Origin of the sequence: Streptomyces sp. NPDC059355 (assembly GCF_042752335.1) — a bacterium.
Lineage (GTDB): Bacteria > Actinomycetota > Actinomycetes > Streptomycetales > Streptomycetaceae > Streptomyces.
This window is the reverse complement of sequence record NZ_JBHYXN010000027.1, coordinates 1-54,339: the sequence shown is the minus strand read 5'-3', so window position 1 is coordinate 54,339 and position 54,339 is coordinate 1. Positions and strand designations below refer to the sequence as shown.

At 71.1% G+C, this 54,339-nt stretch carries 59 protein-coding genes (1 of these 59 only partly in view); 28 read left to right on the top strand and 31 right to left on the bottom strand.

Going from position 1 to position 54,339, the window contains the following annotated elements:
* Positions 1-1,001: the 3' portion of an NAD(P)/FAD-dependent oxidoreductase gene (locus tag ACFXGI_RS24585; protein WP_384710424.1), read on the top strand. Its footprint begins 211 nt before the window's first position; 1,001 of the gene's 1,212 nt are visible here — the last part of the coding sequence; the start codon falls outside the window, past its left edge; the stop codon is at positions 999-1,001.
* A gap of 177 nt (positions 1,002-1,178) precedes the next feature.
* On the opposite strand, the gene ACFXGI_RS24580 is transcribed toward ACFXGI_RS24585, so the two are convergent.
* From ACFXGI_RS24580 to ACFXGI_RS24535, 10 genes are all read right to left on the bottom strand, one after another.
* The gene (locus ACFXGI_RS24580; protein ID WP_384710421.1) at positions 1,179-2,639 is read right to left on the bottom strand and encodes an MFS transporter; all 1,461 of its coding nucleotides are present in this window, start codon (positions 2,637-2,639) and stop codon (positions 1,179-1,181) included.
* Between the two features lie 78 nt (positions 2,640-2,717).
* A complete protein-coding gene (locus ACFXGI_RS24575) occupies positions 2,718-4,298 on the bottom strand; it encodes a class I adenylate-forming enzyme family protein (RefSeq protein WP_384710418.1) in 1,581 nt (526 codons plus the stop codon).
* Positions 4,299-4,497: 199 nt separating this feature from the next.
* Positions 4,498-5,145, bottom strand: coding sequence for an NAD(P)H-dependent oxidoreductase (locus ACFXGI_RS24570; RefSeq protein ID WP_030869799.1), 648 nt, complete (start codon positions 5,143-5,145; stop codon positions 4,498-4,500).
* A gap of 31 nt (positions 5,146-5,176) precedes the next feature.
* Positions 5,177-5,572 (bottom strand): YybH family protein, encoded by a 396-nt coding sequence (locus ACFXGI_RS24565; RefSeq protein ID WP_384710415.1) that lies wholly within the window; start codon positions 5,570-5,572, stop codon positions 5,177-5,179.
* 131 nt (positions 5,573-5,703) lie between these two features.
* Complete coding sequence (locus ACFXGI_RS24560; RefSeq protein ID WP_384710412.1) at positions 5,704-6,507, bottom strand: arylamine N-acetyltransferase; 804 nt, start codon at positions 6,505-6,507, stop codon at positions 5,704-5,706.
* On the bottom strand, positions 6,504-7,118 hold the full coding sequence (locus ACFXGI_RS24555) for an NAD(P)H-dependent oxidoreductase (protein ID WP_229337245.1): 615 nt from the start codon (positions 7,116-7,118) through the stop codon (positions 6,504-6,506). Before ACFXGI_RS24555 ends, ACFXGI_RS24560 begins: the two co-directional genes overlap by 4 nt.
* A 109-nt stretch (positions 7,119-7,227) precedes the next feature.
* Positions 7,228-8,400, bottom strand: coding sequence for an MFS transporter (locus ACFXGI_RS24550; RefSeq protein WP_384710409.1), 1,173 nt, complete (start codon positions 8,398-8,400; stop codon positions 7,228-7,230).
* Between the two features lie 173 nt (positions 8,401-8,573).
* The gene (locus tag ACFXGI_RS24545) at positions 8,574-9,155 is read right to left on the bottom strand and encodes an NADPH-dependent FMN reductase (RefSeq protein ID WP_384710406.1); all 582 of its coding nucleotides are present in this window, start codon (positions 9,153-9,155) and stop codon (positions 8,574-8,576) included.
* A gap of 87 nt (positions 9,156-9,242) precedes the next feature.
* Positions 9,243-9,716: a deaminase gene (locus tag ACFXGI_RS24540; protein WP_384710403.1), complete on the bottom strand. Its 474-nt coding sequence runs from the start codon at positions 9,714-9,716 to the stop codon at positions 9,243-9,245.
* The gene (locus ACFXGI_RS24535; RefSeq protein WP_384710400.1) at positions 9,713-10,402 is read right to left on the bottom strand and encodes a RibD family protein; all 690 of its coding nucleotides are present in this window, start codon (positions 10,400-10,402) and stop codon (positions 9,713-9,715) included. The genes ACFXGI_RS24540 and ACFXGI_RS24535 overlap by 4 nt, the downstream gene beginning before the upstream one ends.
* A 234-nt stretch (positions 10,403-10,636) precedes the next feature.
* On the opposite strand from ACFXGI_RS24535, the gene ACFXGI_RS24530 reads away from it, so the two are divergent.
* Positions 10,637-12,166, top strand: a complete 1,530-nt coding sequence (locus ACFXGI_RS24530) for an FAD-binding oxidoreductase (protein ID WP_384710398.1) — start codon at positions 10,637-10,639, stop codon at positions 12,164-12,166.
* Positions 12,167-12,365: 199 nt separating this feature from the next.
* On the opposite strand, the gene ACFXGI_RS24525 is transcribed toward ACFXGI_RS24530, so the two are convergent.
* The gene (locus tag ACFXGI_RS24525) at positions 12,366-13,073 is read right to left on the bottom strand and encodes a hypothetical protein (protein WP_384710395.1); all 708 of its coding nucleotides are present in this window, start codon (positions 13,071-13,073) and stop codon (positions 12,366-12,368) included.
* A gap of 83 nt (positions 13,074-13,156) precedes the next feature.
* Positions 13,157-13,480, bottom strand: a complete 324-nt coding sequence (locus tag ACFXGI_RS24520; RefSeq protein WP_384710392.1) for a hypothetical protein — start codon at positions 13,478-13,480, stop codon at positions 13,157-13,159.
* Between the two features lie 1,120 nt (positions 13,481-14,600).
* Here ACFXGI_RS24520 and ACFXGI_RS24515 point away from each other — a divergent pair.
* Entirely contained in the window at positions 14,601-14,873 is a 273-nt protein-coding gene (locus ACFXGI_RS24515) for a DUF1876 domain-containing protein (protein WP_366103737.1), read from the top strand.
* A gap of 198 nt (positions 14,874-15,071) precedes the next feature.
* Here the strand turns inward: ACFXGI_RS24515 and ACFXGI_RS24510 are convergent, their stop codons facing one another.
* Positions 15,072-15,809, bottom strand: a complete 738-nt coding sequence (locus ACFXGI_RS24510; protein WP_384710389.1) for a hypothetical protein — start codon at positions 15,807-15,809, stop codon at positions 15,072-15,074.
* 139 nt (positions 15,810-15,948) lie between these two features.
* Positions 15,949-17,721: an arginine--tRNA ligase gene (argS, locus tag ACFXGI_RS24505; protein WP_384710386.1), complete on the bottom strand. Its 1,773-nt coding sequence runs from the start codon at positions 17,719-17,721 to the stop codon at positions 15,949-15,951.
* Positions 17,722-17,902: 181 nt separating this feature from the next.
* Between argS and lysS the strand changes: the two genes are divergently transcribed.
* Positions 17,903-19,642 (top strand): lysine--tRNA ligase, encoded by a 1,740-nt coding sequence (lysS, locus tag ACFXGI_RS24500; RefSeq protein ID WP_384710383.1) that lies wholly within the window; start codon positions 17,903-17,905, stop codon positions 19,640-19,642.
* Positions 19,643-19,732: 90 nt separating this feature from the next.
* On the opposite strand, the gene ACFXGI_RS24495 is transcribed toward lysS, so the two are convergent.
* From ACFXGI_RS24495 to ACFXGI_RS24485, 3 genes are all read right to left on the bottom strand, one after another.
* Positions 19,733-21,112 carry a DUF2637 domain-containing protein gene (locus tag ACFXGI_RS24495; RefSeq protein ID WP_384710380.1) on the bottom strand — a complete coding sequence of 460 codons (1,380 nt, stop codon included), beginning with the start codon at positions 21,110-21,112 and terminating at the stop codon, positions 19,733-19,735.
* Positions 21,113-21,248: 136 nt separating this feature from the next.
* Positions 21,249-22,028: a DUF3558 family protein gene (locus tag ACFXGI_RS24490; protein WP_384710377.1), complete on the bottom strand. Its 780-nt coding sequence runs from the start codon at positions 22,026-22,028 to the stop codon at positions 21,249-21,251.
* A 177-nt stretch (positions 22,029-22,205) separates the two neighbouring features.
* Positions 22,206-23,075: a DUF3558 domain-containing protein gene (locus ACFXGI_RS24485; RefSeq protein WP_384710375.1), complete on the bottom strand. Its 870-nt coding sequence runs from the start codon at positions 23,073-23,075 to the stop codon at positions 22,206-22,208.
* Positions 23,076-23,268: 193 nt separating this feature from the next.
* Between ACFXGI_RS24485 and ACFXGI_RS24480 the strand changes: the two genes are divergently transcribed.
* Positions 23,269-24,462 carry an RtcB family protein gene (locus tag ACFXGI_RS24480; protein ID WP_384710372.1) on the top strand — a complete coding sequence of 398 codons (1,194 nt, stop codon included), beginning with the start codon at positions 23,269-23,271 and terminating at the stop codon, positions 24,460-24,462.
* A 77-nt stretch (positions 24,463-24,539) separates the two neighbouring features.
* Here ACFXGI_RS24480 and ACFXGI_RS24475 read toward each other — a convergent pair whose 3' ends face one another.
* A complete protein-coding gene (locus ACFXGI_RS24475) occupies positions 24,540-25,373 on the bottom strand; it encodes a hypothetical protein (protein ID WP_384710369.1) in 834 nt (277 codons plus the stop codon).
* A 258-nt stretch (positions 25,374-25,631) separates the two neighbouring features.
* Here ACFXGI_RS24475 and ACFXGI_RS24470 point away from each other — a divergent pair, with 258 nt between their 5' ends.
* Positions 25,632-26,675 carry an MBL fold metallo-hydrolase gene (locus ACFXGI_RS24470; RefSeq protein ID WP_384710366.1) on the top strand — a complete coding sequence of 348 codons (1,044 nt, stop codon included), beginning with the start codon at positions 25,632-25,634 and terminating at the stop codon, positions 26,673-26,675.
* Between the two features lie 32 nt (positions 26,676-26,707).
* Complete coding sequence (locus tag ACFXGI_RS24465; RefSeq protein WP_384710363.1) at positions 26,708-27,388, top strand: polysaccharide deacetylase family protein; 681 nt, start codon at positions 26,708-26,710, stop codon at positions 27,386-27,388.
* A gap of 48 nt (positions 27,389-27,436) precedes the next feature.
* On the opposite strand, the gene ACFXGI_RS24460 is transcribed toward ACFXGI_RS24465, so the two are convergent.
* Entirely contained in the window at positions 27,437-28,210 is a 774-nt protein-coding gene (locus tag ACFXGI_RS24460) for an SDR family NAD(P)-dependent oxidoreductase (RefSeq protein ID WP_384710360.1), read from the bottom strand.
* A 70-nt stretch (positions 28,211-28,280) separates the two neighbouring features.
* Positions 28,281-28,616, bottom strand: coding sequence for a YnfA family protein (locus ACFXGI_RS24455; RefSeq protein WP_384710357.1), 336 nt, complete (start codon positions 28,614-28,616; stop codon positions 28,281-28,283).
* Between the two features lie 165 nt (positions 28,617-28,781).
* On the opposite strand from ACFXGI_RS24455, the gene ACFXGI_RS24450 reads away from it, so the two are divergent.
* On the top strand, positions 28,782-29,282 hold the full coding sequence (locus ACFXGI_RS24450) for a hypothetical protein (RefSeq protein ID WP_384710354.1): 501 nt from the start codon (positions 28,782-28,784) through the stop codon (positions 29,280-29,282).
* Between the two features lie 35 nt (positions 29,283-29,317).
* On the opposite strand, the gene ACFXGI_RS24445 is transcribed toward ACFXGI_RS24450, so the two are convergent.
* The gene (locus ACFXGI_RS24445; RefSeq protein ID WP_384710351.1) at positions 29,318-30,067 is read right to left on the bottom strand and encodes a Mut7-C RNAse domain-containing protein; all 750 of its coding nucleotides are present in this window, start codon (positions 30,065-30,067) and stop codon (positions 29,318-29,320) included.
* Positions 30,068-30,142: 75 nt separating this feature from the next.
* Positions 30,143-30,559 (bottom strand): winged helix-turn-helix transcriptional regulator, encoded by a 417-nt coding sequence (locus tag ACFXGI_RS24440; RefSeq protein ID WP_384710348.1) that lies wholly within the window; start codon positions 30,557-30,559, stop codon positions 30,143-30,145.
* A 156-nt stretch (positions 30,560-30,715) separates the two neighbouring features.
* Here ACFXGI_RS24440 and ACFXGI_RS24435 point away from each other — a divergent pair, with 156 nt between their 5' ends.
* On the top strand, positions 30,716-31,615 hold the full coding sequence (locus ACFXGI_RS24435) for an NADP-dependent oxidoreductase (RefSeq protein ID WP_384710554.1): 900 nt from the start codon (positions 30,716-30,718) through the stop codon (positions 31,613-31,615).
* 53 nt (positions 31,616-31,668) lie between these two features.
* Here ACFXGI_RS24435 and ACFXGI_RS24430 read toward each other — a convergent pair whose 3' ends face one another.
* The 3 genes from ACFXGI_RS24430 to ACFXGI_RS24420 form a co-directional block, all read right to left on the bottom strand.
* Positions 31,669-32,262 (bottom strand): disulfide bond formation protein B, encoded by a 594-nt coding sequence (locus ACFXGI_RS24430; protein WP_384710345.1) that lies wholly within the window; start codon positions 32,260-32,262, stop codon positions 31,669-31,671.
* 13 nt (positions 32,263-32,275) lie between these two features.
* Positions 32,276-32,437: a hypothetical protein gene (locus ACFXGI_RS24425; protein ID WP_234435518.1), complete on the bottom strand. Its 162-nt coding sequence runs from the start codon at positions 32,435-32,437 to the stop codon at positions 32,276-32,278.
* Between the two features lie 105 nt (positions 32,438-32,542).
* A complete protein-coding gene (locus ACFXGI_RS24420) occupies positions 32,543-33,724 on the bottom strand; it encodes a TDT family transporter (RefSeq protein WP_384710342.1) in 1,182 nt (393 codons plus the stop codon).
* Between the two features lie 109 nt (positions 33,725-33,833).
* On the opposite strand from ACFXGI_RS24420, the gene ACFXGI_RS24415 reads away from it, so the two are divergent.
* On the top strand, positions 33,834-35,291 hold the full coding sequence (locus ACFXGI_RS24415; RefSeq protein WP_384710339.1) for an FAD-binding oxidoreductase: 1,458 nt from the start codon (positions 33,834-33,836) through the stop codon (positions 35,289-35,291).
* Between the two features lie 103 nt (positions 35,292-35,394).
* A complete protein-coding gene (locus ACFXGI_RS24410; RefSeq protein WP_384710336.1) occupies positions 35,395-36,408 on the top strand; it encodes a serine hydrolase domain-containing protein in 1,014 nt (337 codons plus the stop codon).
* Positions 36,409-36,421: 13 nt separating this feature from the next.
* Here the strand turns inward: ACFXGI_RS24410 and ACFXGI_RS24405 are convergent, their stop codons facing one another.
* Entirely contained in the window at positions 36,422-36,859 is a 438-nt protein-coding gene (locus tag ACFXGI_RS24405; protein WP_030161262.1) for a hypothetical protein, read from the bottom strand.
* Positions 36,860-37,164: 305 nt separating this feature from the next.
* On the opposite strand from ACFXGI_RS24405, the gene hemL reads away from it, so the two are divergent.
* The 8 genes from hemL (at position 37,165) to ACFXGI_RS24365 (ending at position 45,256) form a co-directional block, all read left to right on the top strand.
* The gene (gene hemL, locus ACFXGI_RS24400; RefSeq protein WP_384710333.1) at positions 37,165-38,499 is read left to right on the top strand and encodes a glutamate-1-semialdehyde 2,1-aminomutase; all 1,335 of its coding nucleotides are present in this window, start codon (positions 37,165-37,167) and stop codon (positions 38,497-38,499) included.
* The gene (locus tag ACFXGI_RS24395; protein ID WP_384710330.1) at positions 38,496-39,170 is read left to right on the top strand and encodes a histidine phosphatase family protein; all 675 of its coding nucleotides are present in this window, start codon (positions 38,496-38,498) and stop codon (positions 39,168-39,170) included. The genes hemL and ACFXGI_RS24395 overlap by 4 nt, the downstream gene beginning before the upstream one ends.
* Before the next feature lie 75 nt (positions 39,171-39,245).
* On the top strand, positions 39,246-40,475 hold the full coding sequence (locus ACFXGI_RS24390) for a hypothetical protein (RefSeq protein ID WP_384710327.1): 1,230 nt from the start codon (positions 39,246-39,248) through the stop codon (positions 40,473-40,475).
* A gap of 66 nt (positions 40,476-40,541) precedes the next feature.
* Positions 40,542-41,138 (top strand): TlpA family protein disulfide reductase, encoded by a 597-nt coding sequence (locus tag ACFXGI_RS24385; RefSeq protein ID WP_384710324.1) that lies wholly within the window; start codon positions 40,542-40,544, stop codon positions 41,136-41,138.
* A gap of 76 nt (positions 41,139-41,214) precedes the next feature.
* A complete protein-coding gene (locus ACFXGI_RS24380) occupies positions 41,215-41,922 on the top strand; it encodes a cytochrome c biogenesis CcdA family protein (protein ID WP_384710550.1) in 708 nt (235 codons plus the stop codon).
* A 13-nt stretch (positions 41,923-41,935) separates the two neighbouring features.
* Positions 41,936-43,633 (top strand): cytochrome c biogenesis protein ResB, encoded by a 1,698-nt coding sequence (locus ACFXGI_RS24375; RefSeq protein WP_384710321.1) that lies wholly within the window; start codon positions 41,936-41,938, stop codon positions 43,631-43,633.
* Positions 43,630-44,721, top strand: a complete 1,092-nt coding sequence (ccsB, locus tag ACFXGI_RS24370) for a c-type cytochrome biogenesis protein CcsB (RefSeq protein WP_384710318.1) — start codon at positions 43,630-43,632, stop codon at positions 44,719-44,721. Before ACFXGI_RS24375 ends, ccsB begins: the two co-directional genes overlap by 4 nt.
* 25 nt (positions 44,722-44,746) lie before the next feature.
* The gene (locus tag ACFXGI_RS24365) at positions 44,747-45,256 is read left to right on the top strand and encodes an SRPBCC domain-containing protein (protein WP_384710315.1); all 510 of its coding nucleotides are present in this window, start codon (positions 44,747-44,749) and stop codon (positions 45,254-45,256) included.
* On the opposite strand, the gene ACFXGI_RS24360 is transcribed toward ACFXGI_RS24365, so the two are convergent.
* Together ACFXGI_RS24360 and ACFXGI_RS24355 are read right to left on the bottom strand one after the other, a co-directional pair.
* Positions 45,232-45,702 (bottom strand): hypothetical protein, encoded by a 471-nt coding sequence (locus ACFXGI_RS24360; RefSeq protein WP_384710312.1) that lies wholly within the window; start codon positions 45,700-45,702, stop codon positions 45,232-45,234. The two genes, ACFXGI_RS24365 and ACFXGI_RS24360, sit on opposite strands and share 25 nt — an antisense overlap.
* A 31-nt stretch (positions 45,703-45,733) precedes the next feature.
* A complete protein-coding gene (locus ACFXGI_RS24355) occupies positions 45,734-46,213 on the bottom strand; it encodes a MarR family winged helix-turn-helix transcriptional regulator (protein WP_384710309.1) in 480 nt (159 codons plus the stop codon).
* A 76-nt stretch (positions 46,214-46,289) separates the two neighbouring features.
* Here ACFXGI_RS24355 and ACFXGI_RS24350 point away from each other — a divergent pair, with 76 nt between their 5' ends.
* A complete protein-coding gene (locus tag ACFXGI_RS24350) occupies positions 46,290-46,661 on the top strand; it encodes a cupin domain-containing protein (protein ID WP_384710306.1) in 372 nt (123 codons plus the stop codon).
* Between the two features lie 9 nt (positions 46,662-46,670).
* Here ACFXGI_RS24350 and ACFXGI_RS24345 read toward each other — a convergent pair whose 3' ends face one another.
* Positions 46,671-46,964, bottom strand: a complete 294-nt coding sequence (locus ACFXGI_RS24345) for a PLD nuclease N-terminal domain-containing protein (protein ID WP_384710303.1) — start codon at positions 46,962-46,964, stop codon at positions 46,671-46,673.
* A 90-nt stretch (positions 46,965-47,054) separates the two neighbouring features.
* Between ACFXGI_RS24345 and ACFXGI_RS24340 the strand changes: the two genes are divergently transcribed.
* From ACFXGI_RS24340 to mqnP, 3 genes are read left to right on the top strand one after another with little or no spacing between them, the layout of a single operon-like run.
* On the top strand, positions 47,055-48,512 hold the full coding sequence (locus tag ACFXGI_RS24340; RefSeq protein ID WP_030161238.1) for a menaquinone biosynthesis decarboxylase: 1,458 nt from the start codon (positions 47,055-47,057) through the stop codon (positions 48,510-48,512).
* Between the two features lie 5 nt (positions 48,513-48,517).
* Complete coding sequence (locus tag ACFXGI_RS24335; RefSeq protein WP_384710547.1) at positions 48,518-48,985, top strand: hypothetical protein; 468 nt, start codon at positions 48,518-48,520, stop codon at positions 48,983-48,985.
* Positions 48,982-49,905: a menaquinone biosynthesis prenyltransferase MqnP gene (mqnP, locus tag ACFXGI_RS24330; protein ID WP_384710299.1), complete on the top strand. Its 924-nt coding sequence runs from the start codon at positions 48,982-48,984 to the stop codon at positions 49,903-49,905. The genes ACFXGI_RS24335 and mqnP overlap by 4 nt, the downstream gene beginning before the upstream one ends.
* Before the next feature lie 24 nt (positions 49,906-49,929).
* On the opposite strand, the gene ACFXGI_RS24325 is transcribed toward mqnP, so the two are convergent.
* Positions 49,930-50,535, bottom strand: a complete 606-nt coding sequence (locus ACFXGI_RS24325; protein ID WP_384710296.1) for a rhomboid family intramembrane serine protease — start codon at positions 50,533-50,535, stop codon at positions 49,930-49,932.
* A gap of 77 nt (positions 50,536-50,612) precedes the next feature.
* Here ACFXGI_RS24325 and ACFXGI_RS24320 point away from each other — a divergent pair, with 77 nt between their 5' ends.
* Entirely contained in the window at positions 50,613-51,299 is a 687-nt protein-coding gene (locus tag ACFXGI_RS24320) for a UbiX family flavin prenyltransferase (protein ID WP_384710293.1), read from the top strand.
* Here the strand turns inward: ACFXGI_RS24320 and ACFXGI_RS24315 are convergent.
* Positions 51,296-51,436: a hypothetical protein gene (locus ACFXGI_RS24315; RefSeq protein WP_199813687.1), complete on the bottom strand. Its 141-nt coding sequence runs from the start codon at positions 51,434-51,436 to the stop codon at positions 51,296-51,298. The genes ACFXGI_RS24320 and ACFXGI_RS24315 overlap by 4 nt on opposite strands.
* 138 nt (positions 51,437-51,574) lie before the next feature.
* Between ACFXGI_RS24315 and ACFXGI_RS24310 the strand changes: the two genes are divergently transcribed.
* The 4 genes from ACFXGI_RS24310 to ACFXGI_RS24295 all read left to right on the top strand — a co-directional run bounded on the left by ACFXGI_RS24310 (position 51,575) and on the right by ACFXGI_RS24295 (position 54,280).
* Positions 51,575-52,030, top strand: a complete 456-nt coding sequence (locus ACFXGI_RS24310; protein WP_030864586.1) for an Lrp/AsnC family transcriptional regulator — start codon at positions 51,575-51,577, stop codon at positions 52,028-52,030.
* Between the two features lie 56 nt (positions 52,031-52,086).
* Positions 52,087-53,250, top strand: coding sequence for an aminofutalosine synthase MqnE (mqnE, locus tag ACFXGI_RS24305; RefSeq protein WP_384710289.1), 1,164 nt, complete (start codon positions 52,087-52,089; stop codon positions 53,248-53,250).
* Positions 53,251-53,346: 96 nt separating this feature from the next.
* Complete coding sequence (locus ACFXGI_RS24300; RefSeq protein ID WP_384710286.1) at positions 53,347-53,868, top strand: GNAT family N-acetyltransferase; 522 nt, start codon at positions 53,347-53,349, stop codon at positions 53,866-53,868.
* A gap of 145 nt (positions 53,869-54,013) precedes the next feature.
* Entirely contained in the window at positions 54,014-54,280 is a 267-nt protein-coding gene (locus tag ACFXGI_RS24295; RefSeq protein ID WP_384710544.1) for a DUF4229 domain-containing protein, read from the top strand.
* Positions 54,281-54,339: the final 59 nt, after the last annotated feature.

The window sequence follows — 54,339 nt, the reverse complement described above, 5'->3', positions numbered from 1 at the left end:
ACGCCCTGGTGGAGTTCCACACCTCCACCAGGGCCGTCGGCGTTGACCGCGAGCGCCGCACCGTCACCCTCGAGTCAGGCGCCCTCGTCCCCTACGACGCACTCGTCCTGGCCACCGGATCGGTGCCCTTCGTCCCGCCCGTCCCCGGCCGGGAACTGCCCGGCGTTTGCGTCTACCGCACCCTCGACGACCTCGAAGCCATCCGTGAGGCCGCCACCCGCACCACCACCGGCGTGGTGATCGGCGGCGGCCTCCTCGGGCTGGAGGCCGCCAACGGCCTCCGGCTGCTGGGACTTTCCCCGCACGTCGTGGAGATGGCCCCGCGGCTGATGCCCGTCCAGGTCGACGAGGGCGGCGGCCGCGTCCTCGACCGGCTCGTCACCGGGCTCGGAGTCACCACCCACCTGGGCGTGGCGACCAGCCACATCGAGGCGGGCGCCGACGGCCGCGTGGCCCGCCTGGTCTTCGCGGACGGTACGTCCATCGAGACGGGCCTCGTCGTCTTCTCCGCCGGCGTGCGGCCCCAGGACTCCCTGGCCGGTCCCGCGGACCTGCCGCGCGGCGAGCGGGGCGGCTTCCTCGTCGACGACCACTGCCGCACCCCGGACCCGTACGTCTGGGCCATCGGCGAGTGCGCGGCCGTCGAGGGCCGCTGCTACGGCCTGGTGGCCCCGGGCTACCGGATGGCGGAGGCCGTCGTCTCCCAGCTGCTCGGCGAGGGCCCGGCCCGCTTCCCGGGCGCCGACATGTCCACGAAGCTCAAGCTGATGGGTGTGGACGTCGCCTCCTTCGGCGACGCCCACGCGCAGACCCCGGGCGCGCTGGAATTCGTACGGGAATCCGCGGGCGGGGAGGTGTACGCCAAGCTCGTCCTCGACTCGGCGGGGGACAGCCTGCTCGGCGGGATCCTCGCCGGCGACGCCGCGGCCTACCCGCGGCTGCGGTCCCTGCTGGGGCGCGAACTGCCCGACTCCGCGGAGGCCTTGCTGGCCTCCGTGTAGCACCCGCCCGACCCCGTACCGCTGGGGGGTGTCCCGATTCCGGGACACCCCCCAGCGGCCGTTGCGGCCCGGCGGCCCGCCAGCCCGCCGGCCTGCCCGCCCGGACACAGCGCAACGGCGAAAGCCCCCACCCGGCGGGGTGGGGGCTTTCGCCGTGCGCTGCGTGGAGCTGCCGGATCAGACTCCGGCGGTCTGTGACTCGCGCTCGGCGACGGGCGCGGTCTGCGCCTTCTGCTCGGGCTTCTTCAGGCCCAGGGCGATCAGGCCGGTGATCACGATGCCGGCGGCGGCGATGAAGACCGCCTTCTGGATGCCGTCGGTGGTGGCGGCGCGCAGCGCGTCACCCGTCTGACCCTCCAGGCCGGAGTTGGCGATGGCGACCAGGACGGCGAGGCCGACGGCGCCACCGATCTGCTGGGTGGTGGAGGCGACACCGGAGGCGATGCCCTGCTCCTCGGGGGCGATGCCGATGGCGGCGGCACCGAACATCAGGGTGTAGCCGGCGCCCTGGCCGAGGCCCATGATGATCAGGCCGGGCACGAGGGCCCAGTACGAGGCGTCGGTGGCCATGGTGATGCCGACGATCGCGGTGCCGATGACACCGATGACCATGGCGCCGACCATGATGGCGCGGATGCCGTGCTTGGTGGCGAGGCCACCGGCCGTCTGGGCGCCGATGGCGATGGCGACCATCGGGACGAGGAAGGCGACGCCGGTCTCCAGCGGGCTGTAGCCGTGGACGCCCTGGAAGTAGACGGTGAGGAAGTACAGCAGGGTGCCGAAGGTGGCCATGTAGAAGAAGGTCACGCCCACCGCGGTGGTGAGGTTGCGGTTCTTGAAGAGCGACAGCGGCAGCAGCGGGTCCGCGGACTTCTTCTCGATGACGAAGAAGGCGATGAGCAGGACCACGCCGATGGCGAGGGCGCCGAGGACCTCGCTGGAGGCCCAGCCGGACTCGGGACCCTGGACCAGGGCGAAGACGATCGCGGTGATGCCGACCGTGGAGGTCAGGGCGCCCAGCAGGTCGAAGCTGCGGCCGGCGTTGCGGGCGGCGTCCGGCTTGATGAGCGGGAAGGCGAGCAGCGCGGCGATGCCGGCCAGCGGCACGTTGACGTAGAAGACGGACTCCCAGCCGAGGGACTGGGTGAGCACGCCGCCGAGCAGCGAGCCGACGATCATGCCACTGCCACCGGCGGTGCCCCAGACGGCGAAGGCGCGGTTGCGCTCCTTGCCCTCGGCGAAGCTGGTGGAGACCAGGGTGAGGGTCGCCGGGAAGAGGAAGGCGCCGCCGATGCCCTGGATCGCGCGGGCGGCGATCAGCACCTCGGGGGTGCCGGCGAGGCCGCCGAGCAGGGAGGAGCCGGCGTAGAGGGCCAGGCCCAGGACGAACATGCGGCGCGGGCCGAACAGGTCACAGGCACGGCCGCCCAGGAGCAGGAACCCGCCGAAGGCGACGGCGTAGGCGCTGACGACCCACTGCAGGGTCTGGGCGGAGAAGCCGAGACCGCTGCCGATGTCGGGCAGGGCCACGTAGACGATGTTGTAGTCGATGGAGATGATCAGCTGGGCGAAGGCGAGCAGCGCCAGGGTGAGGCCGAGGTGCTTGCGCCGGCCTTCCTGGTTCTGGGTGGTTGACATGGTGTACAGCTCCCGGGGTCGGGTCGGGGGTTGGTGGGCCGTGTTCGGTGTGCGGTGGAGTGCGGGGCGCGCCTTCGCTCAGGAGGCCAGTTCGTGGGTCACCTGGTCGGCCAGCCGGCGGGCCAGCTCGAGGCGCTTGATCTTGGCGGTGGCCGTGCGCGGCAGTTCGCCGAGCTTCATCTGGATGGGGTCGGCCATCGTGGACTGGTCGGCGATGGCGCGCTTCCAGCGGGCCAGGTCCAGGGGGGCGTCGTCCTTGGTGCAGACGACCGGCACGGGCTCCTGCTCGGGGCCCGGCACGATGATGAGCTCGGTGAGCTCGGGCAGCCGGTGCAGGACGGTGTCCTCGACCTCGAGGGTCGAGTGGATCGTCGGGATCTGGTCGACCTCGCGGTCCAGCAGGTGCAGGCAGCCCCACTTGGTGCGGTAGCCGATGTCGCCGCCGCGCCACCACTCGCCGTCGAGCTGCTTCTCGAAGCGCTCGCCCTCGCCGTAGTAGGTCAGGGCCCGGCCCGAGGTCTGCACGTCGATGTAGCCGGGGTTGTCGTGGGTGACGGGCTTGCCGTTGCGTGACACCAGGCGGTACTTGGTGATGCCGGGCGTGGAGTAGCCCTGGCAGCGGCCGTCGGCCTGCATGACGGTCTTGCGGGTGTACGGGCGCCCCACCAGCGGGCCGCACTCGCTCTGGCCGTAGACCTGGAGGAAGACGGGGTTCTTGCGCTCCGAGGCCCGCAGGAACTTGTCCATCGTGCCCGGGTGGATGGCGTCGAAGGTGGAGTTGTAGAAGCGCACCGTCTTGAACGGCTTGCGCGGGTCGTCGAGGATCGACTCGCACTCCAGGAAGGAGTTCGGGTGCGTCTCGAAGACGCCCGGACGGTACTTGACCATCGCGTCCGCGACCTTCGCGGGCTCGGCGTCGTCAAGGAAGACCATCGGCTTGTTGTTCAGCATCATGGACGCGATGCCGGGGTACATCCGCGAGTGGACGTAGGAGACGTGCATCAGGATCGGCTCGCGCTGGCGCAGCAGGCGTACGGGGATGTTCTGCCAGCGGTGGCGGGCACCGATCGAGCGGGCCGAGTGCACCACGAGCTTGGGGATGCCGGTGGTGCCCGAGGTGTGGGTCATGATGGCGTGCGAGTCGGGGTGCAGCGTCACCGCCGTGCGCTCGGGGGCGCCGGCCAGGTCGGAGAGCGAGATCGCGCCCTCGACCGGCTCGGTCACCGAGATGACCCGCGCGGTGAGTTCGGCGAGCGGCGAGGCGGCCAGCGAGCCCGTGAGCTTCGCGGCGTCCGTCAGCAGCGTCGGTGAAGGCAGCCGCTGCAGAAGCGCGTTGATGGTCTCCCCGTCGAGGTGCGCGGAGAGCATCACCGGGACAGCGCCGATACGGGACGCGGCGCACGCGAAGAGGGTGATGTCGAAGTTGTTGGTCTTGTGGATGACGACGTGTTCGCTGGGCCGGATACCACTGGCCCACAGGCGGTTTGCCATCTCGGCGATCAGGTCGGCGAATTGGGCGACCGTCAGGACCTGGCCGACCTCGGGGAGGGCGTCCATGGTGCGGTCGAGCGTGATGGTGTTGGCGCCGAACTGGGCGGCAGCCTCCTCGGCCACCAGGCCGAGGTAGAGCGGCGTCTTGTTCTTGGGAATCCGGAGCATGTGTTCAAGTTCTCACCAAGAATGCCCGGGCCCAATGGCGGTTGTTTGACTGTGTCAGCTCGACGGAATCGAGCCATCGAAATGGCGGGAATTCACTGTGGCGTGCGCGAGAAAAGGCCCGTAGCGGATGCTCCCGCTACGGGCCTTTCCGGTGCCGGTGCGTTGCTGTTCCTGCTGTTCTCGCTGGTTGCAGGGGGTGTTACTTGTTGAGGCCCTGCTTGAGCGCCTCGGCGACCTGGAGGGTGCGGACGGTCTGGTAGCCGACCGCCTTGAGGTTGTCCTCGGTCACGTTCTGGGCGAGCAGGCCGGGGACGGCCTGGAGCCCGGACGTGGCGCTCACGCCGTACGGGTTGCCGTTGCTCGGCGCCACCATGATCGGGTCGGTGACGCCCGGGGGCACGATGATCGCGCCCCAGTGGTAGAAGACGTTCGACAGCGACAGGACGGTGGACTCCTGGCCGCCGTGCTGGGTGCCCGTGGACGTGAACGAGGACATGGCCTTGTTCTTCAGTCCGCCGCGGGCGTGCAGCTCGAAGGTCTGGTCGATGAAGTGCTTGAGCGGGCCGGCCATGGCGCCGTAGCGGCCCGGGGTGCCCCAGATGACCGCGTCGGCCCAGTCGAGGTCGTCCTGCGTGGCGATCTCGACCTCGCGGCTGCTGCCGCCGACGTGCTCCTGGAACGCCTCGGTCCACTCCGAGAAGTTGGGCGCGATGGTGGCTTCCTGGATTTCGGCGACCCGGCGCAGCCGGACCTGGGCGCCGGCCTTCTCCGCGGCCTCGGCGGCGGCCACCGCGAGCTTGTGGATGTTTCCGGTGGCCGAGTAGTAGACGATCGCGACGTTGGTCATCGGCTCTTCAATCTCTCTTGTCTTGTGGGATTCAGGGCTTCGCGCTTTCGCGGTCGGTTCCCGGCGGGTTGTCAATGGCATAACGCCAGGATCCGTCCGCGCCGCGGCGCACCACATCCGTGGCCGTGCCTTCGTGGAGGACGGAAGTTCCGTCCGGCTTGACGCCCTTGATCAGATAGTCACACAGCAGAAGCGCCAAGTCGTCGTATTCGTAGCAGTGGCGCACCGTCAATTTCATCGGAATGCCGAGTGACATGAAGCTGCGGGTCGCATCGCGCCGGCCCTCGCCCGTGACGACCTCGCCAGGGGTCAGCACGCGTACCGCCCCGGGCTCGAAGAGGCTGTCGATCGCCTCTATGTCGCGGGCGTTGAAAGCGCGCAGGAACGCATCGGGCAGTTCGGCCGGTGCCGTGACGAGTGTGGTCATGGTGACTCCTGGGAGGGGGGAAGGAGATACCTGGCGGAGGCGGGGGAGGTGGAGCGCGCACCGCGAAGGAGTGGGGATCCGGCGGCACGCGTCGGGGAGGGGCGGTGGGGACACGGGGTGGGGGCCCGCGGCTACTCGACGGCGATGCCGGGCGAGCCCTCGGGGCGTACCGGCTCGTCGGGCAGCCGGTCCAGCGTCATTCCGAAGTGCTTGTGGTAGGCCTCGAACACCTCGGTGTCGTCGGCGAGGTGCTCCACGGTGAACTCGCCGTGGACGCGCTTGGTCAGCGTGTGGCCCTTCAGCGTGATCCGGCCCTCGACCGTCGGCAGCGAGCAGAACACGTCCTGCATGAACGGCGAGTCCGGGCAGGTGCGGAACCACCACAGCGACGGCCGGAACTCACCCAGCTCACGCGCCCGGCCGTCGACCCGGTACATCGGATCGCCGTCCAGGAACAGGTCGAACTCGCCCTGCCGCTCCGGCCCGAAGGCGAACGCGCCCTGCGGGTCGTACTGCACCTCCTCGGTGCCCAGCAGCAGCGGCCGGCGCGCGTTGCGCCGGAAGCCCACGTCCACCAGGTACGCCGACCCGTCGACCGTCACACGCAGCATCAGGTGGCCCAGCGGAGCGCCGAGCCCGCCCGGCCGGTGGACCCGCGCCGAGAGGATCTCCACCTGGAAGCCGAGGGCCTCCAGCAGCATCCCGAAGGCCGGGTTCACCTCGTAGCAGGCACCGCCGCGGCCCTGGTGCACGATCTTGTCGACGGCCCGCTCGTCCAGGTGGATCTCCTGGCCGAGGTGGTAGTCGAGGTTCTCGAACGGCACGGTCAGCACGTGCCGCTCGGTCAGCTCGGCCAGCGCCGCCAGGTCCGCCTTCGCGGGGCGCGAGGCGCCGATCCGGGCCAGGTACGCCGTGGCGAGCCCGTTGTCGATCACCGGGCGTCCAGCGTCTTGATCACGGAGGCGACCTCGAGCGTACGGCGCGCCTGGAAGGCCGCGGCCTCCAGGTTCTCCTCCGGGACCTGGCCCGGGTTGCCGCCGACCACGGCGGAGGCGCCGTACGGGTTGCCGTTCTTCGGCTTGTAGAGGACCGGGTCGGTCGAACCGGTGGAGACGATGAGCGAACCCCAGTGGGTGATCGCGTTGTGCAGGGCGAGGATCGCGGAGACCTGGCCGCCGTGGGCCGCCGAGCCGGACGCGAAGGCGGAGACCGCCTTGTTCAGCAGCTTGCCCTCGATCGACAGCTTCGACGTGGAGTTGATGAAGTGCATCAGCTGCGGGGCGGCGAGACCGAAGTGCACCGGGGTGCCGATCAGGATGCCGTCCGCCCACTCCAGGTCCGCGAGGGTCACCACGGGGATGTCCTTGGTGGCGTTCTGGAAGTCGGATGCGCCGTCGCGGCTCGCGGCCTCGCCGTTCGGGGCGATCTCGGCGACCCGCAGCAGGCGGACCTCCGCGCCCTCCTTCTCGGCCGCGGTGGCGGCGGCCTCGGCGAGCTTGTGGGTGGAGCCGGTGGACGAGTAGTAGATGACAGCGATGTTCGTCATGACGAGATGCACTCCCTTTCGACCGCCCCCGCTCGTTTCCGGTTTTCGACTGCCGGGGCCTTTGAGTTGATCCTGTTCCGTGCCCGGCGCCCCATCGAGGGCGCCGGCTCTAGTCCGTCACGTACGCCGCCCGGCGCCGGCGGCGGCCGGTCACGACCAGCAGCACCACGCAGCAGCCCAGCAGCGCGGACATGAACAGCCCGACACCCCTGACCTCGCCGAACGCGAGCGGGACCTGTGCGCCCACCCCGCCGCCGATGTTGAGCGTGAACCCGTACAGGGCCGTGGCGGTGACTCCGTGGGCCACGCCCGCCGTCGCGCCGATCTCCTGCACCACGGCAGGACCGATCGCCGCCAGGCCCAGCATGAACACGAACATCGCCCCGGCCAGCCCGGCGGCCGTACCGCCGAACAGCCCGGCGCCGCAGATCCCCGTAGCCGCCACGGCGAACGCCCCGGCACCGCGCGTGCGGGCCGGGATCCGGCTCAGCAGCGGGGCCACCAGCACGCCCAGCACCAGCGCCGGGATGGCCGTGGCCCGCAGCGTCAGCATCGCCTGGCCGTCACCGACCAGCGAGGCCGGACCGTAGAGCTGCACACTCGTGTAAACGGCGGTCAGGGTGCTGGAGCAGGTGAGCCCGACGATGTACAGGGGCAGCAGCCGCAGCCACATCCGCCGGGTGGCTCCGCGATCCGCCGGCGCGGCAGCCCCTCCGGAGGCGCCGCCGGCCGTGGCCCGCGCCGGATCCTGGGACGACAGCACCCGGCGCAGGATCTGCGCGCCCACCAGCAGCAGCGGCGCGGTCACCCAGAACGTGCCCCGCCAGCCGACGACGGCGGCCAGCAGCTGCGATTCCACCTGACCCGCGACGATGGTCCCCGCCATGCAGGCGGAGACGATCGTCAGCGCGGTCGGCAGCTTCGAAGCCGGCATGTGCGTGTTCAGGTACGCGTAGACCAGCGGTACGTACACGCCGGCGAACACCCCCTGTCCGGCCCGCAGCGCCAGCCCCGCGCCGAAGGAGTCCGCCAGCGGCACGCACGCGGTCGCCACCGCCAGCGCGCTCACCCCGGCCACCAGCACCGTCCGGGTGCCGAACCGCCGGGCCAGCGGCCCGCTGAACAGCGAGACGATCGCGTACGTCACCGCGTACGCCGAGGTGGCCCAGGTGGCCGACGCCTGGTCCACCCCCCAGGCCCGCCCTATGTCGGGCAGCAGCGGGATCGCCACGTACAACTGCCCCACCACCAGCATCCCGAGCAGGGAGATGGCCGTGATCACACCCCGGACCGACCCCCCCTCCTCGGGGGCGGCCGGTCCGGTCGCGCCTTTGTGTGACGGGGCCCGGTGCGGGGCGGTGGGCCGGGCAGAGGTCGTGTGCGGACTCATCGTTCCTCCTGGAGCTGCGGTGCACCCCGGGAGGGTGGGCCGGGCCGGGCGTGGTGGGTCGGCGCTCAGCCGCCGTACGGCTTCTGGGCCTTCTTGTCCTTCAGCGCGGTACCCCACCACTCAAGGGCGTCCAGGAGGGTCTTGGCCGCGGCCTCCGCCTCGGTCGGGTCGATGAGGTTGCCCGCCTCGTCGAACTGGCCCCACGGGCCGTGGAAACCGACGGTGTCGCGGACCGTCACCGAGTGGGTCTCGGCGAAGATCTGGCGCAGGTGCTCGACGGCGCGCATGCCGCCCGCGAGGCCGCCGTAGCCGACGAAGCCGACCGGCTTGGCGTGCCACTCGGTGGTGTGCCAGTCGATCAGCGACTTGAGCGAGGCGGGGTAGGAGTGGTTGTACTCCGGGGTGACGACGACGAACGCGTCGGCGGCGGCCAGCCGCGGGGACACCGCGGAAAGCTGCGCCTGGACCTCCAGGTCCGGCGACTGCGACAGCCGGTTCGGCAGGTCGTGCTCGATCAGGTCGATCACGTCGATGTCCAGGCTCTGCCGCTCACGCGCGACACCGGTGAACCAGTTGGCGATGACCGGGCCGAACCGGCCGTCACGGACACTTGCGACGATGACTGCGACGCGGAGCGGCTCAGACATTGAAAAATACCTCCGGATGAGTGCGAGCTAGCGGTGCCCACTTTTTGCGCCACGAGCCGCGCGGACAACGCCGCATGCGCGAGTACGTCAACTCCCCGGCCCCGCCGTCCACAGGTGTGCGTTGGCCTTCCGGGCCTCCCCGGCCAGCCGCGCCAGCTCCACGACCTCGATCCCGGCCGCGCGCAGATCGGCCACGCCCGTGCACGCCGCCACGAACAGCGCCGGCTCCCGCCAGGCGATGGCCACCCGGCGCACCCCGGCCGCGATCACCAGACGGGCGCACGGATCCGGCCGCGAGCGCCGCTCCGAGCAGGGCTCCAGCGTCGAGTAGAGCGTCGCCCCACTCAGGCGGTCATCGCCCGGCGCGAGCTTGGCCAGCGCCGACTCCTCCGCGTGCACGCTCGGGTCGCCCTCGCGGCTGTACCCGTACGCCAGCTCCATCCCGGCGCCGTCCACGAGCACCGCACCCACCGAGTACGCGCCCGGGCTGGGCGGGCACAGCCGCGACAGGGCGATCGCCCGGCGCATCCACTCCTCGTCCGACAGGTACAGCGGGGTCACAGGGCACGCTCCTTCGGCGCGTAGCGCAGTACGACGGCGTCGCCCGCCACCCGCGCGTCCAGCAGTCTCATCCGCGCGGCCGGCCCGCCCGGGAACTCGGCCCCGCCCACCAGCCGCGGCGCACCCTCCTGGCCCACCAGCAGCGGGGCCACGGCAACCTGCAGCTCGTCGGCCAGGTCCAGGGCGAGCAGCTGCGTGTGCACGGACGTGCCGCCCTCCACCATCAGGCGCCCGACACCGCGCCGCCCGAGCACGTCGAGCACCCGCGCCCAGTCCAGCTCCGGCCCGGTGCCCACCACCTCGGCGAGACCGCCGAGGGCCGCGCGCAGCGGCCCGGCGCTCGCGTCCACGGTGAACACCAGCTTCTCGCCGCCGCAGTGCCAGAAGCGCAGCCCGGGATCGAGCCAGGGCGACGCGGTGACGGTGACCTTGAGCGGATCCGCCGGTGCGCCGCGGTCGACCCGGGCGGCCCGCCGCCGCGGATCGCCCACCAGCAGCCGCGGATTGTCCTTCCGTACGGTGCTCGCGCCCACCAGCAGCGCGTCACAGGACGCCCGCACGGCATCCACCCGGTCGAAGTCCTCCGGGGACGACAGCAGCAGCCGGTCGGGGCTCGCGTCGTCGAGCCGCCCGTCCACGCTCATCGCGGCGGACAACAGGACGTACGGCCTGCGCGCACTGCCCATGCGGACGTCACCCCTCCTTGCACCCTGCTCGTCGGTCGGGGCGTCACCGTAGGCGGCGCCCCTCGGCCAACTTGCGGGCCGCGGACCGAGTACGTCAGCTCGGCCCGGGTGCACCGCCGGGTAGTGACGGATTCCGGATAGTCGTGGCGGGAACCGTGCGTTCCTGACCGAGGCTGCACGCACTCGACCGAAAGCCTCGTCCTGGGTGCCAGGACTGAACGGAGTGTGGTTCACGTGCTCAGCAGACGCTCGCTCATACGCGCCGGTGCCAGCGTCGGGGCGGCCGCCGCACTGACCGCCGGAACCGGTGGCCTGATGCTGGCGCAGGCTGCCGGCGCCACCCCGTGGAAGATCCTGCAGGGCCGGCTGTCAGGCCGGCTGGTCCTGCCCGGTGACGCCACGTACGAGACGGCCAAGCAGCTGCAGCTGGCCCAGTTCGACGTGATCCACCCGCAGGCCATCGCCTACTGCACCAGCGAGGCCGACGTGGCCGCGTGCATCCGGTTCGCCCAGGACTACGGCCTCGCCCCCGCGGTGCGCAGCGGCGGCCACAGCCAGGCCGGCTACTCGACCACGCCGGGCCTGGTCATCGACGTCTCGAAGCTCAACCACGTCCGCCCCGGCGACACCGTCCACCTGGGACCGGGCAGCCAGGGCGTCGACGTCCTCAACTCCCTCGCCCCGTACGACATCCAGGTGGCGGCCGGCACGTGTCCCACCGTCGCGGTCGGCGGCTGGCTCCAGGGCGGCGGCCTCGGCTACGCCACCCGCAAGTTCGGCATGGGCGCCGACCGGCTGGTGTCGGCCCGCGTCGTCCTGGCCAACGGGCGGACCGTACGGGCCTCGGAGACCGAGAACCCGGACCTGTACTGGGGCCTGCGCGGCGGTGGCGGCGGCAACTTCGGCGTCGTGACCGACTTCGAGGTGCAGCCGGCCCAGATCCCCTCGCTCACCACGTACAACCTCAACTTCGCCTGGTCGGACGCCGTCCAGGTGATCCTGGCCTGGCAGGACTGGATCGCGACCGCGCCCCGCGAGCTCTCCGCGGAGCTGCTGTTCCTGCTCTCCACGGACGCCCCGCAGGGCACCGAGCCGTACGTCGTCCTCACCGGCGGCTACGCCGGCCCGAAGGCCGACGCCGACCGGGTCCTCGACCAGCTCGTCGCGGCCGCCGGCCGGCCCACGACCTCGCGCACGGTCGTCGAAGCGCCGTACCGCGAGGCGATGATGAACGTCTTCGGCTGCGGCACGAAGACCGTCGACCAGTGCCACCGGATCGGCTACTCGCCCGAGGCGCAGCTGACGCGCGACAACTACTCCCTGGGCCGCAACAACTTCTTCGCCCGCGGCTGGACCCGCGCCAACGCCGAGGCGGCCCTGGCGGCCTTCACGGCCGACTTCCGGCCGGGCCAGTTCCGCTTCCTGGGCCTCTTCGCCTACGCGGGCAAGGTCAACGACGTCGCCCCGACGGCCACGGCCTTCGTGCACCGCGACTCGCTCTTCAACGCGGGGTACTCGGTGGGCCTGACCAGCCCGAGCCTCACGCAGGAGGACAAGGACCGGGGCCAGGCCTGGGTCGACAGGGGCTTCAACACCGTGGAGCCGTACGCGGCCTCGCTGCACCAGTCGTACCAGAACTACATGGACCCGGCCCTGACCAACTGGCGCGACGCCTACTACGGCCGGAACTACTCCCGCCTCCGCTCGGTCAAGCGCGCCTACGACCCGAACCGCTTCTTCCGCTTCGCGCAGGGCATCGACTGAGGGAGGGGCGGGCCGGGGCGCCGCCCCGCACCCCGGCGGCCGGGTCAGCGCAACGGCCAGACGTGCGCCGACCCGGCGGGGAGCCCGGCCCGCCAGACCCGTGACCAGACCTGCCACCATCTCGGCTTCCTGTTCCTACCCATGCCGGGCAGGGTAGGCAGGGGCCGGGCGGGGGTTCACGGAGCGGCGGAGGAATCTGTCACTCCGCGGTCTGCGGGGCCGTTCGCCGCAGCCGGTACCGGTGGAGCCGGAGGGCGGCGTACGCCACGAACGGCACCGCGACCACGGGAACGGCCCACCAGGGAAGCCCGATCAGGTAGGCGGCGACGGCAACTCCGAGACAGGCCAGCGCCGAGCCGATGAGCAGGGGCATCCCGAGCGCCCGCCACGTCCACGGCCCGCGCCCGCCGGCCCCGGCCAGCCAGGCGGCCGCGAAACCGAGCCCGAGGGCGGCGAGCAGCCCCGTGAAGGTGGCGAGGCCCGCGCCGATCTGGGCGTCGTCGCGGGGCTCGTCGGCGGTGCCCTGCCGGATGTCCTCCTTGGCGACGGTCATGATCCGGCCGCGCCACACGGTGGCGGACACCTGATCGCCGGGCTCCAGCCGCGAGAGCAGCGGCCCGGGGTCCCCGAACCGCACGACGGCCGTCCAGGCGTCCGGGCTGGAGAGCGTCGCCTCGAACTTGCCGCCCTTGCCCTTCTTGACCACCGTGTGGTCGACGGCGAGGGGGAGGGTACGGATGCAGTCGCCGGCGGGACAAGGCCGGGCGGCGGCGTAGTCCTCGTACCGCCGGATGCCGTCCGGCAGCCCCACCGTGAACAGCAGCCCGCAGACCAGCGCCGGTATCAGCGACAGGACGGCCAGTAACACCCCGACCAGCCGCCCGGATCCGCTCTTGCTCTCGGTCACCACAAGCCTCCCCCGTACGCACGTTCGCTCCCCACAGCCTCCACGTCCGCGCAAGCAGGGGCAAATGCCTTGACCGGCGCGCCTCATGGGCGGGCGGGGTTGACGCCCCGGATGGTCCGGAAGACGGCCTCGTGGAGGTGGAGCGCGCCGGAGCCCCGGAGGGTGACCATGGCGGTGCAGACGGGGTCGAGGAAGGTGACGGACCGCCGGTAGAAGAGGATGCGGATCACTTGGAGGTCGATCTCGGCGGCCGACCCGGGGATGCTGCGAAAGCGGGCCCCGAGCCGCACGGGCCCCTCGATGCAGCGCACGACGACGCTGACTTCGCCGTCGTCGGCGGCCTCGACCCGGTCGATGTAGAGCTCGGCGTCGGGGGCGCTGGGGGCGCTGGGCTCGGCGATGGTCACGAGCAGACGGTACGACGAAGGCACTCGGGGGTGGGCGGGGCGGGGTCTCGTCGTTCGGGGTCGGGGGTGGTGGTCGGGATCGCCGGCTGGCGGGGTCTCGTTGTCCGGTGTCAGAGGGAGTTCGGGGGTTTCCCGGCAGTCGACTGTCCTTCCGTGTCGGTCCGGGCCGTCAAGGGCGCTCCCTGCGGTCGCGTCGCTTCGCGATGTCGCTGCGCTCCACCCTTGACTGCCCGGCCCGCCCCGGAATGCCATAAGACTGCCGGGAAGCCCCCGAAGGAACGGTCACGGGGGACAGGCAAGCCCATGGGTGCGTCAGGGATGCGGACCTTGCCATCCGGTTCAGCCGCATCCGGCCTCGCCAGGACCATCGAGCCCCGGCCGGGCCGGGGGGCGCCTCAGATCGCTACGCGCTTCTCATGCCTCAGCGTCCGGCGGCCGTCTGGGGTTGGACATAAGCCGCCCAAGACCGGCACCAACCCCTCCGATAGGGCGCCTGCGGCCTGTTTGTCCCTTTTGGCAACCAATCGGGACCCACAAGGGCCCTTGCCGGAGTGAGAGGTTGGAAAGTTCGGCATCAGGCTCCGTCTCGCCCGCTTTTCGTCTCCATCGCCCGTTCATTGCTCCGGAACAGGCCGCAGACGCCGAAATAGCCGTCCGTGGATGATGTTTGGGCGGCTTATGTCCGGCCACAGGCGGTCCGGTGACGCCAAGCCGAGGGGAGCGCGTAGCGATCTGGCGCGCCCTGTCGTCATGGCCGGGGGTGGTGGTCCCGGGACGGGAACAGGACCGGCCAAGAACACCGGTCGGCATCGCTGAGGGCCCGTCCCTGCCCGGTATCCTCCCGGCCATTCCTTCGGGGGTTTCCCGGCAGTCTGTTGTCTTTCCGGGGCGGGGCGGTCGGTCAAGGGTGGCCGAAGGCCATCGCGCAGCGACGCGACCGCAGGGAGCGCCCTTGACGGACCGACCCGACACGGAAGGACAGTGGACTGACGGGACGCCCCCGGACACACCACCGACCCCGCCCCACCGGGACCCGGCCCCCCCCCGAAGCCCCCGCTCGCGTTCCCGCCGCCCCGGGCGCACCCTGGAGGCAAGGGTGACCCCCTGGAGGTGATGCACCATGCCCACACTCGTCGGGTGGCACGTGGAGCTCGAATTCACCGAGGAAGGCCACCGCACCAGCGCGGCGGCCATGGTCAGGCTCGGTGACGGCTCCGAGATGAGGGCGCACGGCTACGCCATGCGCCACCCCTCCGACCCGGAGCAGCTGCGGGTCGGGGAAGAGATCGCAGGCGCTCGCGCGCTCATGGATCTTGCGTCCCAGATGTTGCAGAAGGCCCACTCGGAGATCGACGACGCGACGGGCCGACACTCTTACCCGATCAGCCACTGACCCACTGCGCGAGGTGGGACCACGCGCTGAAAACGAGAGCGAACGAGAGCGAGAGCGAGAGAGGTGCCGTGACGGACTTTCGAGTCCCGAACGGCACCTTTCTCGCGCAAGCGGCGCGACCTCGACACAGGCGGCCGCCGAAGCCCCGCCCCCACTGGTGGGACCGGTTCAGGAACGACCGGTTCACGAACGACCGGTTCAGAAACTGATCCTGAAGATTCCGCCGAATCCCGCGCCGAGAGTCAGTACGACCACGACGAGCAGGTTCAGCGCCGTGCCCGCGTAGACCAGCACGCTGGACGGGCCGCGGAACAGGAACAGCCCGCGGATGAGGCCGAAGAGGGCCAGCAGCAGTGAAACGATCCCCAGGACGAAGGAGAAGGAGCCGTAGGCCACCGGAACCCCGAGCCGGACCCCGAGCAAGGCGAAGAGGAAGAAGAACGCGAACTGCGGCAGCCCGAGCATGAAGACCAGCCACGCGCTCGACCGGTACGGCCGGTACCCGGGCATCGGCGGGATGACCACCACCTGGGGCGCCACGGGCGCCGGTGGCCCCGAAGGCTGTTGCGGGGCCTGTTGCGGCTGGAACGCGAACTGGTTCGCCGTCACCGAGCCCAGTCCGATCGACCCCAGCGAGCTGGAGGCGCCCGCCCCGCCGCCGCCGGGCGGGACCCCGTACGCCGCCACGGCCGCCGGGCCGCCGAGCAGCTGCTCCAGCAGGTCGTTCAGGACGTCCCCGAATGCCGGGTCGCGGGAGATCTCGTCCGCCAGCACCGGCACGGCGATGGCCGTGGACGCGTCACCCGGCTCGTCGCGCAACTTCGTCAGCAGCGCGATGCCCAGCGCGCCACCGCGCAGCCGGTCCTCCACGTGGACCCGTATCCGCGCCCGGAGGGCGGACTGCGCCGGGGTGCCTCCCCCCGCGCCGGTCAGCACTCTCAGCGCGGCGCGCGCCAGCGGTAAACCCTGCCCCTGCCCATGCACCTGCACACCCTGTGAACCGTTCACGATCGGCCTCCCCTGCCGTCAGGACGGGAAGGCCGATCGTACGGAGGCGTGCGCCCCGCGAACAGGGTCAGAGACGCTCGGGAGTACGGATCCCCAGGAGGGACATGCCCTTGTTGAGCGTGCGGGCGGTCAGGTCGCACAGGAACAGGCGGTTCTCGCCGACGACGAGCTCCGGCTCCGGCTTCACGACCGGGCACTCGGTGTAGAACGTCGTGAACAGCGAGGACAGCTGGTACAGGTACGCGGCCACCTTGTGCGGGGCGTGCTCCGCGGCCGCCTCGGCGATCAGCTCGCCGAACTGGTCCAGGTGCAGGCCCAGCGCGCGCTCGGCCGGGGCCAGCTCCAGCTCCGGGTGGGCGGCCGGGGAACGGTCGCCCGCGTTGCGCAGGATGGACCGGATCCGTGCGTACGCGTACTGGAGGTACACGGACGTGTCACCGGTCAGCGAGACCATCTGGTCCAGGTCGAACTTGTAGTCGCGCGCGGCGGAGGTGGAGAGGTCCGCGTACTTGACCGCGCCGATGCCGACCTGGAGGCCGTTCTCGACGATCTCCTGCTCGCTGAGGAACCCGCGGTCCCTGTCCTTCTCCCGGACCACGGAGGTCGCCCGCTCCACGGCCTCGTCGAGGAGGTCCACCAGCCGGACGGTCTCGCCCTCACGGGTCTTGAAGGGCTTGCCGTCCTTGCCGAGGACCGTGCCGAAGGCCAGCTGCACGGCCTTGACCCCGTCGTTCAGCCAGCCCGCGCGACGGGCCGTCTCGAAGACCATCTTGAAGTGGAGCGACTGGCGGGCGTCGACCACGTAGATGAGGGTGTCCGCCTTCAGGTTCCCCACGCGGTCGCGGATCGCCGACAGGTCGGTCGCGGCGTAGCCGAAGCCGCCGTCCGACTTCTGGACGATCAGCGGGGTCGGGTTGCCGTCCGGGCCCTTGTACTCGTCGAAGAACACGCACAGCGCGCCGTTGGAGCGGACGGCGACGCCCGAGTCCTCCAGCAGCTTGCACGTCTCGACCAGCATCTCGTTGTAGCCGGACTCGCCGACGACGTCCGCGTCCTGGATGTCCATGTCCAGCTTGTCGAAGACGGAGTAGAAGTAGATCTTCGACTCGTCGACGAACCGCTGCCACATGGCGAGGGTCTGCTCGTCGCCGGCCTGGAGGTCGACGACACGCGCCCGCGCCCGAGTCTTGAACTCCTCGTCGGAGTCGAAGAGCACGCGCGAGGCCTTGTAGAGGCGGTTGAGGTTGGACATGGCCTCCTCGCCGGAGACCTCCGCGTCCGACTTGTGGTCCAGCTCGTGCGGGTGCTCCAGCAGGTACTGGATGAGCATGCCGAACTGGGTGCCCCAGTCGCCGATGTGGTGGCGCCGGACCACCTTCTCGCCCGTGAACTCCAGGATCTCCACCATCGCCGCGCCGATGACCGCGGACCGCAGGTGGCCGACGTGCATCTCCTTCGCGACGTTCGGCTGCGCGTAGTCGATGACCGTCGTGCCCGCGTTCGCGGCGTACGGGACACCGAGGCGGTCGTCGCCGGCGCGGGCGGCGAGGGTCTCGATGATCGCCCGGTCGGAGACGGTGATGTTGAGGAAGCCGGGGCCCGAGACCTCGATGTCCTTGATCAGGTCACCGGTGGGGATGGAGCCGACCACGGTCGCCGCCAGCTCGCGCGGGTTGGCCTTGGCCTTCTTCGCGAGCGCCAGGATGCCGTTGGCCTGGAAGTCGGCCCGGTCGCTTCGTCGCAGCAGCGGGTCGGCGCCACCGGCCTCCGGCAGAGCCGAGGCGAGGGCGTCGGCGACGCGCTGATTGACCGAAGAAGCGAGGGAAGGGACCGAGGCCATGAGCTGCCGTTCCTGTGAGGTCGTGCCTGAAGCTGCACTTGGTTGTTCCGACAAGCCCCGAGTATCCCACGTGGGGCCGTCCCGTTTCCCGAGATAAAGGGGGCCCGTGGGCAACCCCGGAGTGTCCCGCTCCGTCTGGGAGAATGGCGAGAAGCCAGCATTCGAGATAGAAGGACGTGTCGTGGCTCAGAGCGCCCAGAGCAGCACCGAGACCGACTGGGTCTCCCGTTTCGCGGACGAGGTCATCGCCGAGGCGGAGCGCCGAGCCCCGGGCAAAGCCGTAGTCGTCGCGTCCGGACTCTCCCCCTCCGGCCCGATCCACCTGGGCAACCTGCGCGAGGTCATGACCCCGCACCTGGTCGCCGACGAGATCCGCCGCCGCGGCTTCGAGGTCCGGCACGTGATCTCCTGGGACGACTACGACCGGTACCGCAAGGTGCCCAAGGGCATCCCCGGCGTCACCGAGGAGTCCCACGCCCAGCACATCGGCCGCCCGCTGACCGCGGTCCCCGCCCCCGAAGGCTCGGCGTACCCGAACTGGGCCGAGCACTTCAAGGCCGCCATGGTCGAGGCACTGGCCGAGCTGGGCGTCGAGTACGACCCGATCAGCCAGACCGAGCAGTACCTGGCCGGCACCTACCGCGAGCAGGTCCTGCACGCGATGAAGCACCGCGGCGACATCGACGCCGTCCTCGACCAGTACCGCACCAAGCAGAAGCCGGGCGGCAAGAAGCCCCAGCAGAAGCAGGTCGACGAGGCCGAGCTGGAGGCCGCCGAGGGCTCCGGCGCGGCGAACGAGGACGACGGCAGCGCCGAGGGCTCGGAGTACTTCCCGTACAAGCCGTACTGCGGCGCGTGCAACAAGGACTTCACCACGGTCACCTCGTACGACGATGAGACGACCGAGCTGACCTACGTCTGCACCGAGGACGACTTCACCGAGACCGTCAAGCTGTCGGAGTTCAACCGCGGCAAGCTGGTCTGGAAGGTCGACTGGCCGATGCGCTGGGCCTTCGAGGGCGTCATCTTCGAGCCCTCGGGCGTCGACCACTCCTCGCCCGGCTCGTCCTTCCAGGTCGGCGGGCAGATCGTGCACCTCTTCGGCGCCGAGCAGCCGATCGGACCGATGTACGCGTTCGTCGGCATCAGCGGCATGGCGAAGATGTCCTCGTCGAAGGGCGGGGTCCCGACCCCGGCCGACGCGCTGAAGATCATGGAGCCGCAGCTGCTGCGCTGGCTGTACGCGCGCCGCAAGCCGAACCAGTCCTTCAAGATCGCCTTCGACCAGGAGATCCAGCGGCTCTACGACGAGTGGGACAAGCTGGAGTCCAAGGTCGCCGACGGCTCGGTGCTGCCGGCCGATGCCGCCGCGCACACCCGTGCGGTACGCGTCGCCTCGCACGAGCTGCCGCGCACCCCGCGGCCGCTGCCGTACCGGACGCTCGCGTCGGTCGTGGACATCACCGCCGGGCACGACGAGCAGACCCTGCGCATCCTGGCCGACCTGGACCCGTCGCAGCCGCTCACCTCCCTCGACGAGGTACGGCCGCGCCTGGACCGCGCCGAGAACTGGATCACCACCCAGGTCCCGGCCGACCAGCGGACGCTGGTGCGGGAGTCCGCCGACACCGAGCTGCTGTCGTCCCTGGACGACGAGGGCCGCGAGTCGCTGCGGCTGCTCCTGGAGGGCCTCGACTCCCACTGGTCGCTGGACGGACTCACCACCCTCGTCTACGGCGTGCCGAAGGTGATGGCGGGCCTGGAGCCGGACGCGAAGCCCACGCCGGAGCTGAAGGTCGCGCAGCGCACGTTCTTCGCACTCCTGTACCGCCTGCTCGTGACCCGGGAGACCGGCCCGCGCCTGCCCACCCTGCTCCTCGCCGTGGGCGCGGACCGGGTCCGCAAGCTGCTCGCCGCCTGAGCACCAGCCGCCGCGCCGGTACGTGAAGGGCCCGCACCCCGAGGGGGTGCGGGCCCTTCCGGCTGCCGGAGCGGATGAGGCCGGTGCGGTCTACGGGATGTGCTCGTTCTCCAGATCGCGCTGGTAGCGCTGCTTCAGCTCGGGCATCAGCCGGCTGATCGTCCTGAAGGCCAGCGGGTGGTTTATCCCGTGGCGGTCCGAGAGGTATATGTCGACCTGCTCGGGGCTCGGCACCTTGCCGTTCTCCTCGATGTAGGTCCGGAAGACCTCGTACGCGGCCTCCGTGAACTTCGCCTCGTCGATGTCCGAGAGGGCGTCACCGGCTTCCGCCCCGGCTTCCCGGCGGGGAGCCGGCAGCTGCTCCCGCACCGGCTGCTGCTGCTCCTGCACCGGCTGCTCGTACTGCTCCGGGACCTGCTGCTGGAACTGCCGCGGGTCCTGCTCCTGGTCCGGGCCTGCCGGGGGCATGACCGGGGTCGGCTCCAGCCCCTCCACGTACTGCGGGTTGTAGCCGCCCTCGTACGCCGCCTGCGGGGCCAGCGGCGCCGCGAACCAGGCGCTGTCGTGCGCCGCGGGCATCGCCGTCGGGTCCACCGCGAAGGGCAGCGGGGCGTGCGCCACCGGGGCGGGGCCCGGGACCGGGGCGGGGCCCGGGACCGGGGCGGGCCGCGCGGCCTGCGGCTCCGGACCCTCCTGCGCGGCCGCCGTCTCCAGCGCCGGAGCCGGTGACGCCGCCCCCGGCGCGCTCGCCGCCCCCGCCGCGATGGCCGCCGCCGGAGGCAGCAGCAGCGGGTCGATGCCCGCCGCCGCCAGGCCCTCGGGGGCCGTCTGGGAGAGGGGGACGCCGATGCGGGCCAGGCGGAGCGGCATCAGCGCCTCCACCGGGGCCTTGCGGCGCCACGCGCGGCCGTACCGGGCCTGGAGCCGCGCCTGGTAGATCAGCCGGTCCTGCTCCATGCCGACCGCCTGCTCGTACGACCGCAGCTCCCACAGCTTCATCCGGCGCCACAGTTTGAACGTCGGCAGCGGCGACAGCAGCCACCGCGTGATGCGGACACCCTCCATGTGCCGGTCCGCGGTGATGTCCGCGATCCGGCCCACCGCGTGCCGGGCCGCCTCCACCGTGACCACGAACAGGATCGGGATCACGGCGTGCATGCCCACGCCCAGCGGGTCCGGCCAGGCCGCCGCGCCGTTGAACGCGATCGTCGCCGCGGTCAGCAGCCACGCCGTCTGGCGCAGCAGCGGGAACGGGATCCGGATCCACGTCAGCAGCAGGTCCAGCGCCAGCAGCACGCAGATGCCCATGTCGATGCCTATCGGGAACACCAGCGAGAAGTTCCCGAACCCCTTCTGCAGGGCGAGCGCGCGGACCGCGGCGTACGAACCGGCGAAACCGATCCCCGCGATGACCACGGCTCCTGCGACCACGACGCCGATGAGTATCCGGTGCGTACGAGTCAGCTGCATCGCGGCCACCCGCGATCCCCTCCCCTTGTCGAGCTATGGCAGGCACAGCGTACGGGTGCCCGCACAGGTGACTGAATGTCAGCCTCCCATTAGGCGCCCGCCACGCCGCCCGCCGCGCCGCCCGGACCCGCCGCGCCTACTGCGCGGAGGGAGAAGCCTGCTGCTCAGGCTGCTGCTGAGCCGGCTGCTGCTGCTGGTTGGCGGTGGCGACCGAAGCCACCGCCTCCTTCGCCGCGGCGATCGCGTTCTCGAGCAGCTTGGCCTGATCCGGAGCGCCGGCACCCTCGTACGCCGCACCGTTGTAGTCGAGCGTGATCACGGCGTTCTGCGTGCGCGCCACGATCGTCGTGTTGAAGAAGTCCACGTCCTTCTTCACGCCGTACACGATCGACGACGCCTGGTCGCCGACCCCGCCGGCCTGCTCGACCTTGACGTTCTGCGCGCCCTCGGTCGCCTTCGCGGTCTCGACCTGCTTGTTGAACTGGTCCTCGGCGCGCTTGTTCGCGCCGCCGAGCGAGGAGTGCGACTCGTAGCGGACCAGGGAGATCGACAGCCAGCGGTACTGCGAGCCCTTCAGGCCGTCCTCGTCCAGGCCGTTCCAGGAGCAGCTGGCACGGGAGGCCAGGTCGTTCGACTTGGTCGCGGTGCCGTTCTTGTCCTTCGCCTCCGGGACGAGGGTCTCGATCGTCTTCGTCTGGATCGACTTGCACGGGTCGGGCAGCGTCGCGAACGCCGCCTTCTCCAGCGCGGCCGAAGCCTTGCCGCTCGGCTTGGCGGAGGAGGACGCGCCGGGCTTCTTGTCGCCGCCCGAAGCGGAGTCCTTGCCCGAGTCGGACGAACAGCCGGCGACGGTGAGGATCACCGGGACGGCTGCGCAGGCGAGAACGCGAGTGAGGCGCGAGGCAGATCGGTGCATGGTTCCTTCAGTCAGTACGTTGTGGGCGCGTTCTTTGGACGCGGTGCGGACTCGGTTCGGACTCGGTTCGGGGCTCGGTTCGGGCTCGGCGGGCGGGCGCGGGACCCGAACAAAGGTAGCCCGACCCGGCGCGCGCCTGCTGTGCGCGCCGTCACGCCGAGCCCCGCACGCCCGCGCTCACTCGTTGAAACGCTCGACGAGCGCCTGCGCCAACTGCCGTGCCTTGTCCTGGGTTTCGGGGCTCGAAGGCACCGTACCGGGCAGCGCGGGCTGCACGCTGTACTCGACCGTGACGATGACATTCGAGGTACGGAACACAATCCGCACGGTCCGCGCCTGCGCCGCGCTCGCGCCCGCCGCGCTCAGCTTGTCCTCGATGTACGCCTCGGTCCCGAGCCCTTCGAGCACCCGGGAGCCGAGCTCGGGCGGCGGCGCGGAAGCGGAAGCGGAAGCGGAAGCGGAAGGACTGCCGGCCCCAGGGGACGGCGGCTGCCCGCCCGCCGGCGGGGGAGCGCCGGGGCTCGTGGCCGCACCGGCGGCCGTACTCGGAGTGGGGCTCGCGGTGGGTCCGGGGAACGGCAGGTGCGCGTCCGTCAGCCGGCGCACGTACACCTGCCGTGCCTTGTCGTCGTCGCTCATGAGCGTCCGGTCGTACGAGACCACGCGCTCGAAGCCGACCGACAGCAGCCGGGTCTCCTCGGGCGACTGCGCCGTCCAGCGGCAGCCGACGTGCCGGTCGCCGTCGTACGAGGTGTCCGCGACCCCGGCGTACAACTGGGCGCGCTGCTGCTCGGTGAGGCTGTCCCCGACCGGGAGCATCGCCTTGAGGCGCTTGCCGTCGGCGGCCTTGCAGGGCGCGGGCAGGCTGCGGTACTTGCCGGCCGGCGCGGGAGCGGGGCTGCTGTCGCCCGCCTTGGAGTCGGTGTCGGACCCGACACCGCTGCCGCTGGTGCACCCGGTCAGGCCGGCCGTGCCGGCCATGAGCGCGGTGAGCATCGCGATGCCCGGCAGGACTCGTCGTCGTTGCCGTACCGCCTTGCGCTGCACGTCCACTGGCCCCCTTCGACCGGCCGGGGCCGCCCGGCGGTCAGGAAAATGCGTTGCCGCGCTTTGGACGCGGATGAACACAATGTCTATCGCACACGCTGGTGCCGGCGCCGGTCCCCTGTCTGGTTTGGGGCTAAGAGCGAGGCTTTTGCGTATTGCGAATTTTCTGTGGTTCTCGGGGGATTGAAGCGTTATGTCGTATGTAGAGGTGCCGGGAGAGAAGGTCCCGATCCGGATGTGGGCCGACCCTGCGTCGGTCGAGGCGAGCGCGATGCGCCAGCTGCACAACGTCGCCACGCTCCCCTGGATCAAGGGCCTGGCCGTCATGCCGGACGTCCACTACGGCAAGGGCGCCACGGTCGGCTCGGTGATCGCGATGAAGGACGCGGTGTGCCCGGCGGCGGTGGGCGTGGACATCGGCTGCGGCATGTCGGCGGTGAAGACGTCCCTGACGGCGAACGACCTCCCGGGCGACCTGTCCCCCCTCCGCTCGAAGATCGAGCGCGCCATCCCGGTGGGCGCGGGCATGCACCGCGACCCGGTGGACCCGGACCGCTTGTACGGCTTCTCGGCGGAGGGGTACGCGGGGCTGTGGGAGCGGTTCGACTACCTGGCGGACGCGGTCAAGTTCCGTCGCGAACGCGCCACAAAGCAGATCGGAACGCTCGGATCCGGCAATCATCACCTAGAGCTCAATTTGGATAGTCAGGGTGCCGTGTGGCTGACGCTGCACTCCGGTTCGCGAGGCGTCGGCAACCAGCTGGCGGAGCACCACATCGGCTTGGCACGAAGCCTGTCGCACAACCAAGGGCTGGTGGACCGGGACCTGGCGGTGTTCCTGGCGAGCACGCCGGAGATGGCCGCGTACCGGAACGACCTGCACTGGGCGCAGGAGTACGCCATGTACAACCGCGCGATCATGATGGCGCTCGCGAAGGAAGTGCTCCGGCGTGAGTTCCGTAAGGCGAAGGTGGCCTTCGACGCGGAGATCAGCTGCCACCACAACTACGTGGCGGAGGAGCGGTACGAAGGCATGGACATGCTGGTCACTCGCAAGGGCGCGATCCGTGCCGGTTCGGGGGACCTCGGGATCATCCCCGGCTCGATGGCGACCGGAACGTACATCGTGAAGGGCCTGGGCAACGCGGCGGCCTTCAACTCGGCCTCGCACGGCGCCGGCCGCCGGATGAGCCGGACCGCGGCGAAGAAGCGCTTCTCGACGCGGGACCTGGCGGAGCAGACCAAGGGTGTCGAGTGCCGGAAGGACGCGGGCATCGTGGACGAGATTCCGGCGGCCTACAAGCCGATCGAGCAGGTCATGGAGCAGCAGCGCGACCTGGTGGAGGTCGTGGCCAAGCTCAAACAGGTCATCTGCATCAAGGGCTGAGCCCTGGGTGCAGTTGTCGGGGGGACGGAAGAGCCCGGACCGAACTTCGGTCCGGGCTCTTCCGCATGCGTGGAACATCACGCACCGGGCATGGGGACCCGCCCGGTGCGCAGCCGCCAGAGGCGCATGGCGCAGCTCTGTTCCGTACGGTCCAGCGAGCGTGCTGCCGCAGCCGGATCGTCGAGTCGGAGCAGGATTCGGTCGTCCGTCTGCGACCAGCGGCGCCGCGGCGGTGCGATCCTCATGCCGGCCGGGCGCTGCCATGACGTGAGCGAGTCCGCCGCCGTCTGCTTGCGGAGCAAGGCCAGACAACCCGGGTAGTAGAGGTGCTCGGCCAGGTGCATGGCGGCTTCCTTGGTGTAGACGATGTTGTAGATGTCGTCGCGTGCGTTGCGCTTGATTCGGCGCTCGGCTCCGGTGATCTCCCTCGCGTAGTCGCAGAGGAACGCGCCGATGGCTGTGCTGGCAGTGGTCAGTGACACGAAGGGGAAGCCCTGGCCGGTGAAGCCGACGGATCCGTCCGCGTCTATGACCCCGCGAAGGTAGTCGCGCCTGGAGAACTCCAGGTGCGGCGGCATGATCGTCGCCGATTTGCGCCCGTAAGGGAGACCGAGCTCATTGAGGGTGGTCCTGGCCTCGAGGGCGCACAGTGCCCAGGTCGCCGAGTGGTGCTGCGACGAGAAGTTCGTGCCCCGCACGCGTTCGCTCACGCTGCTGGCGTAGGGCGTCAGGCGCTGGAACTCGTGCAGGATGTGGATGTCCCGCACGCTGATCTCCACGGTGAGTCGGCCGCGCCGGCGCGACTGCTCCGAGAGGTGTCCGTCGGCCTGGAGGAAGCCGAACATGTATGCGTAGCGGGGGTCGGTGAGGTCCATGAAGCGCGCGGTGGCGCTAGGGTCCTGTTCAGCCATGAGGAAGTCCTTCTTCCCTCTCGGTGAGGCCTTCGGCCGGGAGTGCCATCCCGGCCGGAGGCCGTTTGCTTTGTGGCCGAACTTAGGTCTGCGTCTGGGCTGCGGTGCCGGATTGGGCATCGTTCACTCGAACGTATGGCGGAATATCACATTGCTCTCGCGAACGGCCAGAGGCTCCCGGGGACACCGTGCCGGGTGCGGCGTACGCTCGACAGGAGGGGTGTCGCGGGGTGGGCCGGCGGGACCGCGGGAGGATTCGTGACCGCGCTCGGTGAACTGATCGGGATCGACGAGCGGACCGTGCTGGTCCTCGGGCAGGAACTGGACGTCGAGCGCGGGCAGCCGGATGTCGCCAACGCCCTCGTGCACCGGGCCGGCGAGACCCTCGTGGTCGTCGACACCGGTGTCACCGAAGCCTTCCGGGCGGCCCTGCGGGAGGCGATGGACCGGGTCGGGCCCTGGTCCCGGGTGCTCGTCCTGACCACGCACGGCCATCCCGACCACGTGGGCAACAACGACCTGGCCGACGAGCTGGGCGTGCCGGTCGAGCACTGGGTGCCCGCGCCCGATCTCGACCAGATGCGCGACCCGGCCTCGTACTGGGTGCAGGCCTTCGAGCGCGTCGAAGGGATGGCGCCGCTGCCCGCTCCCGCACTCGCGGGCCCCGCGCTGGTGTCGCTGTTCCAGCCGTACCGGCCCTTCGCGGCGACCGCCCGCACCTACGAGGAGCGGCCGCTGGAGCGGATCCGGATCGGCTCGGCGCGCTTCACCGGCTGGACCTTCGCCGACGGCGCGGTCCGCGTGCTGCGCAGCCAGGGCCACTGTGCCGGGCACGTGATCGTGCACCTGAGGGACTGCGGCGTCCTCCACCTGTCCGACGAGGGCAACGGAGCCTGCGGTGCGATGGCCGACGCCGACCAGCTCAAGATCCAGACCGTGCTCGGCGCCGTGGCCCTGCTCTTCGAGGAGGGAGAGGCCGCGCTCCTCACCGACGGGCACACCTTCGCCGTGCGCCGCGGCGCCGGGGTCGTGGTGCCGTTCCTGGACGGCCTGCTGGACCAGGCCGCCGCCCTGCAGTCGGCGGCCCTGGAGCTGATCACGGGGGACGGCCCGGTGCGGCCGAGCGCGTTCACCGCCCGGTACGCGGAGGTCTTCGCCGGGCTGGGCGGTGGCGGGGCGAACCCGAACGCGCTGTTCACAGCCATGATGGCGGTCAACGAGCTCCACGAGCTCGGCCTGCGGCCGGAGTCCGCGGAGGCGGACACCCCGTGGTCCCGCCCGGCGCTTCAACTGGGGGATTGACGCCGGGAGTTAGTCTAGACCAAGGTGGGGGCATGTGGAGATCTCGTGTCGTCGTGGGCGTGGTTGCTGCTGTGGGCCTCGGTCTGGGGGTGGTCGGGAGCGCCGTGGCGCGGCCCGTGGGGCTGCCGCCCGTCGTATCGCATGTGCCGACCTCCGAGAAGGTCGTCTTCATCACCGTCGACGACGGCTGGGTGCATGATCCCGCCGCCGCGCAGAAGCTGATCGACAAGCGGGTTCCCGCGTCGTTGTTCCTGCTGCCGGGGGCGGCCTCGTACGACACCGGGTACTTCACCCGGCTCCTCGACGAGGGGCGGGCGACGGTGGAGAACCACACCGTGAACCACCCCGATCTGACCACCCTCGACGCCGCCGGGAAGGACGCCGAGGTGTGCGGGGCCGGGGAGCGGCTGGCGGCGGCGTTCGGGCGGGAGCCGAAGCTGCTGCGGCCGCCGTACGGGGCGGTGAACGACGAGGTGCGGGCAGCGGCCAAGGCGTGCGGGGTGAAGGCGCTGGTCACGTGGACGTACGACTTCACCACCTGGACCGATGCGCCGCCGCCGACCCCGCAGCTCAAGGCCGGGGACATCGTGCTGCTGCACTTCACGCCGGCGCTGGGCGCGGATCTGGACCGGGCCCTGGGTGCGGCGAAGGCCGCCGGGCTGAAGCCGGCGGCCCTCATGCCCGCGTTGAAGTCCGCGGGGCTGGTCCCGTAAGTCCCGCAGGTCCACGTCCTGCAGGTCCACGTCCTGCAGGACAACGTCCTACAGGTCGCGGTGGACCTTCGTGTTCGAGGCCTGGGCGCGGGGGCGGACCACCAGGAGGTCGATGTTGACGTGGCTGGGGCGGGTCACGGCCCAGGCGATGGTGTCGGCCACGTCGTCGGCGGTCAGGGGGGCCGCGACGCCCGCGTAGACCTTCTCGGCCTTCTCGGCGTCGCCGCGGAAGCGGGTCTTCGCGAACTCCTCGGTCTTCACCATGCCCGGGGCGATCTCGATGACGCGGACCGGCCGGCCGACGATCTCCAGGCGCAGGGTCTCGGCCAGGACGCGGGCGCCGTTCTTGGCGGCGACGTAGCCGGCGCCGCCCTCGTACGTGGCGTGGCCCGCGGTGGAGGACAGGACCACGACCGTGCCGTCGCCGGAGGCGATGAGGGCGGGCAGCAGGGCCTGGGTGACATTGAGGGTGCCGATGACGTTGACCTCGTACATCGTGCGCCAGTCGGCGGGGTCGCCGGTGGCGACGGGCTCGGCCCCGATGGCGCCGCCCGCGTTGTTGACGAGCACGTCGCAGCGGTCGAGGGAGGCGGCGAAGGCGTCGACGGCGGCGCGGTCGGTGACGTCGAGGGCGTGGGCGGCGGCGGAGTGGCCGGCCGCCGTCAGCTCGGCGGCGAGGGCCTCGATACGGTCCTTGCGGCGGGCGGTGACGACGACGTGGTAGCCGGCGTCGGCGAGCTGCCGGGCGGTGGCCGCGCCGATGCCGCTGCTCGCGCCGGTGACTACGGCGGTCCGGTTGGCGGTGGCGCTGGCCGTGCTCATCTGCGGGCTCCTCGGTCGTTCGGTCGGTCGGTCATGCGTACGGGCGATTACCCGCCAGCATAGGCGGGGCTCAGCGGCCGCGCGGGGCGTACATGATCACCGCCATGCCGGCGAGGCAGACGAGGGCGCCCGCGACGTCCCAGCGGTCGGGGCGGTAGCCGTCGGCGACCATGCCCCACACGAGGGAGCCCGCGACGAAGACCCCGCCGTACGCGGCGAGGACGCGGGCGAAGTCGCCCTGGGGCTGGAGCGTGGCGACGAAGCCGTAGAGGCCGAGGGCGATCACCCCGGCGCCGATCCAGGCCCAGCCCTTGTGCTCGCGCACGCCCTGCCAGACGAGCCAGGCGCCGCCGATCTCCAGGACGGCGGCGACGGCGAAGAGGGCGGCGGAGCGGGCGATCAGCATGGCTCGAAGCGTACGCAGGGGGCCGCCGGGGCCGGATTGCCGCCGCCCGTCGCCGCCCGCCGGTGCCCGTCGCCGCCCGCCGGTGCCCGCCGGTTGGGCGAGGGCCTCGCCCTCATTCGTGTGATGGTCCGACCGGGCGGGGGCGGCGCTGGCTAGCCTCCGCGCGTGGAGGTGGTGGCGGTGCGCCGTGGTGCCGTACGGAGTGTGGTGGTGGCGGGCTTGCTGGTGCTCGGGGTGTCCGGGATGTCCGGGACGGAGGCGGGGGCGGCTGCCCGCAGCGGCCCCGAGGCCGACGTGGCGTACCACGGGCGGGTGTCCCTGTCGCAGGGGCGGCTGCGGGTGTGGGTGGTGCCGCAGAACGAGGGGCCGTCCGCGCTGCCCAACGCGACGCTGCGGGTGCGCCTGTCGGCGGACCTCGCGGACCGGCAGGAGCTGGCGCAGGGCTGTGCGCGGGCCGGGCAGCGCGAGGTGGTGTGCGAGACGGGCGCACTGCCCCTGCACGGCCGCGGCCGGCACATCGGGCTGCTGCTGGAGCTGAAGGAGCCGGTGCCGGAGGCGGTGGTCCGGATCGACACCTGGTGGAACGGCGGGGCGTCCGACCGCGACCTGTCCAACAACCAGCACGCGGTGCTGGCGCTGGACACGGGCGACTCCTACGCCTTCTGACCCGGCCGGGCCGCGTGGCCGCCGGCGGACACGCGTCAGGGGGTGGCCACGCCGCCGAATTCCTCGACGGCCTCGCTGACGATCCGCTCCAGCCGGGCGTGGTGGGCACCGCGCCAGTAGACGCGCTCGCACGCCGCGCACTGCGCGAAGACGTCGTACGAGCGCTGCGTCCCGCTCTCGAGCCGGTCGCCCACGCTGTCCTTGTCGGCCTCGCGCAGCGGCCCGTTGCACGCGGTGCACCGGGTCCACGGGGCGAGGGCGGGGGCGAACCGGCCCAGGACGTCACGCAGTTGCTCGTCGGGGTTGTCGCTGTAGACGTACGCGCCGGCGAACAGCTCGCGGCGGCGCAGCAGTCCGCGGTCCCGGGAGAGCAGGACGCGCTGTTCGGCGGCGGAGCGGGTGGCCAGGGCGGGGTCGCCGATGTCCTCGTTCTCGTACGCGGTGTCCACGCCGAGCAGGCGCATGCGGCGGGCGAGCGTGCCGAGGTGGACGTCGAGCAGGAAGCGCAGCGGCGGGGCGTCGGGGCCGCCCGGGAGGTGCTGGGGGCGCTCGACGCCGAAGACCTCGACGGATTCCCCGGCGCGGGGTACGTACGAGACGGGCACCTCCCGCCCGTCGACGAGGAGCCGGCCGACCTCGGTGAGCGGGACGCCGGCCGACTCGACGACGTGGCCGAGGCTGGAGGCTCCGTCGGTCGTGGTCGGTACGCGCGTGCCGCGCCGGGCGGGTGCGGCGAACACGTGCAGTTCGGGGGCGAGGGTGAGGGCGATGGCTGGTCCGTTCACGGGGCCAGCATGCCACTGCCGGGCGGCACCCCGCGGGGGAATTACGGGGGGCGCGCTGAGGTCCCGGGCTCCGGGCTAGGAAGCCGCCGCGGCCCTGTCGTGGTGCTCGCGGTGGGTGTTGACCTCGTCGAAGTGGTTCTCGGCCCACTGCTTCACGGACGTGAGGAGGCAGGCGAGGCTGCTGCCGAGTCCGGTGAGGCGGTAGTCGACGCGGACGGGGACGGTGGGGGTGACCGTGCGGGTGACGAGGCCGTCGCGTTCGAGGGAGCGCAGGGTCTGGGTGAGCATCTTCTGGCTCACGCCGGGGATCTTGCGGCCGAGATCGCTGTAGCGCATGGATTCGTCCTCGGCCTGGGCGAGCGCGGCGACGATGAGGCCGACCCACTTGTCGCTGATGCGGGCCAGGAGTTGGCTGGTGGGGCACTCCTTGAGGAAGGCGTCGTAGGCGTAGCGGGCCTCTTCGCGGCGGGCCGCGGCGGTACGGGTGGCCATCGGGTGCCCCACTTCCGGGTCGGGTACGCACCCCCGAGTGCGTACTTACGAAAGGAGAGTACCTCTCTCTAAGTTCGTGCTCAGCAGGAACGAGCGAAAGACCACGGACGGACTCGGGGAGAGATCATGAGCGAGAACGAGCAGAGCGTACGGACCATGCGGGCGGCCGTCGTCAACGCCTTCGGCGGGCCGGAGCAGGTGGAGATCGTGCGGGTGCCGGTCCCGCGGCCGGCGCCCGGCCAGGTCCGCGTCCGCGTCGAGGCGGCCGGGGTGAATCCGGTGGACGGCGCCGTCCGCGTCGGCGTCTTCGGCGGCGCCGGGACGCGGCTCGGGCTCGGCTGGGACGTGGCGGGCGAGATCGACGCGGTCGGCGCCGACGTCACCGGCTGGTCGGTGGGGCAGCGGGTGGTCGGACTGCACTACGGGCCGGTCAAGCCGCTGGGCACGCACGCCGAGTACGCGGTGCTCGACGCCTCGGCGGTGGCGGCGGCGCCGGTCATCGTGGACGCCGTGGCCGCGGCCGGGCTCCCGCTGAGCGGGCTGACCGCCGCGCGGGCGGTGGGGCTGCTGGGGCTGGCCCCGGGGTCCTCGGTGCTCGTCACCGGAGCCGCGGGCGTGGTCGGCGCGCTCGCGGTGCAGCTCGCCGTACGGGCGGGGCTGGTGGTGACGGGCCTGGCGGGGGAGTCGGACGAGGAGTTCGTACGGTCCCTGGGTGCGAAGGAGTTCGTTACGCGCGGCTCCGCTCCGGCCGGGCCGGTGGACGGGGTCGTGGACGCGGCCGTACTGGGGGAGCCGGCGCTGGGCTTCGTCCGCGACGACGGGGTGTACGTGGGCCTGCGCCCGCACGCCGGCCCGGCCGCGGAGCGGGGGATCCGGGTGGTGGAGCAGGAGGTCGCGGCGGACGGCGCGCACTTGGCGGAGCTGGTGGCCCTGGTGGACGCGGGCGCCCTGACCCTGCGGGTCTCGCAGACGATCCCGCTGGCGGACGCGGTGAAGGCCCACGCCCGCCTGGCGGAGCCGGGCACCCGCGGCCGCCTGGTGCTGACCACCGCCTGACCGGGTGGCTCACCGATCGGGGGATCGGCGAGCCACCCGGCACCGGTCCGGGCTCAGCCGAACAGGGCGTATCCGGTGGGGTCGCCGGGCATCTGCCAGGCGAAGCCCTGGAGGAAGAAGCAGGCGACCAGGTTGCTCCCGGCGAAGGCGAGCAGCACCGCCGAGGTGACGGCCGAGGCCCGGCGCAGGGCGGGGGAGGTGAGTCCCGCGTCGAGGGGTTCGGAGCGGGGGGTCAGGAACAGCGCGGCCCCGGCGGCGACGGCGGAGGCCAGGAACGTGATGAGGGCCCAGGTGTAGAGGTGCAGGCCGAACAGGGCGCCGGCGTAGCCGGGGTCCGGGGGCACGATGTGCATCAGGACCTGGGTGGCGGAGACGACGCTGCCGGCGAGCGCGGCGACGACGGCCCAGCCCCAGCCGGCGGCCCATTCCGCGGTGGTGACCGCGCCCTTGCGGGAGCGGACGATGATCCAGGCCGGGCCCAGCGCGCTGAGCAGGAAGAACATCCGCTGCAGCAGGCACATGGGGCAGGGGTACTCCCAGAGGCCGAACTGGAAGAAGTACGCGCCGGCCAGGGTGCCGCACAGGCCGATGACGTAGGCGTGGGCGAACCAGAGGCCCAGCCGGTGCGTGGTGGATGCGGTGTTCACGGGGCTCTTCTCCTCAGAGTGCGATGTGGAAGGTGTGGTCGAGCACGTGGGGGAGGAACGCGATCACGCAGGCGATCAGCGTTCCCGTCCACAACGGCACCCGGACCCTGGCCGGCCAGGGCCGCAGCACCGCCACGACGCACAGGAAGATGAGGAGGAAGAGGAGGGTGTACATGGTGTCCCAGCTTCATCGGGGGGAACTCTTGCTTTCCGGTTCCACCCTCCGCCCGGGGGTTACGCACCGGTAGAAGCATCGGGTCTATGCGCCCATAAGCGCGCTTTATGGGCGCCTGGCGGTGGCCTCGGTGGCCTCGGTGGCCTCGGCGGCCTCGGTGCCCTCGGTGGCCCCGACGCCCCCCGTGTCCTCGGCGGGCGTGGCGGCCGGGACGAACGCGCCCGTCCACAGGCCGCGTGCGGTCAGGGAGGCCGCGGTGGCCCAGGCCGCCAGCAGGAAGGCGTACAGGAACACCGCGAGCCAGCGGTACACCGTCAGGCCCGTGTGCTGGGCCAGCCCCTCCGCGCCCGTCACGCAGGTGCCCACCGGGAAGGTCAGCGCCCACCAGGTCAGCGAGAACCGCATCCCGAGCCGCCGCGCCCGTACGAGCACCGCGCAGGCGAACGCGAACCAGAGCAGCGCGAACCCCATCACCGGCACCCCGTAGATCACGGCCAGCATCCGGAAGCCCTCGGCGTACGGGGGCTGCACCACCCCCGGGGCGGCGTCGGCGAACTTGTTGGCGGCGGTGACCGACTGCCCCAGCGGGCCGAGCACCAGGAAGAGCGTCGGGGTCAGCGCGAGCGGCAGCCGCGGGCCGGTCACCATCCGCCCGAAGACGACGGGCAGCAGAACCAGCGTGGCCAGCATGCTCAGCCCGAACATCGTGTAGCAGCCGAGCAGCAGGGCGCGCTGCCACTGGCCGGGCGGCAGGTGCGGGATCAGCAGCGGGCCGAGCGCGGCGGAGACCATGGGGGCGACGAGGGGCAGCAGCCAGACGGGTGAGGCGCTGCCGGGCCTGATCCGGTGGCTCTCGACCATCAGGTACGGGATGGCGACGGCGGCGAGCAGTCCGACGGCCGTGCCGGTGACGAAGAGGACGGAGTCGACGACCACGGCGGCGTGCAGGCCGATGACGTCCTTGCCGACCAGCATCGTGCCGCCGCCGACGGCGAGCAGGGCCATGGAGAGGCAGCCGTAGAAGGGGGCGACGGCCGGGTCGAGCAGATGGTCCCGGGCCTGGTCGGGGTGGCGGGCCCAGTGCACGGCGCGGGCGGTGAGCAGGACGGCCAGCATGACGGCGGACAGGGCCCAGAAGACCAGGCTGAAGGTGTGCGCTCCGCGGACGTGCACGGGCAGGGCGACGCCCGCGTTGGCGACGATGGCGGTCCCCATCACGCTGGCGTACCAGTTGGGGCCGAGGTGCCGGATCAGGCCGGCGGAGGGCGGTGGCGGGGGCGCGGCCATGTGCTCACCGTGACGTGGGCCGATCACCCCCGCAACCGGGTGGATCCGTGCTGACCAGCGCGAACGATCCCGGCTGGCCCGCACATCCGCGCGGTGGAACACTCGTTCCATGGGTGCCTCGACTGCGCCGGTACCAGTGCCGGTACCCGTGCCGGTACCGCAGCCCGTACCGGTCCGGCTGGACGATGGCGCGTACCACGAGCTGGCGCGTTCCTTCCGGGGCAGCCTGGTGCGGGCCGGGGACGCTCCGTACGAGGAGCGCAGGCGGATCTGGAACGGCGCCATCGACCGGCATCCGGCCCTGATCGCGCCCTGTACCGGTTCCGCCGACGTGGTGGCGGCGCTGAAGTGGGCGGTGGAGACGGGTGCGCCGGTCGCGGTGCGCAGCGGCGGGCACAGTTTCCCCGGGCATTCGGTCTGCGACGGCGGCGTGGTGATCGACCTGTCGGCGATGAAGGAGATCCGGGTGGACCCCGAGGCCCGTACGGCCCGTGTCGGGGCGGGGGCGCTGCTCGGCGAGCTGGACGCGGCGACGCAGCCGTTCGGGCTGGCCGTGCCGTCGGGGATCGTGACGCACACCGGCGTCGCGGGGCTCACCCTCGGCGGCGGGATCGGCTGGCTGAGCCGGAAGTACGGGCTGAGCGTGGACCAGCTGCTGTCGGTGGACCTGGTCACTGCGGGCGGGGAGCGGGTCACGGCCGGTGCGGCGCACGAGCCGGAGCTGTTCTGGGGGATGTGCGGGGCGGGCGGGAACTTCGGCATCGTCACGGAGTTCACGTTCCGGCTCAATCCCGTCGGTCCGACCGTGCTCGCCGGGCCGGTGCTGTGGCCGGTGGAGGACTCGCCGCGGGTCATGCGGTTCTACCGGGACTGGATCGCGGGGGCGGCGGACGAGCTGACGACGATCGTGGTCCACCGCAAGGCCCCGCCGTCGCCGGCGATCCCGCCGGAGCTGCACGGCCGGCCGGTGGTGATGGTGATCGCCTGCTGGGTGGGGGAGCCGGACGCCGGCGAGGAAGTGATGCGGCCGATGAGGGAGTTCGGGCGGCCGCTGCTCGACCTGTGCCGGCCGAAGCCGTACCTGGCGCACCAGGCGATGTTCGACGCCTCGTTCCCGCACGGCTGGCGGTACTACTTCCGGGGCTGCGGCCTCGACCGGCTCGACGACGGCGCGCTGGACGTGATGGCGCGGTACGCGGGGCGGATCGCCTCGCCGCAGAGCGGGTTCCCGCTGTTCCAGCTGGGCGGCGCGGTCGCCCGGGTGGGTGAGGACGACACGGCGGCCTCGGGCCGCTCCCTGGGCCACATGCTGAACATCAACGGGATCCGGGACACGCCCGAGGGCTTCGACGAGGAGTGCGGGTGGGTCCGGGAGTTCTGGTCCGCGATGCAGCCGTACCAGGCGGGCGTGTACGTGAACTTCCTGATGGACGAGGGCGAGCAGCGCATCCGCCTGGCCTACGGCTCGCGGGAGCGGAAGCTGGAGCGGCTGCGCGCGCTGAAGGCCGAGTGGGATCCGGGGAACGTGTTCCGCCTCAATCAGAACATCCCGCCGGCGGGCACGTAGGGGGTGTCTTGCCGCGATGGCCTCCGGCGCGGCTACGGGCGCTCGCGCGAAGGCATGGCCAGGCTGGGTGGCGGGATCACCATCCAGCGAGCCGGAGGCGTAGATGAACCCGATGGACCAGGCCGCACTGGACGACGTGCTGCGCGAGATCGTCGCGGACGGCGCCACCCCGGGAGGCGTGGTCGTCTGCGGTACGGCGGCCGGCGAGCGGGCCGTCCTGTCGGCCGGGGTCGTGTCCCCGTTCACCGGCCCCGGCACCCCCGACGAGCACACCGTGTACGACATCGCGTCCCTGACGAAGGTCACCGCGACCTGGCCGCTCGTCGGCCGCGCCGTCGACGAGGGCCTGCTCGACCTCGACACGCCCGTGCGGGAGTTCCTGCCGCCGATGGACGGCGCGATGCCGAGCGGGGAGGCGACCGTACGGCAGCTGCTCTCGCACACCTCCGGGCTGCGGGCCGCCACCCGCTTCGACCTCTACGACCTGACCGCGCGCCCGCTGCACGAGCTGATCTGCCACGAGCTGATGGAGAACCTCCCCGGCATCCACCGCTACATCAACCGCGGCTACATCCTGCTCGGCCTGGCCCTCGCCCATGTGCACGGCCGGCCGCTGGACGAGCTCGCCACCGGGCTGTGGGCCGAGCTGGGCATGGCCGACACCGCGTACGGCCCGGTCAGGCAGGAGCCGCGCGTCGCGCCTACCGAGCGCCACGAAGGCCACGACCGGCTCTGGGGCGCCGCCCACGACGAGAACGCGGCGATCATGGGCGGCGTCGCCGGGCACGCCGGGGTCTTCGCGCCGGCGGCCGACCTGGCGACGTACGCCGAGCACCTGCTCGCCGGGCGGCAGACCCCGCTCGGGCAGTGGTTCCGGATGAGCCTGGTGCCGCAGGCGCAGATCGAGGCAGGTCTGCAGCGTGGTCTGGGCTGGATCCTGGACGCGGGCGGGACGGTGGCCTACCACCTCGGGTTCACCGGTACGAGTCTCCACCTCGCCCCCGCCACCGGCCGGTACGTGGTCATCGTCACCAACGCCGTCCACAACGGCGCCGCGGCGCGCATCCGGATCACTCCGCTGCGCGAGTGCGCCCACAAGATCCTCGCGGCCGGCTAGCCGGGCGGAACGGTCAGGGCCAGACCAGGCAGTACGGCTGGTGCCCCGCCTCGTGCAGGCGGTGGCTGAAGTCCTGCCACTCGTGGAGCAGCTGGTAGACGTTGAACGCGTCGCGCGGCCCGCCCCGGTCCGGGACCGTGGACCAGATGAAGGCGGCCGCGCCGACCGACTCCTCGCCGATGCCGCGCAGCGGGTCGACCACGGTCATCGGGAGCTTGACCACCGCGTAGTCGGGATGGAGGACGACCAGCTCCAGCGGGGGCACCTTGTGCAGGGGTATGCCCTCGATGCCGGTCAGGACCATCGCGGCCACCGTCTCCGGCTTGATCTTGGTGAACAGGCCGCCCATGCCGAGCTCGTCGCCGCCGAGCTCCTCGGGCCGCATCGTGACGGGGACGCGGGCGGCCGTCGCGCCGTCGGGCGCGCCGAAGTACTTGTACGTCACGCCCATGCCGCGGCCCTTGGGCAGGCCGTCGGGGGACTCCAGCGGTCCGGGCACCGGATCGGCCGCGTCCGCGGCCCGGCGCCGGTGCTTGCCCCGTCGGCGGGCTTCGCGGGCCTCGCGGGCGCGCTGCGGGTCGAGGCCGTCCGTACCCTCGCCCGGTCCACCACCGCGTTGCATATCTCCACCCGACTGGTCTTGCCTGCCCCGGCCCCGCGGCCCCCGCCACGCAGCCTGATCATCATGGCAGTGACCTCCCCCGGGGCGGCGCGGTGAAACGCCCGTCCGCAAGTCAGTCGCGGCCTGATGAGACCATGGCTGGTGTGAGCTACCCGTACCCGTATGAAGCCAAAGTCTCGCAGACTCTCTTTGACCGCGCGTCCCTCGTGACGCCTGGCGGCGTGAACTCTCCGGTGCGCGCCTTCCGCGCCGTGGGCGGAACGCCCAGGTTCATGGTGTCCGGTACCGGTCCGTACCTGACCGATGCCGACGGCCGCGAGTACGTCGACCTGGTCTGCTCGTGGGGACCGATGATTCTCGGCCACGCCCACCCGGCCGTGGTGGAGGCCATTCAGGCCGCCGTCGCCCGCGGCACCTCCTTCGGCACGCCCGGCGAGGGCGAGGTCACCCTCGCCGAGGAGATCGTCGAGCGCATCGAGCCCGTGGAGCAGGTCCGCCTGGTGTCCTCGGGCACCGAGGCGACCATGTCGGCGATCCGCCTCGCGCGCGGCTTCACGGGCCGGGCCAAGGTCGTCAAGTTCGCGGGCTGCTATCACGGCCACGTGGACGCGCTGCTGGCCGCCGCCGGTTCCGGTTTGGCAACTTTCGCGCTGCCGGACACCCCCGGGGTGACGGGCGCGCAGGCCGGCGACACGATCGTGCTGCCGTACAACGACCTCGAAGCGGTGCGGGCGGCGTTCGCCGCGCACCCCGGCGAGATCGCCTGCGTGATCACCGAAGCCGCGCCGGGCAACATGGGCGTCGTGACCCCGGCGCCCGGCTTCAACCAGGGTCTGGCGGACCTGTGCCGCGAGAACGGCGCGCTGTACATCTCCGACGAGGTCATGACGGGTTTCCGCACCTCCCGCGCCGGTTGGTACGGCGTCGACGGGGTCAAGCCCGACCTGATGACCTTCGGCAAGGTCATGGGCGGCGGCTTCCCGGCCGCGGCCTTCGGTGGCCGCGCCGACGTGATGGGCCACCTGGCGCCGGTCGGCCCGGTCTACCAGGCGGGCACGCTCTCCGGGAACCCGATCGCCACCGCGGCCGGCCTCGCGCAGCTGCGGCTGCTGGACGCGGCCGCGTACGAGAAGGTCGACGCGGTCTCCGCTCAGATCCAGGGCCTGGTCACGGACGCGCTCGCCAAGGAGGGCGTGGCGCACCGGCTGCAGACCGCGTCCAACATGTTCTCCGTCTTCTTCACCGAGGACGAGGTCAAGAACTACGACGACGCCAAGAAGCAGGAGTCCTTCCGCTTCAACGGCTTCTTCCACTCGATGCTGTCGCAGGGCGTCTACCTGCCGCCCTCGGCCTTCGAGTCGTGGTTCGTCTCCACCGCCCACGACGAGCAGGCGGTCGAGCGGATCGCGGCAGCGCTGCCCGCCGCCGCCCGCGCCGCCGCGCAGGCCACCCCGGAGGCCACCGCATGAGCGAGATCACTGTCGTCCACCTGATGCGCCACGGCGAGGTGCACAACCCGGACGGGGTCCTGTACGGGCGCCGCGCCGGCTACCACCTCTCCGAGCTGGGCCGCGAGATGGCCGAGCGCGTCGCGGACCACCTGCAGAACCGTGACATCACGTACGTGGTCTCCTCCCCGCTGGAGCGGGCGCAGGAGACGGCGGCGCCGGTGGCCAAGAACCACGGCCTGGTGGTGGCGAGCGACGCGCGGCTGCTGGAGGCGGAGAACGTCTTCGAGGGCAAGACCTTCGGCGTCGGGGACGGCGCGCTGCGCAAGCCCGCCAACTGGAAGCACCTGACGAACCCGTTCAAGCCGTCCTGGGGCGAGCCGTACGTGGAGCAGGTCGTGCGGATGACGAGCGCCATCGAGGCGGCGCGCGACGCGGCCCGCGGCCACGAGGCGGTGGCGGTCAGCCACCAGCTGCCGATCTGGATCGTGCGCAGCTTCGCGGAGAAGCGCCGGCTGTGGCACGACCCGCGGCGCCGGCAGTGCACGCTGGCCTCGCTCACGTCGTTCACGTACGAGGACGACCGGCTGGTGTCGGTGGGCTACAGCGAGCCGGCCCGGGACCTGGTGCCGGCTCATCTGCTCGCGGGTGCGAAGCCGGTGAAGGGCGGGTCCAAGGCGTTCGGCGCCTAAAAACTCGTACAAGTCGTACGGGAATCGCCGCGCCGAGACTCGACTTCGCTGAAAAGTCCGTTTATGTGACTATTCATGAGCGATACGAAGCGCGACTTCACCCGAAGGGGAGTGCTCGGGCTCGGCGCGGCGGCGGTCGCGGCCGGTGTCGTCGGCTGCGGAGCCGGCGGCGGCCCGGGCCGCCCCGCCCCCGGAGGCCCCGGTGGCTCCCCGTCCGGGGCAGCCGTCCGGCCGATCGGCGACGGCTCCACCGCGGACACCGGCCCGCAGCCCCACCAGCCGGCCAGGCCCGTACCGCTCCAGCCGGGTGAGACGCCACCGCAGTTCGTGGTGTTCAGCTGGGACGGCGCGGGAGAGATCGGCAACGGCCTGTTCCCGCGCTTCCTCAAGCTCGCCAAGGACCACGGCGCGGCCATGACCTTCTTCCTCTCCGGCCTCTACCTCCTGCCCGAGTCGAAGAAGGACCTCTACAAGCCGCCGAACAACCCGGTCGGGGCCTCCGACATCGGCTACCTCAAGGACGAGAACGTCCGCAACACCCTCAACTGTGTTCGCCGGGCATGGCTCGACGGCCACGAGGTGGGCACCCACTTCAACGGCCACTTCTGCGGCGGCTCCGGCTCCGTGGCCCACTGGACCGCGGACGACTGGCAGAGCGAGATCGACCAGGCCGTGTCCTTCGTCACCGGCTGGCGGACCAACACCGGCTTCACCGACCTCGAACCACTGCCGTTCGACTACCGCAAGGAGCTGGTCGGCGGCCGCACCCCGTGCCTGCTGGGCCAGGACAGCCTGCTGCCCGTCGCGCAGAAGCTGGGCTGGCGCTACGATGCCTCCTCGCCCGGCGGCGTCCAGGTGTGGCCGGCGAAGAAGTCGGGCGTCTGGGACCTGCCGCTGCAGTCCATGCCGTTCCCCGGACACTCCTTCGAGGTGCTGTCGATGGACTACAACATCCTCGCCAACCAGTCGAAGAACACCACCCGGGGCATGCCCTCCAACTACCCGGCCTGGCGCACCCAGGCCACCGCCTCCTACCTCGGAGGCTTCCGGCGGGCGTACGAGACGAACCGCGCGCCGATGTTCATCGGCAACCACTTCGAGGAGTGGAACGGGGGCATCTACATGGACGCCGTCGAGGAAGCGCTCAAGGGCATGTCGGACAAAAAGGACGTACGGCTCGTCTCCTTCCGGCAGTTCACCGACTGGATCGACGTGCAGGACCCCAAGCTGCTGGCCAGGCTCCAGGAGCTGGCCCCGGGTCAGTCGCCGGCCGGCGGCTGGAACGCGTACCTCTCCGCCGTCTGACCAGCGGCTCCGCGCACCCTCGGGGGGCGGGAAAGATCCGCAAATCGCTCATGCGAAACTTTTCACATGAGAATTGGCCGTGCTCTCCTGCTCACCGCGGTGACCCTCGCGAGCGCTCTGACCCTGTCGGCGTGCAGCGACGGCGGCGGCAAGCCGAACGGTTCCTCCGGCGGCAACTACGTGACCGGCGCCGGCGGCATCTCCACCGTCGCCAAGGACGCGCGCACCGAGGCCCCCAAGCTGGACGGCGAGACCGTCGACGGGAAGACGCTCGACACCACCGCCCTCAAGGGCAAGGTCGTCGTCCTCAACGTGTGGGGCTCCTGGTGCCCGCCGTGCCGGGGTGAGGCCAAGTACTTCGCGAAGGTGTCGAAGGAGCTCGCCGACGCCGGCAAGGACGTGCAGTTCGTCGGCATCAACACCCGCGACAGCAGCAAGCAGAACGCCACCTCGTTCGAGGAGAACTTCGGGATCACCTACCCGAGCCTCTACGACCCGGACGGGAAGCTGATGCTCCGCTTCCCCGCAGGCACGCTCAACCCGCAGGCCATCCCCTCCACGATCGTCCTCGACAAGCAGGGCCGGATCGCCGCCCGCACGCTCGTCGCGGTCAACGAGCAGCAGCTGCGCTCCATGATCGACCCCGTGCTCGCGGAGCAGTGACCGAGTGGTCCCCGAGCTCCTCACCCTGGCCGCCGAGCCGGCCGGCGTGAACACGACGGTCCTCGACGGGGCCCTGATGCTGGCAGTGCCCATCTCGGTCCTCGCCGGACTCGTCTCGTTCTTCTCGCCCTGCGTGCTCCCGCTGGTCCCCGGCTACCTCTCGTACGTCACCGGCATCAGCGGGGCCGACCTCGCCGAGGCCCGGCGCGGCCGGATGCTGGCCGGCGCGGGCCTGTTCATCGTCGGCTTCACGGCCGTGTTCGTCTCCACCGGCGCGCTCTTCGGATACTTCGGCGGCACGCTCCAGGCCAACCGGGAGATCATCTCCCGGATCCTCGGCGGTCTGGTGATCGTTCTCGGCTTCTTCTTCATGGGCCTGATCCCGGGTCTGACGATGCGGGAGTTCCGCTTCCACCGGAAGCCGACCGCGGGCCTGATCGGCGCACCGCTGCTCGGCGTGCTGTTCGGCGTCGGCTGGACCCCCTGCATGGGCCCCACCCTCGCCGCGGTCAGCACGCTCTCCCTCGACCAGGCCAGCGCCGGCCGGGGCGCGCTGCTGACCGTCGCCTACTGTCTGGGGCTGGGCCTGCCCTTCATCCTCGCCGCGATCGCCTTCCGCAAGGCACTCGGCGCTTTCGGCTGGGTGAAGCAGCACTATGCATGGGTGATGCGGATCGGCGGCGGCATGCTGGTGCTGACCGGCCTGCTGCTCGTCACGGGTCTGTGGGCGGGCATCGTCGACGACATGCGCATCTGGACCCAAACCTTCACGGTGGGGATCTGAGGACTACACGGACATGAGTACGACAGACAAGGCGTCCACCGAGGCGCAGAACCCGTCCGAGGACGCCGCGGAAGCGGCCGCCGGCGCGCAGCTGTCCACCGCCCCCTTGGAGGACACCGGCGGTCCCGTCGGCATCGGCGTGATCGGCTGGATCCGCTGGTTCTGGCGGCAGCTCACCTCCATGCGGGTGGCGCTGATCCTCCTCTTCCTGCTCTCCCTGGGCTCCATCCCCGGCTCGCTCGTACCGCAGAACCAGGTCGACGCGATGAAGGTGGCCAAGTGGAAGGACGACCACTCCTTCTGGGTCCCGGCCGCCGAGAAGCTCCAGCTCTTCGACGTCTACAGCTCGGTGTGGTTCTCCGCGATCTACCTGCTGCTGTTCATCTCGCTGATCGGCTGCATCGTCCCGCGCACCTGGCAGTTCGTCGGCCAGCTCACCGGCCGCCCGCCCGGCGCGCCCAAGCGCCTGGACCGGCTGCCCGCGTACGCGACGTGGCGTACGGAGAAGTCCCCCGACGAGGTCCTCGCGCAGGCGAGGACGATCCTCGGTGGGCGCCGGTTCCGTACCGAGGCGGGCACGTCCGCCGTCTCGGCCGAGAAGGGCTACCTGCGCGAGGCGGGCAACCTGCTCTTCCACGTCGCCCTGATCGTGATGCTGATCGCGTTCGCCTGGGGCCAGCTGTTCAAGTCCGAGGGCGGCAAGCTCGTCCTGCGCGGCAAGGGCTTCGCGAACACGCTGACCCAGTACGACGACTTCAAGTACGGCAGCTGGTTCGACCCCGACGACCTGTCGCCCTTCTCCTTCACGCTCGACAAGTTCGACGCCACGTACGAGGAGAACGGCCCCCAGAAGGGCACCGCGCGCGACTTCAAGGCGTACGTGACCTTCAGCGACGGCGCGCACGGCGCCCCGCAGAAGCGCGAGATCCAGGTCAACAAGCCGATGGAGGTCGACGGGTCCAAGGTCTACCTGCTCGGCCACGGCTACGCGCCGGTCATCTCGGTGACCGACCCGACCGGCAAGGTGATCTACAAGGACGCCGTGCCGATGCTCCCCTTCGACTCGAACCTGAGCTCCTCGGGCGCGGTCAAGGTGCCGGACGGCTACCGCGACAAGGACGGCAAGAAGGAGCAGCTCGGCTTCAACGCCATGTTCGTGCCGACCTTCGCCGGCGAGGGCAAGGGCACGATGCTCTCCCAGTTCCCGGACCTGAAGTTCCCGGTCCTCGCCCTCAGCGCCTACCACGGCAGCCTGGGTGTCGACTCGGGCCTGCCGCAGAACGTGTACCAGCTGAACACCTCCAAGATGCAGGAGTACAAGGACGCCGACGGGCAGCTGTTCAAGAAGCGGCTGCTGCCCGGCGAGACCATGGAGCTCCCGAACGGCGCGGGCACCGTGAAGTTCGAGGGCATCGAGCGCTGGGCCACCTTCTCGATCACCCGGCAGCCCGGCAGCGGGCTCGCCCTCGGGGGCGCGATCGCCGCGATCGGCGGCCTGGCCGCGTCCCTGTTCATCCAGCGCCGCCGGGTCTGGGTGCGCGCGGTGGCCGGCAAGGACGGCGTGACCGTCGTCGAGATGGCGGGCCTCGGCCGCAGCGAGTCGGCCAAGCTCCCCGAGGAGCTGGGGCAGCTCGCCGCCGCCCTCCACCAGCAGGCGCCCACGGCGCCCGACCAACCTGTCAAGGCAACTGTCGAAGGGGAGCGCGGATGACGCCGCTCGCAGCCGAAGTCAACGAGAATTTGGCTCAGATCAGCAACTACCTGATCTATTCGTCGATGGCGGTCTACATGCTCGCCTTCTTCGCGCACATCGCCGAGTGGACCTTCGGCAGCCGCAGCAAGGTGGGCCGTACGGCCGCGGCGCTGACCGGCGCCAAGGCCGCGGTGGCCGGCGCCCCCGCCGTGCAGGTGCGCGGCAAGGGCGGCACGGCCACGGCGGTCCTCGACAAGCCGAAGGTCGTCACCCGCTCCGCCGCCGGCACCCGCGACGTCCCGGACGGTCCCGGCGCGGCCGGCGGCACCGAGAACGGCGACCTGTACGGCCGGATCGCGGTCTCGCTGACCACCCTGGCCTTCGTCATCGAGGCGGGCGGCGTCGTGACCCGCGCGATGTCCGTGCAGCGGGCCCCCTGGGGCAACATGTACGAGTTCTCGGTGACCTTCTCCACGGTCGCCGTCGGCGCGTACCTGATGCTCCTGGTGCTGAAGAAGAACGTCCGCTGGCTCGGCCTGATCCTGGTCACCACGGTCCTGCTGGACCTCGGCATCGCCACCACCTGGCTCTACACCGCCAGTGACCAGCTGGTCCCGGCCCTGCACTCGTACTGGCTGTGGATCCACGTCTCCACCGCGATCTTCTGCGGCGCGGTCTTCTACATCGGCGCGGCCGGCGCGGTGCTCTACCTCTTCCGCGACTCCTACGAGGCCAAGCTGGCGGACGGCGGCACGCCGGGCCGCTTCGCCACCTCGGTGCTGGAGCGGCTGCCCTCGGCGGCCTCGCTCGACAAGTTCTCGTACCGGATCAACGCCGCCGTGTTCCCGCTGTGGACGTTCACCATCGTCGCGGGCGCGATCTGGGCGGGCGACGCCTGGGGCCGCTACTGGGGCTGGGACCCCAAGGAGGTCTGGTCCTTCGTGACCTGGGTGGCGTACGCCTGCTACCTGCACGCCCGCGCCACCGCCGGCTGGAAGGGCCGCAAGGCCGCGTACCTCGCGCTCTTCGCCTTCGCCTGCTGGATCTGGAACTACTACGGCGTGAACATCCTGCTCAGCGGCAAGCACTCGTACGCGGGCGTCTGACGCGCAGGAGTGGGACGCTGGTGGCATGACACCGACACCGGTGAGTCATGCCACCAGCGAGAGCCGCGGCGAGGGCCGCTGGCTGCTGCGCTTCGAGGTGCACGTGCCGAGCGCGTACGAGGCCGTGTGGCCCGCGCTGACCACGGCGGAGGGGCTGCGCGGCTGGCTGGCCGCGGCGGAGGTCCTGGAGCGCAGGCTCGGCGGGGCCGTCACACTGCACTGGCTGAACGGCGGGACGACGGTCTCCGGCCACGTCACGGCGTGGGACGTCGAGCGGGTCGTCGAGTACACGGTGAGCGAGCACGGCCGGATCCGCTTCCACCTGGAGGCGGTCGGCACGGACTCGACCGTGATCCGCTTCCTGAACGAGCGGGCCGGGACGGACGAGGACCGCCTCGACTGCCTGGCCGGCTGGCACCACCACTTCGAGCTGCTGGAATCCGCCCTGCAGGGCCACCCGACGGACTGGTCCCGGTGGACCGACGCCCGCTGGGCCGAGCTGCGCTCGTCCTACGGGTCCTTCTCCAGGACGTAGGCGCTGCGCGCGTCCGGATCGCCGTAGAAGAAGTACAGCTCCAGCGTCTGCCGGTGGTCGCGGCGCATCTCGAAGGTCCACTTGTAGAGGTCGGGCAGGCGCAGGCGCACGTGCTGGCCGTAGTTCCAGCCCGCGGGCTCCCGGCTGATGAGCTTCCAGGTGCCTGTTCCGGAGAGCCGCCAGCCGTGGTCGTAGTCCCGCTCCTGCCCGTTCAGGAGGGTGACGGTGGCGCTCCCGTCGGCCCGGAAGACCACCTCGGTGCCCTCGACGCAGCGCCAGGTGCCGACGATCTCGTCGGTGCGCGCGTCGTATACGGCGGGGGTGGAGTGGGCGATGTGCGGATTGCCCCCGGCCATGGCGAGCAGGGCGGCGACGGCGACCCCGTACGCGAGGAGATTGCGCAGGATCGTGTCGACGACCCGCGGACCCCCGCTGTTCCTCGGCATCCGCCCATTCTTGCAGCCGCCTTGAACGCGTTCAATGCCAGACGGGCCGCAGGGGCGGAAGCTCCCCGTCCCCGCCCAGGGCGCGCAGCAGGCCGGTGAGCTCCCGGCGCAGGGCGGGGAGGTCGACGCGGGTGCTGAGCTCGGCCTCCAGCTCGTGCAGGACCCGCCCGGCGACGGCGAGGTGCTCCTCCGCGGCCCGGGTCAGGACCACCAGCTTGCGCCGCCCGCCCTCGGGGTGCGGCTCGCGCCGTACGTAGCCCCGCTTCTCCAGGTCGTCCACGAGCTGCCCGGCGGCCTGCTTGGTCACCCCGAGCCGCTCGCCGAGCTCGGTGCCGGTGGCTCCGCCCCCCTTGAGCACCTGGAAGGCCATGCCGTGCGCGGGCCGCAGGTCCCCGTACCCGGCCGCGTCGAGCCGCCGGGTGAACTCGCCGATGAGCAGCTGGAAGTTGAGCCCGAGCAGGAAGCCGAGCTCGATGCCGCCGGTCTCTTCGTTTCTCGTCACGGAAAACATGGTGACACGACCGGGTCAAGCTGCTTTACTCGTGGAGTAAGTAAAGCCGCTTGACTCAGGAACGAGGGATCTCCCCATGCACGTCATCACGGCCTCACCCGACCACGTCACCACGACGCCCAACGCGGTCATGACCGGTCTGGCCGCGCCCGGCCGGGGCAGCGCCGAACTCAGCGCCTGGCACGTCGCCATGGCCGCCGGCGCCTCCGGCCCCGAGCACTCCGTCGACCGCGAACAGGTGTGGACGGTCACCGCCGGCGCTCTGGACGTCACCTCGGCCGGCCGCACGGAAAGGGTCGCGGCGGGCGGGACCTTGGTCCTCCCGCCGCACGCACTGCGCCGCGTCCACGCCCCGGAGGCGGCCGAGGCGTACGTGGCGATGCGCTCGGACGGCCTCGTCACGGTCCCGGGGGAAGCGGAACCCCGCGTCCTGCCCTGGACCCGGTGAGGCGGACGGTCAGTCCTTGTCCTTGTCCCGGTCCTTGTCGCGGTCCTCGTTCAGGGAGCGCAGGAACTCGGGGTTGTCGTCGGGAGCGATCCACTGCGTGCGCGAGCGGCCGCCGCCGACCGCGGAGCGCTGCCGGCCCGCGAAGAGCCACACCACCGGTCCGACGATCGAGAACAGCAGGATGATGATCACCCAGACCACCTTGGGGAGGTGCCTGACCTCTTCCTCCGGCGTGTTCAGACAGTCGATGAAGGCGTAGATGGTCAGCGCGATGATCAGCAGGAACGGCAGATAGCGCAGCACGGTGTGGGACCGACTCCCCAGCAGTGACGGGGGACCCGCCTCGGGCCCCGGTGACGCTCCCAGGCTAGCCGGTGACGGATACTGGCCCCTATGGCTTACGACGATCTCCGCTCGCTGCTCCGGGCTCTGGAGCGAGAGGGCGACCTCAAGCGCATCAAGGCCGAAGTCGACCCGTACCTGGAGGTCGGGGAGATCGTCGACAGAGTGAACAAGGCGGGAGGTCCCGCCCTCCTCTTCGAGAACGTCAAGGGCTCGGCGATGCCGCTGGCCATGAACGTCTTCGGGACCGACCGCCGCCTCCTCAAGGCCCTCGGCCTCAAGTCGTACGGCGAGATCAGCGAGAAGATCGGCGGCCTGCTCAAGCCGGAGCTCCCGCAGGGCTTCATCGGCGTCCGCGAGGCCTTCGGCAAGCTCGGCTCGATGGTCCACGTGCCGCCGAAGAAGGTGAAGGGCGAGTCCGCGCCCGTCCAGGAGGTCGTCCTCACCGGCGACGACGTGGACCTGGACCGGCTCCCGGCCCTCTTCACCTGGCCCAAGGACGGCGGGTCCTTCTTCAACCTCGGCCTCACCCACACCAAGCACCCCGAGACCGGCGTGCGCAATCTCGGCCTCTACCGCCTCCAGCGCCACGACAAGCGCACCATCGGCATGCACTGGCAGATCCATAAGGACAGCCGCAACCACTACGCGGTCGCCGCCAAGCGCGGCGAGCGCCTCCCGGTCGCGATCGCCTTCGGCTGTCCGCCGGCCGTGACGTACGCGTCGACCGCGCCGCTGCCCGGCGACATCGACGAGTACCTCTTCGCCGGCTTCGTCGCGGGCAAGCGCATCGAGATGGTCGACTGCAAGACGGTCCCGCTCCAGGTCCCGGCCAACGCCGAGGTCGTCATCGAGGGCTGGCTGGAGCCGGGGGAGACGCTCCCGGAGGGACCCTTCGGCGACCACACGGGCTTCTACACCCCGCAGGAGCCGTTCCCGGCCCTGAAGATCGACTGCGTGACGATGCGCAAGCGCCCGCTCCTCCAGTCGATCGTCGTCGGCCGCCCGCCCACGGAGGACGGCCCGCTCGGCCGCGCGACGGAGCGTTTCTTCCTCCCCCTCCTCAAGATCATCGTCCCGGACATCGTGGACTACCACCTGCCCGAGTCGGGCGGCTTCCACAACTGCGCGATCGTCTCGATCGACAAGAAGTACCCGAAGCACGCCCAGAAGGTCATGCACGCCATCTGGGGCGCCCACATGATGTCGCTGACCAAGCTGATCATCGTCGTGGACTCCGACTGCGACGTCCACGACCTGCACGAGGTGTCCTGGCGGGCGCTCGGCAACACGGACTACTCCCGCGACCTCACGGTGGTCGAGGGCCCGGTCGACCACCTCGACCACGCCTCGTACCAGCAGTTCTGGGGTGGCAAGGCGGGCATCGACGCGACCAAGAAGCTCCCCGAGGAGGGCTACACCCGCGACGGCGGCTGGCCCGACATGGTGGAGTCCGACCCCGCGACGGCGGCCCTGGTGGACCGCCGCTGGAAGGAGTACGGCCTGTGAGCCCGATGGTCGTGGGGGGTCCCGAGCTCTTCCTCGGGGCCGGCGACGTCTACGTGGCCCTGCTGCGCCCGAGGATCGACCCGGCGGACCCGGGCGTCCGGCTGGCGGCCGAGGAAGCGGGCGTCACACCCGAGGAGTTCGCCGGATCCGGCGACGTCTGGGCGCTGATGTACGAGGACGGCCCCGGCCACGGCGAGTTCGAGCTCCCCGGCGCGCGGGACGTCGAGGCGGACGGCTTCGCGGAGCAGCTCCAGGCCGCCCTGGCCTCGGGCGAGCCGTTCACGGTCGAGGCCGGGGACTTCCTGCGCATCGACGCCCGCCCGGCGCCCGACGCCTGGCGGCTGACCGCCCGGGTCACCCCGCCCGAGGACGAGGAGGACGGCGCCGCCGCCCCCCGGACCGTGGAACTCGGCGCACTCCCGGCGGCGCAGCTCCTGGCCGACCTCGAAGACTTCCGGAGAGCAATCGCATGATGACGACCGCCGACGGGGTGATCGGGTCCGGCCCGGCGCCGCAGCCGACCGGCAAGGTCAAGGCGTTCCTGAGGCTCGTGATGATCGAGCACTCGGTCTTCGCGCTGCCCTTCGCGTACATCGCGGCGCTGACGGCCATGTTCCGGCTCGACCGCACCATGCACTGGCCCGAGCTGCTGCTCGTCACCGTCTGCATGGTGGGGCTGCGCACCTTCGCGATGGCCGCGAACCGGATCATCGACCGCGAGATCGACGCCCGGAACCCGCGGACCGCCGGGCGCGAGCTCGTCACGGGCGCCGTGTCCGTACGGTCGGCCTGGACCGGGGCCGGGATCGCACTGGCCGTGTTCCTCGGCTCGGCGGCTCTGCTGAACCCGCTGTGCCTGGCGCTGGCGCCGATCGCGGTGATCCCGATGGTGGTGTACCCGTACGGCAAGCGGTTCACGAACTTCCCGCACGCGATCCTGGGCCTGGCCCAGGCGATGGGACCGGTCGGCGCGTGGCTGGCGGTGACGGGCGAGTGGTCCTGGGACGCGGTGATCCTGGGCCTGGCGGTGGGCGTCTGGATCGGCGGCTTCGACCTGATCTTCGCCTGCCAGGACGTGGCCGCCGACCGCGCGGACGGCGTGAAGTCGGTCCCGGCCCGCTTCGGCGTCCCGGCGGCCCTGTGGGGCGCGCGCGGCGCCCACGCCGTGACCACGGCTCTGCTGGCGTGGTACGCGGTGGCGACGGAGGCCGGCCCGTTCTTCTGGGCGGGCCTGGTGATCGTCGTGGCGGCCTTCCTCTACGAGCACACGATCGTGAAGCCGCACGACCTGTCCCGCCTGAACCGCGCCTTCTTCACGGTCAACGGCTTCATCGGCATGGCCCTGTTCGTCTGCGCCCTGGCGGACCTGGTGGCCCGGGGCCTGACCCTGTAGCGGGGGGCCCGGGCAAGACACCCCCTACGCCCGGGCCGCCCGCCGGGGGAAGAGGAACGCGGCGGCGATGCCCGTCACGAGGCCGAAGAGGTGTCCCTGCCAGCTGACGGTGGTGTTCGTCGGCAGGATGCCCGTCAGGATCCCCGTCCCCCAGTACGCGGCGATCGCGATGCCGACCAGCACGCCCGCCATCCGGCGCTCGACGAATCCGTGCACCAGCAGGTACCCGAACAGCCCGAAGACCAGCCCGGATGCCCCGGCCGTCACGGTGTTCGACCCGGAGACGAGCCACACCCCGAGCCCGTCCGCCACCACGACCACCGCGCACAGCGCGAGGAACCGCCGTATCCCGCTCAGCGCGGCGACGAAGCCCAGCACCAGCAGCGGCACGCTGTTGGACGCCACGTGGCCGAACCCGAAGTGGAGGAACGGCGCCAGCGGGATCCCGCTCAGCCCGTCCGCGGTCCGCGGAACGATCCCGTACGCGTCCAGCGCGTGTCCGGTGGCCAGATCCACCACCTCGATCAGCCAGAGCAGGCCCACCCAGCCCAGCATCAGTTTCCCGGCGGCTTTGGCCCGATCTGCCTGGTTCCACGCGTCGAGCCGTACGTCCCCCGGTATTTCGGCCATGTCCTGATCCCCCTGCTTTCGACGCTCGGGACACCTTACTCAGCGTCGTCCGCCGGTGGCCGGATAGTCTCGGAGCTATGACTGACGGCAAGCGCACCCCGTGGGTGGTCGGGGTTTCCGGGGCGTCCGGGACGCCGTACGCGGCGGCGGTGATCCGGGGACTGCTGGCGGCGGGGGAGAGTGTGGACCTCGTGGTCAGCCGTGCCTCGCGGCTGACCCTCCTCGACGAGACGGGAATCGCGTTCCGCGACGCGCACTGGCGCGACGATCTCGCGGCCTGGCTGGAGCGCGGAGCGGACGGCAAGCCCGCGACGCATCCGCGGCCGGAACTGGACGACGTCCGCTACTGGGGGGCCGGGGACCTGGCCGCCGGGCCGAGTTCGGGCTCGTACCCCGTGAAGGGGATGCTGATCGTGCCGGCGTCCACGGCCTGTGTGGCGGGGGTGGCGCTCGGACTGTCGAAGGACCTGCTCCAGCGCGTCGCGAGCGTGACGCTCAAGGAGCGGCGGCGACTGGTGGTCGCGGTGCGGGAGACCCCGCTGAACGGGCAGACGCTCAAGCATCTGGTGGCGCTGGACGAGGCGGGCGCAGTGGTGCTGCCCGCCTCTCCGGCGTTCTACGCGGGTGCGACGCACATCCAGGACCTGGTGGATTTCGTCGCGGGGCGGGTGCTGGACGCGGCAGGGGTGCCGCACCGGCTGTACCGCAGGTGGGAGGGGGAGCTCGGAGGAGCTTCCCGCCCCCGGGAGGCAAGCGGTGACTAGCGCTTCTTGGCGCGGAGGGCGCCCTGCTTGCGGGTCCGGTCGACGCGGTGGGCGGCGGCGGGCTGGTCGGTGCGGGATCGGTTGGCCAGCTCCTGGAGCTGTCGCATGTGCGCGTAGGCCATCTCGATCGTGTACACGGTGAACCACTCCTGATGTTGTCAGATCAGCGAGATCATCGCCGATCTGTTGAAAGATTCACAGGGTGTTGACCCTGTGCGCCTTTGATTCTATACGTAAACTTGCGGGATCGCCGAATAATGGAAGGCTCCAGGTATATGGACGCGGTGGATAGGCAGCTCATCCAGGCACTTCGTGAGAACGGACGTGCCTCGTACGCGGAGCTGGGCCGGCTCGTGGGCCTCTCCGGCCCCAGCGTCACCGACCGGATCAACCGGCTCGAGTCGGCCGGCGTGATCACCGGCTACCGCGCGACCGTCAACGCGGCCTCGCTCGGCCTGGGCGTCACGGCGCTCATCGGTATCTCCCTCTCCGACGCCGCGGACCACGAGGACGTGGCCCGCCGCCTGCGCGACCTGGCGGAGATCGAGGACTGCTGGTTCATCGCCGGCGACGACTCGTACATGCTCAAGGTCCGGGCGGGCGACGTGGACGGGCTGGAGCGGATCATCCGCAAGCTCTCCGGGACCAAGGGCGTCTCGCGCACCCGTACCACCATCGTGCTCTCCACGAAGTGGGAGAACCGGGTCGGGGACCTGCCCGAAGAGCGCTAAGAGTACGGTGGGTGGCGGTTGCAGGCAGGACAGGACCCGTAGAGGAGACGACCGGAATGGACGCTGGGCTCAAGCGTGAGCTGGAGGGCAAGGTTCGCTCCGGCGAGCGGCTGACCCGTGAGGACGGCATCGCCCTCTACGAGTCCGACGATCTGGCCTGGCTGGGCGGCCTCGCCCACGAGGTGCGCACGCGCAAGAACGGCGACGTCGTCCACTTCAACGTCAACCGCCACCTCAACATGACGAACGTGTGCACCGCCTCGTGCGCCTACTGCTCGTTCCAGCGCAAGCCGGGCGAGAAGGACGCGTACACGATGCGCATCGAGGAAGCCGTACGCCTGGCCAAGGCCATGGAGAACGACAACCTCACCGAGCTGCACATCGTCAACGGCCTGCACCCGAGCCTGCCGTGGCGGTACTACCCGCGCTCGCTCTCCGCGCTGAAGGAGGCGCTGCCGAACGTCTCGCTGAAGGCGTTCACGGCGACCGAGATCCACCACTTCGAGACGATCTCCGGCATGTCGGCCTCCGACATCCTGGACGAGCTGATCGAGGCCGGTCTGGAGTCGCTCACCGGCGGCGGCGCGGAGATCTTCGACTGGGAGGTCCGCCAGCACATCGTGGACCACAAGACCCACTGGGAAGACTGGTCGCGCATCCACCGCCTGGCGCACTCCAAGGGCCTCAAGACCCCCTCGACCATGCTCTACGGGCACATCGAGGAGCCGCGCCACCGCGTGGACCACGTGCTGCGGCTGCGCGAGCTCCAGGACGAGACCGGCGGCTTCCAGGTCTTCATCCCGCTGCGCTACCAGCACGACTTCGTGGACATGCAGGACGGCAAGGTCCGCAACAAGCTGCAGGCCCGTACGACGATGGCGACCGGCGCCGAGGCGCTGAAGACCTTCGCCGTCTCGCGGCTGCTGTTCGACAACGTGCCGCACGTCAAGGTCTTCTGGGTCATGCACGGCGTGCAGACCGCCCAGCTGGCCCTCCAGCACGGCGCGGACGACATGGACGGCTCGGTCGTCGAGTACAAGATCACGCACGACGCGGACAACTACGGCACGCCGAACAAGCTGGGCCGTGACGATCTGCTGGAGCTGATCCGCGAGGCAGGCTTCCGCCCGGTCGAGCGCAACACGCGCTACGAGATCATCCGCGAGTACCCGGGCCCGGACGCGGACCTGCGCGAGACCCCGCAGGCGATGCGCCTCTGACGCCCTGCCGTCGCGTTTGTGAGCGCCCTGGTCCGCATGCCGGACCGGGGCGCTTTTTGCTGGACCACCCTCATGGGTAATGGATACTCTGCCATAATGACCCTTACGTTCACTCTGGATCCGCAGATCGACCCGGCGCTGCACGAGGCCCTCCTCGACCTGTGGACGGACGCGTCCAACGCCGGCGGAGCCGTGGGTTTCGTCCCGCCGGTCGTCCGGGACGACATCCGCCCCCAGCTGATCAAGCAGCTCGACATGATCGCCGACGGTCGGATGCGGCTCCTGGTGGGCCACGACGGGGACGGGCTGGCCGCCGCCGCCTTCCTCGGGCTCAATCTGCACGCCCTGATGGGCCACTGGATCTGGCTCTACACGGTGATGGTCCACCCGGACCGCCAAGGCCGGGGCTACGGCCGCCGGCTGATGGCCGCGTCCGCCGACTCCGCCCGCGCGATGGACGGCGTCGAAGCCATCCGCCTGTCCTGCCGCGGCGGCATGGGGCTGGAGCGCTTCTACGCCGCCTGCGGCTACAAGGAGGTCGGCCGCGTCCCGGGCGGGATCCGGGTGGCCCCGGGGGACGACCGCGACGACATCACGATGCTGCTGCCGCTGCACTGACCCCCGGCGGATGACCCCGGCGGGTTTGTCCGCACCTGCGCCGTGCTTCACTGGACGGGCACGCAGTCGACCGAGTGCGAGTACCGACGAGAGAGAAGGGGTCACCGTGTCCCTCAAGCCGAGCGCGACGATCCGCTACACCGCGATGCGGCTGGGCATCTTCGTCGGATGCCTCGTCCTGGTCGCCGTCCTGGTCAACGTGGGCTGGGTGCCCGCCGGTCTCGGCGAAGCCAACCCCGCCTGGGTCGTGCTGCTCGCCCTGGTGATCTCCGCGCCGCTCTCCTTCGTACTGCTGCGCAAGCAGCGCGACGAGATGTCCACGCAGATCTCGGGACGCGTCGCGGGCGCGAAGGAGAAGCTCGCCGCGAACCGCTCGCAGGAGGACGCGGCGGACGACGCCGCCCGCGCCTGAGTTAGCTTCCTCACACGCCGAACCGCCCCAGCACACGGGACTCTCCCCGTGTGCTGGGG

Excerpts from the sequence above, each read along its gene's own strand:
- ACFXGI_RS24580 (WP_384710421.1), bottom strand. The coding sequence starts at position 2,639 with ATGTCAACCACCCAGAACCAGGAAGGCCGGCGCAAGCACCTCGGCCTC.
- ACFXGI_RS24575 (WP_384710418.1), bottom strand. The coding sequence starts at position 4,298 with ATGCTCCGGATTCCCAAGAACAAGACGCCGCTCTACCTCGGCCTGGTG.
- ACFXGI_RS24570 (WP_030869799.1), bottom strand. The coding sequence starts at position 5,145 with ATGACCAACGTCGCGATCGTCTACTACTCGGCCACCGGAAACATCCAC.
- ACFXGI_RS24565 (WP_384710415.1), bottom strand. The coding sequence starts at position 5,572 with ATGACCACACTCGTCACGGCACCGGCCGAACTGCCCGATGCGTTCCTG.
- ACFXGI_RS24555 (WP_229337245.1), bottom strand. The coding sequence starts at position 7,118 with ATGACGAACATCGCTGTCATCTACTACTCGTCCACCGGCTCCACCCAC.
- ACFXGI_RS24545 (WP_384710406.1), bottom strand. The coding sequence starts at position 9,155 with ATGTCTGAGCCGCTCCGCGTCGCAGTCATCGTCGCAAGTGTCCGTGAC.
- ACFXGI_RS24535 (WP_384710400.1), bottom strand. The coding sequence starts at position 10,402 with ATGGGCAGTGCGCGCAGGCCGTACGTCCTGTTGTCCGCCGCGATGAGC.
- ACFXGI_RS24515 (WP_366103737.1), top strand. The coding sequence starts at position 14,601 with ATGCCCACACTCGTCGGGTGGCACGTGGAGCTCGAATTCACCGAGGAA.
- argS (WP_384710386.1), bottom strand. The coding sequence starts at position 17,721 with ATGGCCTCGGTCCCTTCCCTCGCTTCTTCGGTCAATCAGCGCGTCGCC.
- ACFXGI_RS24495 (WP_384710380.1), bottom strand. The coding sequence starts at position 21,112 with ATGCAGCTGACTCGTACGCACCGGATACTCATCGGCGTCGTGGTCGCA.
- ACFXGI_RS24490 (WP_384710377.1), bottom strand. The coding sequence starts at position 22,028 with ATGCACCGATCTGCCTCGCGCCTCACTCGCGTTCTCGCCTGCGCAGCC.
- ACFXGI_RS24480 (WP_384710372.1), top strand. The coding sequence starts at position 23,269 with ATGTCGTATGTAGAGGTGCCGGGAGAGAAGGTCCCGATCCGGATGTGG.
- ACFXGI_RS24475 (WP_384710369.1), bottom strand. The coding sequence starts at position 25,373 with ATGGCTGAACAGGACCCTAGCGCCACCGCGCGCTTCATGGACCTCACC.
- ACFXGI_RS24465 (WP_384710363.1), top strand. The coding sequence starts at position 26,708 with ATGTGGAGATCTCGTGTCGTCGTGGGCGTGGTTGCTGCTGTGGGCCTC.
- ACFXGI_RS24460 (WP_384710360.1), bottom strand. The coding sequence starts at position 28,210 with ATGAGCACGGCCAGCGCCACCGCCAACCGGACCGCCGTAGTCACCGGC.
- ACFXGI_RS24455 (WP_384710357.1), bottom strand. The coding sequence starts at position 28,616 with ATGCTGATCGCCCGCTCCGCCGCCCTCTTCGCCGTCGCCGCCGTCCTG.
- ACFXGI_RS24440 (WP_384710348.1), bottom strand. The coding sequence starts at position 30,559 with ATGGCCACCCGTACCGCCGCGGCCCGCCGCGAAGAGGCCCGCTACGCC.
- ACFXGI_RS24435 (WP_384710554.1), top strand. The coding sequence starts at position 30,716 with ATGCGGGCGGCCGTCGTCAACGCCTTCGGCGGGCCGGAGCAGGTGGAG.
- ACFXGI_RS24425 (WP_234435518.1), bottom strand. The coding sequence starts at position 32,437 with ATGTACACCCTCCTCTTCCTCCTCATCTTCCTGTGCGTCGTGGCGGTG.
- ACFXGI_RS24420 (WP_384710342.1), bottom strand. The coding sequence starts at position 33,724 with ATGGCCGCGCCCCCGCCACCGCCCTCCGCCGGCCTGATCCGGCACCTC.
- ACFXGI_RS24415 (WP_384710339.1), top strand. The coding sequence starts at position 33,834 with ATGGGTGCCTCGACTGCGCCGGTACCAGTGCCGGTACCCGTGCCGGTA.
- ACFXGI_RS24410 (WP_384710336.1), top strand. The coding sequence starts at position 35,395 with ATGAACCCGATGGACCAGGCCGCACTGGACGACGTGCTGCGCGAGATC.
- ACFXGI_RS24405 (WP_030161262.1), bottom strand. The coding sequence starts at position 36,859 with ATGGGCGTGACGTACAAGTACTTCGGCGCGCCCGACGGCGCGACGGCC.
- hemL (WP_384710333.1), top strand. The coding sequence starts at position 37,165 with ATGGCTGGTGTGAGCTACCCGTACCCGTATGAAGCCAAAGTCTCGCAG.
- ACFXGI_RS24395 (WP_384710330.1), top strand. The coding sequence starts at position 38,496 with ATGAGCGAGATCACTGTCGTCCACCTGATGCGCCACGGCGAGGTGCAC.
- ACFXGI_RS24390 (WP_384710327.1), top strand. The coding sequence starts at position 39,246 with ATGAGCGATACGAAGCGCGACTTCACCCGAAGGGGAGTGCTCGGGCTC.
- ACFXGI_RS24385 (WP_384710324.1), top strand. The coding sequence starts at position 40,542 with ATGAGAATTGGCCGTGCTCTCCTGCTCACCGCGGTGACCCTCGCGAGC.
- ACFXGI_RS24380 (WP_384710550.1), top strand. The coding sequence starts at position 41,215 with ATGCTGGCAGTGCCCATCTCGGTCCTCGCCGGACTCGTCTCGTTCTTC.
- ACFXGI_RS24375 (WP_384710321.1), top strand. The coding sequence starts at position 41,936 with ATGAGTACGACAGACAAGGCGTCCACCGAGGCGCAGAACCCGTCCGAG.
- ccsB (WP_384710318.1), top strand. The coding sequence starts at position 43,630 with ATGACGCCGCTCGCAGCCGAAGTCAACGAGAATTTGGCTCAGATCAGC.
- ACFXGI_RS24365 (WP_384710315.1), top strand. The coding sequence starts at position 44,747 with ATGACACCGACACCGGTGAGTCATGCCACCAGCGAGAGCCGCGGCGAG.
- ACFXGI_RS24360 (WP_384710312.1), bottom strand. The coding sequence starts at position 45,702 with ATGCCGAGGAACAGCGGGGGTCCGCGGGTCGTCGACACGATCCTGCGC.
- ACFXGI_RS24355 (WP_384710309.1), bottom strand. The coding sequence starts at position 46,213 with ATGTTTTCCGTGACGAGAAACGAAGAGACCGGCGGCATCGAGCTCGGC.
- ACFXGI_RS24350 (WP_384710306.1), top strand. The coding sequence starts at position 46,290 with ATGCACGTCATCACGGCCTCACCCGACCACGTCACCACGACGCCCAAC.
- ACFXGI_RS24340 (WP_030161238.1), top strand. The coding sequence starts at position 47,055 with ATGGCTTACGACGATCTCCGCTCGCTGCTCCGGGCTCTGGAGCGAGAG.
- ACFXGI_RS24335 (WP_384710547.1), top strand. The coding sequence starts at position 48,518 with ATGGTCGTGGGGGGTCCCGAGCTCTTCCTCGGGGCCGGCGACGTCTAC.
- mqnP (WP_384710299.1), top strand. The coding sequence starts at position 48,982 with ATGATGACGACCGCCGACGGGGTGATCGGGTCCGGCCCGGCGCCGCAG.
- ACFXGI_RS24325 (WP_384710296.1), bottom strand. The coding sequence starts at position 50,535 with ATGGCCGAAATACCGGGGGACGTACGGCTCGACGCGTGGAACCAGGCA.
- ACFXGI_RS24320 (WP_384710293.1), top strand. The coding sequence starts at position 50,613 with ATGACTGACGGCAAGCGCACCCCGTGGGTGGTCGGGGTTTCCGGGGCG.
- ACFXGI_RS24310 (WP_030864586.1), top strand. The coding sequence starts at position 51,575 with ATGGACGCGGTGGATAGGCAGCTCATCCAGGCACTTCGTGAGAACGGA.
- mqnE (WP_384710289.1), top strand. The coding sequence starts at position 52,087 with ATGGACGCTGGGCTCAAGCGTGAGCTGGAGGGCAAGGTTCGCTCCGGC.
- ACFXGI_RS24300 (WP_384710286.1), top strand. The coding sequence starts at position 53,347 with ATGACCCTTACGTTCACTCTGGATCCGCAGATCGACCCGGCGCTGCAC.
- ACFXGI_RS24295 (WP_384710544.1), top strand. The coding sequence starts at position 54,014 with ATGCGGCTGGGCATCTTCGTCGGATGCCTCGTCCTGGTCGCCGTCCTG.